We start from the raw sequence: 57,671 nt of genomic DNA on the forward strand, positions 1-57,671 counted from the left end.
CATCTGCGACCAGGCCGCAAAACCCTCCTGCGCCTTCGCCGCAATCGCCGGAATATCCGATGCCTTCATCGCCTCCGCGCTGGAGGCAACCTCTCCCGTCATCGGGTTCAAACGTTCGAACTTCATCTTTCCTGTCCTTTTAGCTCGAGAGCCAGTTTGCCACCGCGGGCGCTACAGAGCGCAAAGCGACGCAAGACGCAATGGCCTCGGGGTATGAAAGCTGCCCCAGCGAACACTGTGTGCCCGGGCTATTGCCCGATCCGGGTTCCATGGAACGAAGCGAGCCCGCCTGCAACCATCTGCGCGAGGCTCAGCGCGGCGCGGTCCCAGTCCATGTCCTCGTTTTTCAGGCCCATCACGGAGGCGAGCCTCGCACCCTGGATCTGCGGATAGATATAGGTGCCGTTGATGACGGTCATGGCCAGAAACAGATCCTGCTCCGACAGGCCGGGCAGGCATTGGCGAGCGAAGCCGATCATGCGCGCGCGGACATCGGCCACCAGCGGGCGGACGATTTCCTTCGCTTCCTCCGAAGGATCGGACAGGGCCTTGCAATAGACATGGTGGCTGGCCGGCGCGGCCCCATCCTGCCGGACGGGGGCAAGCCCCGGGCGATAGAAGGCAAACAGCACGTCCACGAGCGCTGGAGCCTCCGCTGCGGAGACTGCATCCAGATTGCGGTTCTGCGCATCGTTGATGGCGCCGAAATGATGCCCGAACACATCTTCGAACAGATGGCGCTTGCCGGTCCAGTTCCGGCTCAGCGAGGCGATGCTGGTGCCTGCCCGTGCGGCGATGGCGCGGATAGTGCAGCCATCATAGCCTGCCGCGATAAACTCGCTGGCCGCCGCCTCGATGAAGCGCTCCTTGCTGGAACGATTGGCGGCGGTTGTCGATTCAAGCACAATATTCGGGGCGTGCATAACGTCCGTCCATGTAGATCAAGCCGTCCGCATTCTGGCGGAACGACGCGTCGCGGACGAGCCCCCTTATCACCATATGGCTGCCGAATGGCTCCGCATGATCCACTTCGCACACCACACTGGCAATCGCCTTGCGGCAGACCGGCACGCCAAGGGTGTGCGTTTCCCAGTCCTCAGACGAAAAGCGCGTGGTCGGGTCAGCCGTGAAGAAGGCCTGACACCAGTCCTCCCCCTCGGCCCCGATCATGTTGATGCTGAAGCGGCCGCTTTCCATCACCGCCGGCAGCAGCGAGGCGTTGCGGTTGATCGCGATCAGCATCGAAGGCGGATCGAAGCTGAGCGACATGACGGCCGTCATCACGATACCGCGGGGCGAACCGTCGCTGTCCCGGCTAGCCACCACGGTGACACCGCCCGCCAGACGCCGGAGCGCCTGGCGGAAGCTGTCGAGTTCGAAACCCGACTGTTGGACCGGAAGGGCCTGTGTCATCGGACTCAGGCCGGAAGGATGCCGGATTTCTGCATGAATTCGCGCACCTGATTCCACTCGCCATCGCGCTGGGCGATCATGTGGTCACCGATGCGGGCGCGCGTCTGGCTGGTGAGATAGAACATCTCGTAAAGCTCGACGCGGCTGCCAAGAGCGGAGCCGGCGAAGTCCCAGGCCATGCGCATGATCCGCGCACGGTCTTCCGCGGCCATGCCGTTGGAGCCGGGCAGATATTTGCGCAGCTTGTCACCGATTTCCGGGTTCTCGAACAGATCGAGCGAGGGCGTGCACAGCAGGTTGTGCCCGCCGATCACGCGGATGATCTGGTTTACGCGGGTCATCCAGCCCGGCATCACACAGCGCAGGACGGACAGGTCGCGATGAGGGAAGAAGGCGCCTGCGCCCCAATCATGCGCCCGCGCTTCGGCGGCCACGATGGCCGAGCGAGTGAGCGAGAGATAGGAGTGAATCTCGCCCAGCATTTCGGCGGTTTCCGGATAGGTGAGGCTGTTGGTCACCTTGGCGATGCTGGAACACAGATCATAGGCGAATTCGAGCTTCACCATGGCGCGGATGGCGGTCTGCTGGAGGGTGTTGCCCGGCGAGACGCCTGCATTGAGGTTGTTGTAGACGGCCAGGTCGCCATCGCAGAACACGCGCTCATAAGGCACTTCGACATCGTCGAAGATCACGAAGGCGTCCTGCTCATCAAAGCGGGAAGAGAAGGGGGCATCGGCCACGCTGGCATCGACGCCATAGTGATCGCGGCAGATCTGGATCACGCCCTTGGTATTGACCGGGATCGAGAAGATCAGTGCGTATTCCTCGGCGCCCGAGGGGATCGGCGCCGAGGAATAGACGTAAAGCTCGTCGGCAAGGGGGCCGAGGGTCGCCAGCACCTTGCCGCCACGCACGATGATGCCGTTTTCGTTGCGGCCAACCACGCGCAGCGTGAGTTCGGAGTTCATGCCCGCAAGCGGCGGGGCCGACTTGTCGATATTGGCATGGACGATGGTGTGGGTCATCGAGAGGTCGCCCTCGATCACCTCGCGGTGGAACTTCTTGAGGCGATCATAGCCTTCCGGTGCGCCCTTGGCCCAGATGTCGGCGCGGGCGGTGTGGCCCGACAGAACGACATTCACGTAATCCGGCGTGCGGCCCAGCATGCCGTTGGAATAGCGCGACAGACGCTCAAGGCCGCGGTGGCGGATCGCCAGATCTTCCTTGGACTTGGGCAGCATCAGGCTGACATTCATCTTCTCGGCGGGACGTTCCGGATCGGGAATGAGGCACTCATCCGCATATTCGTGCTGCCAGTCGAAATAGCCGGCCATGCCGTCGATCGACCCGGCAAGCTTGGGGTCGGTCGCCACGTCGATCTTGCCCTTGCCAAGCCAGACCTCGCGCCCGTCAGCCAGCGATGCCTTGTATTCCTGTCCCGTTCTTGCGGCCATGTCGCCTCTCCTTGGTATTTGTTGAAAACGCCTGTATTCACGATTCGCGAGACATGCAAGAAAAACAGACTGGCATTCTGTTTGACGGACCGAGGCGCATCCTCAACCGGTTGACGGCTGGCGGTTCGCATAATAAGAGAATGACGTTCTGTTATAGAGAACGATGAGCCGGGTCGCCGGCCGCAAGAAATGCCGGTGCAACCGGCTGGGAGAATGTGATGCAGCCACAAGGCAGGCCATGGGCGCGCCCATCGGCGGATGTGCTCGAAAATGCGCGGGAGCGATTTTCCCGCTTGCTCGGCGCTGAAGGCGTGCAGGCTGAAGGGCCGCTTTTCGCCGAGTTCCACGATCCCTTCGAGGGGCCGGACCCGGTCGGGCATCAACCCTCGCTGGTGGTGCAGCCCGCTTCGGTCGAGGAAGTGCAGGCCGTTCTTCGGCTCGCCACGGAACTGGGCGTCCATCTGTGGACCTCCTCCATGGGCCGCAATTTCGGTTATGGCGGTTCGGCGCCGGTAGTCGATGGCGGGGTGGTGCTCAATCTGCGCCGGATGAACCGCGTGCTGGAGATCGATGTGGCCCAGGGCTACGCCATGATCGAACCTGGCGTCAGCTTCGCCCAGCTTTATGACGCTTTGCGCGAACAGGATGCGCCGCTGATGATGTCAGTGCCCGATCTGGGCTGGGGCAGCATCACCGGCAATGCGCTGGAGCATGGCTATGGCTACAATGTCATGGGCGATCATGCCTCCGCCGTGTGCGGGATGGAAGTTGTGCTGGCGGACGGCACGCTGCTGCGCACGGGGCAGGGCGCCCTGCCGGGCAGTCCGCTTTGGGCCTGCCACCGGCGGGGCTATGGCCCGTCGCTCGACAGCCTGTTCATGCAGAGCAATTTCGGCGTGGTCACCAAGGCAGGCCTATGGCTGATGCCCCGGCCGGAGATATTCGTTACGGGCACGATTACCTGCCCGGGCGAGGGCGACATCGTACCGCTGGTGGACATGCTCCGCAGATTGCTGCGTGAAGGCGTGCTGCAGGGCGTTCCGATGATCGTCGGCTCGCCGAACGAGGCTGAGGGGGACGAATCCGGTGTCGGGCGTTTCACCACAGCCAATCTCAAGCAGGTGCTGCGTCCGGGGCGCTGGAGTGTGCGACTGGGTCTTTATGGCGATGCCCGCATGGTCGCGACGCGGCGCGCGATTCTGGAAAGCGCGGTTGCCGGGCTCGATGGTGCGGCGCTGGATCTGCGGACCTATCCCGGTGACGCCGGGCGCGACGTAGTGGAGCCGCGCGATCTTATTCCCGCCGGCATTCCCAATCAGGTCCTGCTCGAACGGCTGCGTTCGGTCTTTGGTGAGACACTGGGGCATATGGACTTCTCGCCCGTGGTGCCGCTCACCGGAGAGGCGGCGCAGCGCGTCGACGGGCTGGTGCGCTATACCATGGCCCGATACGGCCTGATTGCGCCTGTGGGCTTCCTGCTCAACCAGCGCAGCATGGTCAGTGCCTGCATGGTGATGTTCGACGCATCCGATGCCGCACGCGTGGCACTGGCACGCGATGCCGTGCGCGAGATGTATGACCGGATCGCCGAATGGGGCTGCGCGCCTTACCGCTCGCATATCTCGCTGGCCGATCATGTGGCGGGCAAGTTTGCCTTCGGCGGCAATGCGCTGGGTCGGACCTATACGCGGATCAAGGATGCGCTTGATCCTGCAGGCATATTGTCGCCCGGCAATCACGGCATCTGGCCGGGATCGCATTCGGCGGCTGATTGACTCTGTCATGATCGAAAAATAAGAAAACGATATTCTGTAGAAAAGAACAACATGGCGATCAGGCAAGCTGTCAGGCATACCCGCTTCTCGCCAGGATCCGATAAAGGGAAGAGAAGATAATGGGAGAAGATCGCCCCTCGATCAGTACGATGCGGCGCTATGCCTGGACCAATGTGGCCACAGGTTTCCTCGTCTGGGGTATCGCGCTGGCCGGCATCTCGATGATGATGCCGGTGATGTATGCCACCATTTCCGATGATATGGGCTGGACCGTGGCGCAGACCACCAGTTTCATGGTCATCAAATCCACCGTTTCGGCCGTGGCCGGGCTGTTCGCGGGTAGCATCTTCGTCCGGTTCGGGATCAAGCGGGTCTATCTGCCCGCTGTCTGGGCCGTGGGGCTGAGTTCGGCGGGCCTCTATTTCATCGACAGCCTGTGGGAATATTATGTGCTGGCCGCGGTTTCGGGCTTTGCCTCGATCCTGTGCCTGATCGCCATTCAGCTGACGCTGGCGCGCTGGTTCGACAACAAGCTGGGCCGGGCCACCGGCGTGGCGATGATGGGCGGTGCCGCGGCGGGCGCGGTGGTGCCGCTGGCCACGACTTATGGTCTCAAGCATTTTGGCTGGCAGGCAACCGCGGGCATTTCCGGCCTGATCGTGCTGGTCACGCTCTCGCTGGTGGTGATGTTCCTCGTCCATGAAAGACCCGAGGATTACGGCTATACCGCTGAAGAGCTGGACCATGGCGCCCGTGCCGAAGGCAAGGGCGGCGCGCCAGCCGCTGCGCGCGACCCTGGCCCGGAATTCCGCGACATCGTGCGCACGGGCCCGTTCATCCTGCTGGTGGTGGCCACGGGCCTTTCGGGCGTGATCAGCAACGGCATCAACGAATATATCCCGCTGTTCATCGAAACCCAGACCAACCTTGGCAGCTATATGGCCGCCCTTGGCTTCACCATCGTGATCGTCCTGTCCGGCCTCGGCAAGCTGCTGTTCGGCTGGCTGTTCGACAAATTCTCCACCCGAGGCGTGGCGATGTGCTGGGCGCTGTGCGGCATTGCCGTGCTGCTGGCCTTCCCGGTTTCCGGCCTGTTCACCTTCATGCTCTTCACCGTGGTGCGCGGACTGTCGCATGGCGGTATCGTGGTGCAGGCGCCGGTGCTGGGGCGGCACATCTATGGCGTGCGCCCGATCGCGCAGCTGATCGCGGTGCTCAATGCCACCTTCCACATCGGCGCGGCAGTGGGCATCGGGGCGATCGGCCTGGCGGTTGACTGGACCGGCGGCTTCACCGTGCCCTTCACGGTGGTGATGGTGATCGCCTTTATCAGCGCGCTGATGGCCCTGCGCTTCCAGCCGCGTTACTGGAGTGGCTATAGCGGGCCCAAGGGGTGAACGATGTGCTGACGCTGGCGCTGCTGGGAGGGGCATCCTTCCTGGCCGCCCTCGTCAGCGCCAGCCTCTCCATCGGGGGAGGCTATGTGCTGTTCGGGGCGACGACGCTGCTTTACCCGCTGCCCAGCGCCATCGCGCTTCAGCCCGCGCTATCCTATGCCTCGCTGGTGGCGCGGGCGGTCACTTTCCGGCAGGCGATTGCCTGGGGGATAGTGCGGCATTTTACCCTGGGTTCGCTGGCAGGTGTCGCGGCCGGGCTTATGCTCTATCATGCTCTCCCGGAACGGGCGCTGGCGGTGGGCGTCGGCCTGATGATGCTCGTGCTCGCCTGGACCCAGCTGCCGATGCGGCACGTCCATTCGCAGCCCGGTATGGCAGGCGTGGGCGCCGCTCATGCGGTGAGCGGAACAGTGCTGGGCATGGGTTCGGTGCTGCAGCCGGTGCTGCTCAATTCCGGGATCGACCGGCGCGCGCTGGTGGGCACTTTCGCCGCCTGCCTGCTGGTGCTGGAGGCGATCCGAGCCGGAGGCTACGCCGTCACCGGCTTTGCCTATGGTCCCTACGCGGCGGCCATCGCCATCGCCACGGTTGCGGGCTTTGCCGGAACATGGTGCGGCAAGCAGCTGATCGGACATATTCCGGAGGAAAAGTTCCGTATCATCATGCGCCTGCTTGTCAGCGCGCTGGCATTGCGGTTGATCTGGACCGGCGTTGCGGGGGGCGATTGACTCCGCATATGCTCGAGTCTAAAAAATACAGAATAACATTCTGTTTAACAGAACATGATCCGGCGCCGGACAATCGATCCGCCAGCCGAGGGGAGAAGACATGCAATCCAGTCCCTTGCCGACAGGCGTAGGAGCGGAGAATTTCCGCGCGGCATTGGCGGCATTTCGCGCCGCGCTTGGCGCCGATGGCGTCCTCGATCGTGACGAGGATCGCGCCGCCTATCTCGATCCCTATGCCTTTGGCGAAGGGCTCGACCATGAATCTTCCGGCATCCTTGCCCCGGCCGAAGTGGCCGAAGTGCAGGAGGCGGTGCGCATCGCCAATCGCTTCGGCATTCCGCTCTGGCCGGTAAGCCGGGGCAAGAATTTCGGCTATGGTTCGGCCGCGCCGGTCCGCCGGGGGGATATGATCCTGGACCTCAGCCGGATGAACCGCGTGCTGGATGTGGATGTGCAGCAGGCCAATTGCCTGATCGAACCGGGCGTGAGCTTCTTCGATTTGTTTGACCATCTGTGGGCCAACGACATCCCGCTGTGGATGTCCGTGCCCGGCAATAGCTGGGGCAGCGTGTTGGGCAATGCGCTCGATCGCGGGATCGGTTACACGCCGCTCGGCGATAATTGCGATGCCCTGTGCGGGCTGGAAGTGGTCCTGCCCGATGGCGATCTGGTGCGCACCGGCATGGCCGCCGTGGGCAAGGGCGCGACCTGGCGGAACTACAAGCATGGCTATGGCCCCGGCTGGGACCAGATGTTCGTGCAGTCCAATCTGGGCGTGGTCACCAAGGCGGGGCTGTGGCTGCAGCCCGAACCGGAAATGACGGCCTCGGTGGAGATCGCCTTCCCCAATTTCGACGATGCCGGCTGGGCAATCGACATTCTGGCGGATCTGCGTCGACGCGAGATCATCCAGCACAATATCGTGTTCGGCAGCCCGGTGCGCGCGGCCTCCACTCTCACCCAGCGTTCGGAATGGTATGAAGGGGAAGGCGCTCTGCCCGAAGAGGCGGAGCGCGCGATGATGGCGAAATATGGCCTCGGCTGGTGGAACGCCAAGATCAGCTTCTTCGGCCCGGCCTATATGGTCGAAGGCAATATGCGCCAGATGCGCGAATTGTTCGAAGCCAGGCTGGGCACGGAACTGAAGTTCCGCACCTGGCACAAGGGCGAACCCTACGAGGCTTCCGCGCGCGGCGTGCCTTCCACGCTGGGTCTGCAATCGGTCAATTGGTATGGCGGGCGTGGTGGCCACATCGGCTTCGCCCCGGTTATGCCGCAGGACGGGGCGCAAGTGCTGGCCTATGCCAAACGCGTGAAGGCGATTTATCGCGAAGTGGGCCAGGATTATTATTCCACCTTCACCATCGGGCGGCGCCACATCAACAATGTCAGCCTGATCCTCTATGATCGGGATGATCCGGCCAGCACCGGTCGGGCCAATGGCCTGTTCAAGCGACTGGTCGTGGAAGCGGCGAAAGACGGCTACACCGAATATCGCGGCCATATCGATTATATGGACACAATCGCCCAGACCTACGATTTCAACGACCACGCACTCAACCGGCTGAACAACCGGGTGAAGGCGGCGCTCGATCCGAAGAACATCATCGCCCCCGGGCGCAACGGCATCGGGGGGAAGAAGTGATGGCTTTCGAACGCAGCCTGACTATCCTTGGCGCCGTGGCCCTGATCGCGGCCTGCTCTGCCCGTTCCGATGCGGGTGAGGAAAAGCCGAAGCCCGCGTTGCCTTCCCAGATCGAAGCGGCGACTTTCGGCCAAAAATCCGCCGATCCGGGCGAGCGCCTGTTCGGGCGGGAATGCGCCTTCTGCCATGTTGGCCGGAACACGGGCACGATCATGCTGCAAAGGCGCCTGCCGGAGGATGTGCCTGCCCAGCTCCACCAGCGCACCGATCTGAGCGCCGATTACGTGACGGCGGTAGTGCGAAATGGGCTGATCAACATGCCCGCCTTCTCCCGCGCGGAACTGACCGATGCGGAGCTGGCGCAGATCGCGGCCTATCTGGCGAAGGACAAGAGCAAGTGAGGCGGCGCGAGGTTCTGGCAGGCGCGCTTGCTGTGCCAGCAGCGCTCGGCATCGGGTTTGGCGGAACACTGGCTTGGGCGGCAGAACCTCCCCTGTTGCTCTATAATGGTAATATGCCGCGTGCGATGCGCGCGGCAAAGTTCGCCATTGCCGGTGGAACGCTGGCCCGAGAGACGGGTGGAGAGATCGCTGCCCTGCTGCTGCGCGAACGGCTGCTTGCCGGCGAGCGACCTGTTCTGGGCATTACCGGCCATTCCGAATATCTGCTTGCTGCCGACATAGCCCGCATGGCCGGGCGGCGGGCCGTGCCGCTGATGCAGCTCGGCCGGCAGGATCGCTGGTTGGGCGATGCAGCGCAGGAGCAGTGGCGACCGCTGCTGGCCGCGATTACGGGTGCGAAGGGTGAGGGCTCGCCCGAAACCGCCTTCGCCTGGCTGGCCCTTCCGGCTCGCAACAGCTGAAAGCGGGACCGGCGTGAACGAGGCGGAATTCGATTATATCGTCGTGGGTGCGGGCAGCGCGGGGGCCGTGGTCGCCAACCGGCTGAGCGAGGATTCCGCCTGTTCGGTGCTGCTGCTGGAAGCGGGCGGGGAGGCGAGCCATCCCTATATCCGTATGCCGCTGGGCTTCCTTCAGGCCCTGCGCAACCCGCGCTTCACCTGGCAATTCACCTCCGAGCCGGAGCCGCATCTGGGCGGGCGGGTGTTCTCCCTGCCGCGCGGGCGGGTGCTGGGCGGTTCCTCCTCCATCAACGGCACGGTGCATTTTCGCGGGCACCCCAGGGATTTCGACGATTGGGTGCAATTGGGGTGCAGCGGCTGGGATTACGATTCCGTCCTGCCCTATTTCAAGCGGTCGGAAGATTTCTGGCGCGGCGCCAGCGACAGGCGCGGGGAGGGCGGCCCGATCGCCGTCCGCCCGGTCGACAATTCGCGCCTGATGGGCGCGGAACTGCGCAAGGCCGCTGCGGCCATGGGCGTGGCCTATGTCGGCGATTACGATGGCGAGATCAACGAAGGGCTGGCTGATGTCCATGTCGCGCTGAAGGACGGCAGCCGCTGCGGCAGTGCCCGCGCCTATCTGGAGCCGATCCGTTCCTCTCGCCGCAACCTTGCCGTCTGGACCAACAGTCTGGCGGTGAAGCTGGACGTTGCGGAGGGCAGGGCGCGCGCGGTGGAGATCGAGCGGAACGGGCAGCGCATCACCGTGAAGGCCCGGCGCGAAATCGTGCTGAGCGGCGGCACCTATAATTCGCCGCAACTGCTGATGCTGTCCGGCATCGGCGATGCGGAGGAACTGCGCGCGCTGGGGATCGATCCGGTCCGTCACCTGCCGGGCGTGGGGCGGAACCTGCAGGAACATCCCCGCGTTGCCAATCAATATGACGCGCGGCTCAATCACAGTTTCGCGCAGGAATTGCGCTTCGACCGGGCGACGCTGTCCTTCCTCAACTGGTATTTCAGGGGCAAGGGTGCCTTCACCAACCAGATCGCGGCCGGCTGCCTGTTGCTGCGCAGCCGCGAAGGGCTGGACCGGCCGGACATCCAGATCATGGTCAGCCCGGTGCGGGTGGATGCGAACATCTGGTTCCCCGGCATCCGCAAGGCCAAGCAGGATTGCTTCTATAGCTCCGTCTGCCTGCTGCGCCCGCGCAGCCGGGGCGCAGTGAAATTGCGTGATGCGGATTTCCGATCGAACCCGAAGATTCACCTCAATATGCTGGCCGAGGATGACGACTGGCGCCGCCTGAAGGATGGCCTCGCCCTGTCGCGCAAGCTCTTCGCGCAAGAACCGCTCGCCGGCCATGTGATCGCCGAGACGATCCCCGGCCCGCGCGGGACGGTGGAGGAACAGATCGACGCCATGCGCGCCGAACTGCTCGGCGTGGTCCATCATCCGGTGGGCACCTGCGCCATGGGCGTGGGGGAACAGGCCGTGGTCGATCCGCAATTGCGCGTGCGCGGCATCGAAGGGCTGCGCGTGATCGACGCATCGGTGATGCCGCTGCTGGTCGGCGCCAATACCAACGCGGCGGCCGTGATGATCGGCGAAAAGGGCGCGGATATGATCCGCGCCGCCGCCCGCAACTGAAAGGGATTCCAACATGACCGATAGGGCGCGTGAAGCAGCCTTCCAATCCGCGCGTGTGTGGATCGCCGGGGCAGGCGGGCACATCATCGGCGGCAAAACCATGGCGATTTCCGGCGCGACGGTGGAGGTTCTCAATCCGGCGGATGAGACGGTGCTCGGAAGGGTCGCTGAAGGCACACTGGACGACGCCGATGCCGCCGTTGGTGCTGCCCGAGCCTGTTTCACCTCGCGCGAATGGCGCGACATGCTGCCCGCCCGGCGCGAGGAATTGCTGCTGCGCTTTGCCGCCCTGGTGGAGGAAAACGCCGCGCAGCTGGCCGCCATCGAGACGCTGGACAACGGCGTGCCCTATGCCATGACGCTGATGATGGCAGGCAAGGGTGGGCCTTCCGCCATCCGTTACAATGCCGGCTGGGTCCGCCGTCTCGGCGGGGAAACGGCGGAGCCATCGGTTCCCGGTCGCTGGCATGCCTATACGGTGAACGAGCCTTTGGGTGTTGCCGCGTTGATCGTGCCCTGGAACGCTCCGCTCGCCATTGCCTGCAACAAGGTGTCGGCAGCACTCGCAGCAGGTTGCACGGCAGTGCTCAAGCCTGCGGAACTGGCGCCTTTCAGCTGCATTCGGCTGGTCGAACTGGCCCATGAGGCAGGCTTCCCGGCCGGGGCGATCAATCTGGTCAATGGCACGGGCCAGTCGGCTGGCTCGGCGCTCGCTGCCCATCCAGGCGTGGACAAGATATCCTTCACCGGTTCGACCATGACCGGGAAGGCGATCATGCATCAGGCGGCCGAACGGGTGACACGCATTTCGCTGGAACTGGGCGGGAAATCACCTGTTGTGGTGTTCGACGATGCCGATTTTGCCCGCGCGGTTCCGGGGGTGGCCATGGGCATTTTCGCCAATAGCGGGCAGGTCTGTGCCGCAGGTTCGCGCCTGTTCCTGCACGATGCGATCTATGACCGTTTCCTGGAGCAGCTCTGCGAATTTGCTGCGAAGTTGACGCTTGGCCCTGGTGAACGGGAAGGCAGCGCGCTCGGCCCGCTGATTTCCGCCGCCCAGCGGGACAAGGTGGAAGGCTATATTGCCGGCGCGCTGGAGGCAGGTGCGCGGCTGGCCTTCCGTGGGCAAGCACCTGATGGGGCAGGCTATTTCGTCCCGCCCACGATCCTCGACCGGGTGGCGCCTGATATGCGCGCCGTGCGCGAGGAGATTTTCGGCCCCGTCCTGTGTGTCCAGCGTTTTTCGGACGATGACGAACTGGAGGCGCTGGCCGCCCGCGCCAATGACAGCGAATACGGCTTGTCCGCCTATGCCTGGACCGGCGACCTTGAGCGCGCGCAGTCCATGGCGCGATTACTGCGTGCCGGATCGGTGAAGATCAACGGTTCCGGCATGGAATTCACGCTGCCTTTCGGCGGCTTCGGCCAATCGGGGCTGGGCCGGGAGAATGGCCGCCCCGGAGTGCTGGCCTTCACCGAGACCAAGTCGGTCATGCTGGGTTACTGACCTGTCCCAAAAGAAGCCCCCGCGGCTGGGCCGCGGGGGCACGGGGAAGCCAGTTTCCAGTTGTATCAGGCCGCTTCGAGCGCGGGCACGTCCATCGCATTTGCCCAGTTGCCATGCAGGCCGAAGCGCAGGCGTACCGGGATGTCGATCGTGGCGATCGGGCCCTGTTCGATGTTGGTGGCTTCGAACAGCAGCAATTCGCTGCCGCGTTCTTCCAGCCGGTTGCAGACCATCACGATCCAGCCATCGCCTTCGGCCGCATCGGGGCTGCGCGGGATGAAGCAGGGTTCCTGGATGCTGGAAACGGGGCCGCACCACCATTTCTGTTCCTTGCCGGTTTGATGGTCGACCATGCCCAGCGTGTTCATCACCCAGCCGCCCGCGCTGCCGCCCTTGAGCTCGACCGGCTGCGAGGGATCGATCACCACCAGCCAGCCATAGCGGTAGTTCTGGCCGCAATAGCGGTCATCATAGCGTGGGAACTCGCCGATCATGTCGGACAGGCGCTGTGACTGATATTCTTCTGCATTCTGGGCCATGTCGACGGTCCAGCGGGTGAGGTAGGTCGCGCCTGCCACCGGATCGAACGGGGCGTCGTTGATGTCGGGGAAGAACGGCATCATGTTGTTGGCCGCCACCGGCAGGTCCAGATGGATCTTGGTCCCATCCTGGAAGGCGTTCATCACATGGGCGGTGAAGCAGCTGGGGCCGGTGAACCAGCGAATGTCCTCGGCACTGGTCCCGGCCTTGCGCGGCACCACGGCCAGATAGCTGGGCAGGGAAGTGTCAAAGCCGAAATGCGGTTTGCCCGCCTTCAGGCGGTCCCAGTTGCTGGTCATGCCCATCACTGTGAACAGCGCATAATCCGGCGTGATCGCGAAATCATGCATCATGCAGTAATAGGGCGTTTCAAACCAGATATCGAACAGCAGGTTCCCGTCCCGGTCGATCTCGTAATAGGTCATGTCGCGGGTCAGCACACCCTTGGACGCATAACCGAAGCTGCACAGATTGCCGGTCACCGGATCGGTCTTGGGATGGGCGGAAAAGGTCTCGCCCCTCATTTTGCCATCGAAATCGGTGTAGCCGAAAGTTTCGAGCGAAGCCGGATCCATCACCAGGGCGGGGGAATCTTCCTTCAGCGCATAGAGCCGTCCGCCATGGATATAGGCATTGGTGTTTGCAGTGCCGCGAATCTTGCCCTTCACTTCCTCGTCGTCGGTCAGCGGATTGCGATAGGCACCGAACACGGCTCGGCCGGCGGCGTTTTCGAGCTTCCACTTGTCGGTCTTCGCCCAGCGCTGCCGGTAGTCGACCTTGCCGTCCTTGAAGCGGAACATGGAGATCATGCCGTCGCCATTGAAGGCGATGTCATTGCCCAGCTTGGGCGGGAACTGGTGTTCGGGCTGCACGCGATAGAACGCGCCATCGAGTTCCGGCGGGATCGTCCCGCGTAGGTTGAGATCCTGCACATCAGCTTCGACTCGCGATGGCTTGTTGAAGCCCGTGAACGCCGGAACGTCGGGGAAACTTGTCACACATCCCTCCATAATGTTCTCTTTAACAGAACATCATTCTATTAAAATGATAGGCCTTTGTCCAGCCTTCGATGGGCCTTCTGGCTCTCGTTGCATCACGCATTTGACAAAGGGCAGAATCATCGCCTAAACGAAAAAGGAACATAGTTCTGCTAGAGGGAACGACCAGTCCTAAGGCTGGCGCTGTTCGGGAGAATAAATGATGCGAAAGTGCGACCTCCGTTCGAAGCTGCTTGTCGGAATCGGGGCAGCAGCCTTGCTTCCCGCCTCCGCCTATGCGCAGGATGCGGAGCCGGTTGCCGCCGACAATTCCCATGATATCATCGTGACCGCCCAGTTCCGCGAGGCGACCGTGCAGGACACGGCAATCTCGCTGGAAGTGCTCTCGGCAGACAAGCTGGCCGAAGCCGGCGTTACCCAGATGACCGACCTGAACCGCATCGCTCCCGGCGTGCAGGTTACCCAGGGCGGCACGGCGCTGCAGATATTCATTCGCGGCGCGGGCGATTTCTCGACCACCTCCTATAACGATCCCGCCGTTGCGCAGAGCTTCGATGGCGTCTTCGCTGCCCGTACCCAGTGGATGGGCGGCACCTTCTTTGACCTCGAGCGTGTTGAGGTACTCAAGGGGCCGCAGGGCACCCTGTATGGCCGCAATGCCACCGGCGGTGTGCTTAACATCATCCCGGTCCAGCCCAAGCTGGGCGAGACTTCCGGCTATGTGCTGGCTGGCGTCCAGAATTACGACGGCTTCCTGGCGGAAGGCGCGGTGAACGTGCCTCTGGGCGAAAAGGCCGCCCTGCGCCTCGCCTATCAGGGTTCGTGGCGCGATGGCTACATCAGCGACGGCACTGATGACGACAAGCACCAGTCGGTCCGCGCACAGGTCAAGTTCGAGCCCACGCCCGATGTGACCCTGCGCCTGGCGGGTAATTACCAGCATCTGGGCGGTCGCGGCCATGGTCAGGTGATCTATGCCGAAACCGCGCCGAACGGCCCGGGCATCGCCAATTCGCAGCCGATTCTGCCGGAGGACCGCTGGACGTCGATCAACGACACGTTCAATGCCCTGACCGGCCAGCTCACTGCGCCTCCGGGGCCCTATCTGATCGACACCAGCAAGGTGCGGCAGGACATCGATTCCTGGGGCATCAGCGGCCATCTCGACTGGGATCTCGGCCCTGCCACGCTGACGGTCATCCCGGCCTATCAGCGCGTGGTGAATGATAGCCAGTCCTACCCCGCGCTGAGCTATCTCTCGCTCAATCCCTATACGGGCGAGCCGACCACTTCCGATGCCCAGACGCTGGAAGTGCGCCTTGGCAATTCCGATGGCCCCGTCACCTGGGTTGTCGGTGGCTATTTCTTCAACGAAGATCAGGCGAGCCTCAACGAAGTCGCGCTCGGTCGCGCCAGCGATACCGCCTTTGTCGCCGATCTGAATACTCGCGCATATGCGGCGTTCGGTGAACTGACCTATTCGCTGACGGACAGCTTCCGCCTGACGGGTGGCCTGCGCTATACGGACGAGACCAAGTCGGTCGATGCGCATCGCTATGCCCGCAAGGGCAGCCTTGCCTGTCCGGCTGGCGGCACCGGCCCGGGCCAGAGCTGCGAATTGCTGACCTCGGGCGGTACCAATGTGCAGGGCACCTATTCCGCCAGCCGCCTGAACTACAAGGCTGGCGTTGAATTCGATGCCGGGCCGGACAGCCTGCTATATGCAACCATCAGCACCGGGTTCAAATCGGGCGGCCAGTCCAATGCCGATCTCGATCCCTACAAGCCCGAAGACGTGACTGCCTATACGATCGGCTCCAAGAACCAGTTCCTGGACCGGACGATCACGCTCAACGTCGAAGGGTTCTATTACGATTACAAGGACCGGCAGGAAAACTTCGCCTCGCTCGATCGCGGCGGCGCCCAGGTTTCTTCGCTGTTCAACGCTGGCAAGGCAATCGCCAAGGGCGGTAGTGTGGAACTGGCATGGGATCCCACGCCGAACGATTCTTTCCGCGTCACGGCGGAATATGTCGATAGCGAATACAAGGATTTCAGCTATCGCACCTATCGTGCGGCCAATCCCGATGCGCGCACGGCCTGCGTCGTTACTCCGGTTCAGGGAGGCAATGCGCAGGTCGGTTACTGGCAGGTCAATTGCGATGGGTTCCAGCTTCCGCGCACACCCAACTGGGCCGGCTCGGTCAGCTACAACCATACGTTCGATCTCGCTAATGGTGCGCGGATCGATTTCTCGCCCAACATGACCTTCGCCAGCTCGCGCTGGCTGTCGGCCGAGATCGTCGAGAATGCGCGGGCCAAGGGTTATGCTGTGTTCAACGCCAGCCTGACCTACCGCACGGCTGACGACAACCTCTCCGTGCAGGCCTTCGTCCGCAATATCGGGAACGAGGCGGTCTACACCGGCGCGCAGCAGGCTCCGTTCATCAACAACTATGAAGGCCTCGATATCCAGGCGCCGCGTACCTTCGGTGTGCGGGTGCGTTACGGCTTCTAGGGTTCTCCCCCGGCGGCGGGAGAGGCAGCGCGAAAGCGCCGGCTCTTCCCGCCGTCCCTCGGGGCGGAGCCTCATAAATAAATAGAACAATGTTTCATCAAGAAGAATGGTGGGTTCGGCATGCGCTTGGCACGATTTGATGGCGGCAAGATTGGGCTGGTGGTGGATGGCGGCGTCATCGACGTTTCCGACATTGCCGGCGCTTCGCCCGAGGCATGGCCCGACACGGCGCCGCTGCGCCTGATCCGCGATTTCGAAAGGCACCGGCCCGCGCTCGAAGCGGCCATGCGCGAGCGCGCGCCGGTGCCGCTGGCCGATGTGCGGCTGGAAACTCCGGTTCCCTGGCCGAACAAGGTGATTGCCTATCCGGTGAACTATCATGCCCACGGGCAGGAAATGGGCGCCAGCTACCGCGCAAAGAACCAGGGTTTCTTCCTGAAGCCCAGTTCTTCGGTCAGCGGGCCGAACGATCCTGTGGAACTGCCTTCCGTACCGGGGCGCGAAGTCCATCACGAGGCGGAACTGGGCATCATCATCGGCAAGGAATGCCGCAGCCTGCCGCGCGAACGCTGGCACGAGGCGGTGTTTGGCTATGCCTGCCTGCTCGACATGGTCGTGCGCGGGCGGGAAGAACGCGTGTTCCGCAAGGCCTACGATACGTTCTGCCCGGTCGGCCCGTGGATCGTGACCGCCGACGAGGTCGAACATCCCGATGCGCTTTCGATGAAGCTGTGGGTGAACGGCGAACTGCGCCAGGCGGCCAATACGCGCGATCTGGTGCTGGATATTCCCGGCATGATCGCGACGGCCTCTGCCGTCATGACGCTCTATCCGGGTGACATCATTGCCACCGGCACGCCCGAAGGCGTCGGGGCGGTGCAGGATGGCGACACCATCCGCATCGTGATCGAAGGCGTGGGCGAAATGAACGTGCCCGTCGTGCAGGGCAGTCGCGGCATGACCGAGGTGTTCGCAGAACCCTACGTGCCCCCGATCGTGAAGCAGGAGCTCACCGCAAAATGAGCGCCGCCGCCGATCTGGAGGCGCTCTACGCCTCGTTCTCCGATCTCAACATGGAGGGCGGCTGGCATCGCAAGGTGCCCGCATTGTGGCCCGAACCGCGCGCCAATTTCCTGCCCCATATCTGGCATTACGCCGATGTCCGGCCGATCCTCGACCGGGCGGGCGAGCTGGTGGACACCGAATTCGCCGAACGTCGCAACCTGACCATGTTCAACCCGGTGGAAGGGAACATCTATTCCACCGTGCGGACGCTGGTGGCGGCCTATCAGATGGTGAAGCCGGGCGAAGTCGCCCGCGCGCATCGCCACACGCCCAACGCCCTGCGCCTGATCCTGGAAGGTCACGGCACCTATACGGTGGTTAATGGCAAGCAGGTGGAGATGCGCCCCGGCGACGTGCTGCTGACGCCTAACTGGGCATGGCACTCGCATGAAAATCTCGGCAGCGAGAATTGCTACTGGATGGATTTCCTGGATGTGCCGCTGGTGCATCTGCTGGAGCCGATGTTCTACCAGCCCCATCCCGAGGGGGTGGAAGCGTCGCCCGAACGGGTCGAGAGCGCGCCCATCGCCTTTCGCGCGGAAGATATCGACCGCGATCTGGCCAGGGCCGCACCCGATCCCGCGCAAGGCGGGCTTAGGGCGATCACGCTCGGCCCGGCGGAGCTGGCATCCATCGCGCTCGACGTGATCGGGCTCGATCCCGGCCAGACGGGCGGCGAAGTCCGCGAGACCAGCAATGCGATCTATGCCGTGATGGCCGGTGATGGGGCCATCGAGATAGACGGCCAGCGCATTGCCTGGGCCTTCGGCGACACCATCGCCGTGCCCGCATGGCGTGCCCATTCGCTTTCGGCGGGGCCGAAGGGAGCGAAGCTCCTCAAGGTTTCCGACCGTCCCCTGATGAAAAAGCTCGGATGGTACCGCCGCGTCGGTGCCGGTGAAGCGGCGTGACCGCCTCCGCTTCCCCCTTGCTCGCCCCCCAAACAAGTCTGGAGTAATTTATGGCCGATAAGCCTCGCATCACAATCGCCGGCGGTGGAATTGGCGGCATGGCTGCCGCGCTTTCGCTGCTGCGGCGCGGCTATCCCGTGCAGGTGTTCGAACAGGCGCCTGAACTGGGCGAAGTGGGCGCCGGGGTGCAGATCAGCCCCAATGGCTCCCGCGCGCTGGATTCGCTGGGCGTGTTCGAAGCGCTGCGCGCGCAATCCTGCGCCCCCAAACGCAAGGAATTCCGCCTGTGGAACACTGGCCGCGCCTGGCCCATGTTCGATCTCGGGCCCGTGGCGCTCGAGAAATATGGCTATCCATATCTCACCGTCTTCCGTCCGGACCTGCTGGCTACCTTGTATGACGCCGTGCGCGCAATCGATCCGAATGCCGTGCATCTTGGCTGCGAAGTCGTGGATGCCGAAGCGGATGACGATAGCGCCGTACTGGTGCTCAAGGACGGGCGACGCATCGAAAGCGACGTATTGATCGGCGCTGACGGCGTAAAATCCAATGTGCGCAAGAACCTGTTCGGCGACGATCACACCGAATTCACCGGCATGATTGCCTGGCGCGCGGTGATCCCCATGGAGCGCCTGCCCGAGCGGTTCCACGAAATGGTCGGCTGGACCTGGATCGGGCCGGGCGGCCATCTGGTGAATTACCCGCTGCGCGGCGGCAAGCTGATGAACATGATCGGCACGATCGAGCGCAACGATTGGCAGGTCGAATCCTGGTATGCCGAAGGTTCGATCGAGGAATGCGCCAATGATTTCGCCGGCTGGCACGAGGATGTGCAGACCCTGATCCATGCGGCGCCCAAGGTGCTGAAGTGGGCCTTCATGGAACGGCCGCCACGCCAGATCTGGAGCAAGGGCCGCGCCAGCCTGCTGGGCGATGCCTGCCACGCGACGCTGCCTTTCCTGGCGCAGGGTGCGGTGATGTCGATCGAAGACGGCGTGGTGCTTGGCCGTTGCCTCGACAAATATGCTGATCCGGTAGAGGCGCTGAAGAAATACGAGCAGGCGCGGGTGGAGCGCACCAGCAAGATGGTGCGCGGGGCGAAGGATAACACGGCCCGCTTCCACGAAGCGGCGCTCAAGACCGAGGAAGGCGCTGTCGCTTATATGGAAAGCGAATGGAGCCGTGATCCGATCAAGGATCGCTACGACTGGCTCTATCGCTATGACGTGGAGACTGCCGAAATATGAGCGCGGCGCCGGCGCCCGCGCGGCAGCTGGAGGGGATCCGGGTCCTTGACCTGACCAATATCCTCTCCGGCCCCTATGCGGCATTCCAGCTCGCCCTGCTCGGTGCAGAGGTGATCAAGGTCGAACGGCCCGACGGCGGCGATCTGGCGCGCAAGCTGGGCGCCGATCCGGCGCTGAATGAACAGATGATGGGCACTTCCTTCCTCGCGCAGAATGCGGGGAAGAAGTCCGTCACGCTCGATCTCAAGAAGCCGGAGGGCAGGGAGCTGTTCCGGCGACTGGCGGCGACGGCGGATGTGCTGATCGAGAATTTCCGTCCCGGCGTGATGGACCGACTGGGGCTGGGTTATGACGTGCTGGCGCAGGATAATCCCGGCCTGATCTATTGCGCCATCACGGGCTTCGGACAGGAAGGGCCGCTCAGCGGCAATCCGGCCTACGACCAGATCATCCAGGGCTATTCCGGGGTGATGAGCATTACGGGTGATACGCAGTCAGCGCCTTTGCGCGTCGGCTATCCCTTGTGCGACACCTTGGGCGGGTTGACGGCGTCCTTTGCCATTTCCAGCTCGCTCTACGGGCGGGACCGGACGGGCAAGGGCTGTTTCATCGACGTATCGATGCTGGATGCCACGCTTTCGGCTATGGGCTGGGCAGTCTCGAACTATCTCATCGCGGGCGTCGAGCCTCGGCCACTGGGTAACCAGAATATGACGGCCGCTCCCTCGGGCACCTTCACAGCGGCGGATTGCCAGATCAATGTTGCGGCGAACAAGCAGGAGCAGTTCGAGGCACTGTGCGAAGTGATGGGCCTGGCCGAACTGCTGGAAGATCCGCGCTTTGCCGAACGCGAGGCGCGGAAGCGCCATCGGGAGGAATTGAACGCCATCCTCAATGGGGTGTTCGCCACAAGGCCGGGCGCGGAATGGGAGGATTTACTCAACCACGCGAATATTCCCGCTGGGCGCATCCTTACCATCCCGCAAATTCTCGATCATCCGCAAACCCGGCAGCGCAATTTCCTGCAGGAAACCGGCGGGATTACCGTGGCCCGCAGCGGTTTCCTGATGGCTGATGCCCAGCCTTCCGCCGCCTGCCCGCCGCCGCGCCTTGGCGAACATAGCGGCGAAATACTCGGCTCGCTGGGTGTGGACGAAGCAGAACTGGAACGGCTGCGGGACGCCGGTGTCGTGTAATGGCGCCGTCTGACCGGCAGGGGGCTGCAAGCCCCGGTGCGTCAAGCGCCCCGGAACAGCCCCGGCTGCGCCCCCAGCATTCGCGAGAGCGTGACGACCTGCTCGGCCAGGATCGGCCCGAGTTCGGCAACCTTGGCTTCGCTGAAGCGCGAGATGGGGCCGGAAAGAGTGATGACGCCCACCAGATTGTTGCCCTGCCCGAAGACAGGCGCGGCCAGTGCGGCCATTTCCGGCGTGACCGTGCCGAAGGAGCCGACCACCAGATCATCGAGCGCGTAGGGCCCGGGGGTGTTTTCGAACTTGAGGAAGGCAGTGGCCGAAGCGCCCTTGTCCAGCGGGCGACGGTCGCCGAGACGGATCGTGTAGTCGCGGATCGTCTGGTTCCCGTCCACGCGGAACAGGCACATCTGCATTTCGGCATGGCGGATGAAGAAGCTCGCCCCCTCGCCGGTTTCGGCCACCAGCCGTTCAAGCGTGGGATGGACGAACTGCCGCAGATCGAAGGAATCCTGATAGATGCTGGCCAGTTCCAGCAGGCCGGGGCCCAACTGGTAGCTGCCATCGGCGCGCTGGACTACGAAATAGGATTTCTCCAGCGAACCCAGCAGGCGCAGGATCGTGCTCTTGTAGAGCCCCGTTGTGCGCGAGAGTTCCGCCAGCGTCATGACCGGTCGCTGGTGCGTGAATGCCTGCATGATCGCAAAGGCACGGTCCACCGCCGCTACGCCGCCCTTGGAATTCATACTACTACTCCCCGCTTCAAATACGAACCATCGTTCTGTCATGTAGAACGGTGAGTTTTCTTGTCAATAAGGCTTTGCAGGAAATTCGACCGTATGACCCAGCTCCCCGACCGCGTATTCATCAAGGAAGAAGGCCCTCGCGAGGGTTTCCAGATCGAAGGCGGCGATATTCCCACCGCTCGCAAGATTGAATTGATCGACGCCCTCTCGCAGACCGGGCTCAGTCATATCCAGATCGTGTCCTTCGTAAACCCTTCTCTGGTGCCAGGCATGGCCGATGCCGAGCAGGTGGTGGCCGGTTTCACGCCGCAGCCGGGGGTGGCCTATGCCGGGCTTTGGCTTAACGCCCGGGGGCTGGAACGCGCGATTGCGACCGGGCGGCTGGCGCTGGACGGCAAGCTGACGCTCTATGCCTCCGATGCGTTCCTCAAGCGCAATCAGAACCGCACGCCCGATCAGCAACTGGCTGCTCAGCCGGAACTGATCCGCATGTATCGCGATCACGCCATTCCGGTGCGCACCGGCTTTGTCACTGCCGCTTTCGGTTGCAACTTCGCCGGCGATGTGGCGCCCGCGCGTGTGGTTGAACTGGTCGGCCAGTTGCTCGACATTGCGGCGGCACAAGGCGAGGTGCTGGAGATCGTCGGGCTGGGCGATACGATGGCCTGGGCCACGCCGGAGCGCATTCGCCGCGTGGTGGGCATGGTGCGCGATGCCTATCCGCAGTTGGAACTTTCGCTCCATTTGCACGACACACGCGGGCTGGGCCTCGCCAACGCCTATGCCGGGCTGCAGATGGGCGTCCGCCATTTCGACGCTGCCGTGGCCGGGCTGGGAGGGTGTCCCTTCGCCGCGCACAAGGGCGCGGCGGGCAATATCTGCACCGAAGATTTCGTGCTGATGTGTGAGGAAATGGGCATTGCCACCGGGGTCGATCTGGAACGGCTGATAGAATGCGCGTTGCTGGCCGAGGATATCGTGGGCCACCCGCTGCCCGGCAAGGTCAAGCAAGGCGGCACTCTGGCACGGCTGCGTGGCAGGATCGCGGGCTGAGGCACGACGTGATGGAACGCACACTTCCGACTGCCTGGAGCAGGCTGGACGATACGATGCAGAACCGGCTGGTCGCCCTGCCGCGGTCCTTGCGGCTGATGCTGGAAAACGCACTGGGCCACGGCGCCGGGCCGGAAGTGGCGGAAGGCTTTGTCGCCTGGCTTGAAGGCCGGGGGGAAGGCCTTACCGTGCCGTTCGCCCCCACGCGCATCCTGATGCAGGATACGGCCGGCGTCGCCGCGCTGGTCGATCTTGCTGCCCTGCGGGACCGCGCGGCGCGAAGCGGGGCGAGCGTGGATGCCAGCGTGCCGGTTGATCTGGTGATCGACCATTCGGTGAAGGTCGATTTCAGCGGCACGCCCGATGCCGCGGAGCGCAACATCGCCCTTGAGTTCCAGCGCAACGGGGCGCGTTACGGCTTCTTCAAATGGGCAGAACGGGCCTTCGCCTCGCTGCGGGTGGTGCCGCCGGGAAATGGCATCTGCCACCAGATCAATCTGGAGCGCCTTTCCGCCATTGCCCGTCCGGCAGCAGATGGCAGCGGCCTGATCCTGCCCGAAGTGGTGATCGGCACGGACAGTCACACCACGATGATCAATGCGCTGGGTATTCTGGGTTGGGGCGTGGGCGGGATTGAGGTGGAAGTCGCGGCCCTGGGCCAGCTGACGGACATTCCCATCCCCCCGGTCACGCAGCTGGTGCTGGAAGGCGCGCCGGTTCCGGGCGTCAGCGCAACCGATGTGGCGCTGTCGCTCACCGCCTTCCTGCGCGGGCAGCAGGTGGTGGACCAGATCGTCGAATTCACCGGGCCGGGCGCTGCTGGGCTCAGCCTGCCGGACCGGGCCGCCATCGCCAATATGTGCCCCGAATATGGGGCCACCGCCGGGCTGTTCGCAGTGGATGCGGAAACGCTGCGCTATCTCGGCGCCATGGGCCGCAGCCGGGAGGAATTGGCGCTATACGAAACCTATGCCCGTCAAAGCGGCCTGTGGGCGGAATACCAGACCGAGCGCCACTATAGCCGCACTCTGCATTTCGACCTGTCCGGCGTGGTGCCGGTGATGGCGGGCCCTGCTCGCCCGCAGGACATCATGCCCCTGCCGCAGGTCCCGGCCAGCCTGCCCGCGCGCGACGGTAACGCCGATGGCGCTGTTCTGATTGCGGCGATCACCAGTTGTACCAACACTGCCAATCCCGTGTTGATGCTGGAGGCGGGGCTGCTCGCCCGTCGTGCGGTCGAGCTTGGCCTGCGCCCGCCCCCCTGGGTCAAGACAAGCCTCGCGCCCGGATCGCGATCCATGGCCGATCTGCTGCGCCGCGCTGGCCTGTTGCCTTATCTGGAGCAGATCGGCTTTTCGGTGGTCGGTTTCGGCTGCACCACATGTGTGGGCAATTCGGGCGAGCTCATGCCCGAGGCGCTCACCATGCTGGAAGCTGATCCGGCGCTGGTGGGGGCGGCAGTCCTTTCCGGAAATCGCAACTTCCCCAACCGCATTCATCCGCGCGTACGGGCGAATTACCTCGCCTCGCCGCCGCTGGTAGTCGCTGCCGCACTGGCGGGCAGGGTGACGGTTGATCTTGCCTCCGCGCCGATTGGCACAAATGCGCAGGGCCGTGATGTATTCCTCGCAGACCTGTGGCCCACGCCCGGCGAGGCGGCGGGCATTCTTGCGCAATTGGAGCGGGAAGGGCTGCCCGCCGCGCCGCTCGGCAATGCACATTGGGATGGCCTGCCCGCACCCCATGGCGATCTGTTCGCTTGGAAGGAGCGCTCGCTCATCATCCGCCGCCCGCCTTTCTTCGATGATCCGGCCACGCCGCCAGAACCTGCGATCCGCGATGCCGCCGTTCTGCTGTGGCTGGGAGACAGCATTACGACCGATCACATCTCTCCCATCGGCGCGATCGCGGCGGATTCACCTGCCGCGCGCTGGCTGCGCGAGCATGGCTGGCAGCGCGCCGATCATGGCGGCTATGGCGATTTTCGCGGCAATCACGAAGTGATGCTGCGCGGCACGTTCGACAATCGGCGGCTGGTGAACCGGCTCGCATCGGGCGAGGGCAATCGCGCGCTCGGTGCCGACGGGATCGAGACGAGCATTTATGACGCTGCCCAGTCCCATCTGGCCGAAGGGCGGGCGATGGTCGTCTGGGCGGGCGAGGCCTATGGCTGCGGCTCCGCGCGAGACTGGGCGGCCAAGGGCACTGCCCTGCTGGGCATCCGCGCCGTGATCGCCCGCAGTTTCGAACGCATTCACCGCAACAATCTGATCGCCATGGGTGTGCTGCCGATCCGGCTGGACAGCACCGAGGAACCGGCGCTGAGCGCGGCGAGCCTGGTGACTGTGCATGGGCTGGAGCAGGCCGGCATCCACGCCCCTCTGCGCATCGAAGTGACCGGCCCGGGCGGCGGCCATTTTACGGGCACTGCCCAGCTTGCCACGGCGCAGGATGTGGCAGTGTTTCACGCAGGCGGCATTCCAAGGATGTTGGCAGGGGCCTATCCGGGGTGAGATGTTGAGGGGCCGCCCTCACTTTGGGTTCACTCACACTTAGCCCCGACCACGCAAGGGCGGAGCCATTATCCAAGCCTAGCTTACATCCAGATCCACATGGATGCGGATGGCGTCGTGGCGCCAGTATTCCTGATCATATTCCACCACGCGGCCAGCCTCGTCGAAGCAGGTGCGGACTACCAGCAGGCCCGGCGTGCCAGCTTTCACGCCCAGTTCGTCCGCCGCACTTTTCACCAGCGCGCAGGGGCGCATGCTGACGCGGTTGCGGGCGACCGAAAGTCCGTAATTCTGGCTGAGGATCTGGGTGAGCGACCCGTCGAGCGAGCGATCGCACAGGCCGGGGGCCAGCTTGGGGTCCACCGTGATCCGCTCCACCAACACAGGCCGCCCGTCGATCGAGCGGCGACGGGTGATTACATAAAGGCGCGTTCCGGGGGCTACACGGAAGATATCCGCGATGGCCGGCAGGGCGGGTAGTTCTTCGGTAGAGAGTGTCTCTGTAGAGGGCGTACGCCCCTGTTCAGCCACATAGCTCATGAAGCTCGCCCAGCGGGTGGGATCATATGTGACCGGCGGGGGAGAGACATACCAGCCGCTGCGATCGCGCCGGTAGATCAGCCCTTCGGCTTCAAGCTGGAACAATGCCTCGCGGATAGTGCCGCGCGCCGCGCCATTATCGGTCTGCATTCGCCGTTCGGATGGCAGGCGGGAGCCGGGCGGCAGTTTGCCCAGCTCGATCCCTTCCGCGATCTGATCCCTCAGGGCGAGATATTGCGGCATTGGCGCAGCAACGGTTCGGGACGCGGCCTTGCTCCGGCTTTCGAGATTCGGGCTGGAAGTCTGGTCAGACCGTGACGGCATAGGGGGGCGGGCTTTCGCTAATCTGACCGGCAGGTGGCAGCCGGCGATGCCCGGGATAATCGAGGTGAGCGAAAGAGCCAAGACAAGAGGCGGACGGGAGCACGAGGGGGACCATCCCCGGCTTCCGCCCGCCCGGTGCGCGGGACGGCAGGCCCCGCTATTGTCGATCAAACGATCAGTAGGTGTAGCTCAGGCGCGCCAGAATGGTGCGGCCCGGCTCCATATAATCCTTCTGATAGGAAGGATTGTCGCCCTTGGTAGTGTAATATTTCCAGTCGTTCAGCAGATTGCCCACGTCGAAATCAAGCGCGAGATTTCTGGTGAAATTGTAGCGCGTGTGCAGGTCTACGCTGCGATTGTGCTGCACCCATTTGTCCACCGCATTGTCGCGCAGGTCTTCGATGAACTTGCCGCGATAATTATAGGACAGCTTCGCTTCGAACCCGTATTTCTGGAAAGTCAGCGCGACGTTGTAGAGTACGTGGGGCGTGTTCACGAGGCGCATCTTGTCGCCCGCGCGATAGTCCAGCCCGCTTTCGGCTTCACTGTGCTGCAGCGTCAGATTGCCTTCGAAACCGAAGCCGTCGAACGGTGCGGGGAGACCGTCGAAGCCCTTGATGAGGTTCATTTCCACGCCATAGACCGTTGCCGTCTCACCATTTTTCGGCTGAGTGATTTCGATCGTGCCGATGGTGGTGTTGGCGTCCACCTGGTTACCGTTGGTAAAGATGAAGTCCGTGATGTGCTTGTAATAGCCCGAGACCGAGACGATGCTCGACCGATCGGGGTAGATTTCCAGCGAAAGGTCGGCGTTATAGGCCTTGGCCGGCTTCAGGTCCGGATTGCCCCGGCTGATCGCGATGATTTCCTTGGTAGTCTCGTCACGCGTGATCGACTGGCCGGCCGAGACATTCCCATATTCCGGCGGTGAATAGCCGGTCCACAGGGCGCCGCGAATGGCTACCTTGTCGTTCGGGCGATAGGTGGCGGTGATGCTGGGCAGCACGATGGTGGATTTGCTGCTCGAACTGCCCAAGCCGCTATTGTCGCCATCATCGACCCAGAAGATGTTGTGAATGTCGCGATGTTCCACGCGGGCGCCGGTGATCAGTTTCACTTCATCCCACTTGAATGCGGCTAGGGCATAGGCGGAATAGACGCTTTCCGTTCCGCGCTTGTCGTCGCGCAACAGGTCTTCCTCGCTGACGCTGTGGGGGTTGGCGGCTTCTGCGGCGTGGATCGCGGCAATCACGGCGTCGCGGCTGAACACGTCGCCATAATAATACTGACCTCGCAGCATGCTGGTGACTTCCTTGTCTACCAGGCCCGATTTATCGAGGTTCAGGCCATCGAGCGGAGTGCCGGAGAAGTCACCGTCCCAGATCGGCGTATTGTCATATTCACGCTTGGAGCGCAGCCATTTGGCGCCCACCTGGAGATAATCCAGCGCGCCGCCGACATCGTAGCGCGCATCGAGCTTCGCGGCGAAGCGGCTGTCCGTTTGCTTGGAACGCGAATGGCTGGCGCCGTCAAAGGGCAGCAGCGAACTGTCCGTTTCTACCGGCACGGCATAGGCGGGCAGGCTGGCATGGGGGAAGCGCGGATCGTTGGAAACCCAGTCGATGCCGGTGGCGTTCAGCGGATAGGCGCATTTGTCGCAATTATAGCCGATCGAATAGCTGTCGGGGTTCTCGCGCGCGCCGCCCGAATAGCTGGCGCTGTAGTTCAACGTCAGTGCGCCCAGCTTGCTCTTGCCGCCGAACTCTACCGTGCCGAGCGTCTGGGTGGTGTCGATGGTGGAGAAACTGCGGGCGAACTGGAAGGCCTTCGGATCCCACACGCCGGAACGGCCGTTGAGCGACCAATATTGGCTGGCGGAACGGTCCGCATCGGTGATCTTGCCGTCCTGGTCTGTGTCGACGATCTGGGCGGTGGTGTAGCCATAGATATTGCCCAGCGCATCGTCGTGCCCGATGACCATGTCTTCGGGCTGGCGCAGGCTGGTGTCTTCAAGATTTACCTGCGTCAGGCGGGGGGTGGGGCGATTGCGATAATCGGTATAATCATTGGTGCCGACCAGCTCCTGCCGGGCATATTGGCCGCGCAGGTAAAGCTCCGTGGTGTCGCCGCGATAATCGAAGGAGAAATTGCCGCCATAACGGGTCTGTTTCACGCGGCGATAGTCGAGGTCGATGCCGGGCAGGTGCATGTTTTCTTCCGAGATCGCCTCTTCGGAATTCTTGCGCCAGATATGCGGTTCCCACTCGCCGTCATTCTCGGATTCCTGGCCATTGCCATGAGAAACGCCGTAATTGGCGGAGATGAAAACGCCGAAGCGATCATCGGCAAAGCGATGCGCGAAATCGGCCTGACCCTGATAGATCGCGGCGTCCTCCCCGGCTGAATCGGCCTGGCCATTGATGCCACCATTGGCATAGAGGCGCACGGTCGTGGGCTTGGCAAAGTCGAAGGCGGTGGGGGTGCGGAAATCGATGATGCCCGCGATGGCGTCGCCTTCCTGATCGGGGGTGATCGTCTTGGTCACGCGGATGGCGGCGAGACCGTTGGGCGGCAAGACGCTGAGCGAAACGTCGCGGCTGCCGGGATCGGTCTGGGCGACGCGCACGCCGTTCACCGTGACGGCATTATAAGTGCCGGAGAAACCGCGAATGGTCACATATTCGCCTTCGCCGGTGTCCTGGTTCACCACCACGTTGACGCCGGGAAGGCGCGCTAGCGCATCGGCCACGTTGGCGTCGGGCAGCTTGCCCAGATCGTCGGCCGAAACCTCGTCGATTACAGTCGCCGCATCCTTCTTGGCAGCGATCGCGCTTTCGACGCTCAGTTTCTGGCCAGTCACCACGATGTCGGAGGCGTTCGCATCTGCAGCATGGGCGGCAGTGCCAGCGGCGAGCAATGCCAGGAGGCCGGCAGAATAGAAAAGAGACCGTTTCAGAGCACGGCAAGAGACAGGATGTTCCATGTTAGCCCTCATGTTTCCCGAATAAAATATATAAAACAGGTATTTAATGCAGGTTGGGGGCGTGCGGCATCGCCTGCGGAACTTCATTCCGCACACGATCTCCCCCCGGTTCCCCTGCGCGGCGAGTCGCTGTCGTCGCTAATCTGGTATAGGCCAGATTGAATTACACGCGCGTGACAGTGCAGGGTGAGGGGTGAAAAATCCTTCTTTCAAGATCTCATAATATTGAAAAATAATTATAATTGTATGCTGCATTGCAAAAAAGAATTGTCCCGGTCGCCACGGCGTAAGGGTGGCGTAGAGCGCCCATGGCAAAAACCCGCCCAGCGCGATGTGGCGCGGGGCGGGTGGCAAATTCTGGGCACAGTAGGGTTGCAGCACTCCCCCCTTGGAGGCGCAAGGCCCGGGCGTGCCGTGCAGTGCCTTCGCGCTAAGCTCAGGCGGTAACGGATTCCTCCCGGAGAAGGGATCCAAGCAGGTCGCGATAGGCTTCCAGAGGGGGAACGATCCAGTTCGGACGCTTGCCGGAATCGTCGAAATGCCGCAGCAATATGGCCTGTTCGAAGAATGGATGGGCGCGGAAGGCGGCGGTTTCCTCGTCGTTCATCCGCCCGCCCTGAAGGCGCAGGCTCAATAGCGAGGCGCCACTCAATCCCTCTTCATAATCCGGCTGCACGGCACAGAGATAGCGCTTGGCATCCACGTGTAGTCTTACCGGTTCGGTCACTTCCGGCCCGAAGCTACGAGCCAGGAAGGCCGCTCCGGTGATCTCGTGCCGCGCGTCGAGATTGAGCTTTTCCGCCGCATTCCCAGCATCGTCTAGGAACTGGCCGATATCGTGGAGTAGAGAAGCGGCGACCAGACTGGGTTCGCAACCGTGATCCTGCGCCAGCTTGGCGCATTGCAGCGCGTGCTGCAGCTGGTTTGCATTCTCGCCGTAATGCTCGCCGCCGAACGTGTCGAACAGGGAGAAAATGGAATCGATCATCGGTCTGCAACCGCCTCGTGCATTTGCGGACAAGCCGGCTGAAGGTGGGATCGCTCCAGGGTCCGGATTGACGCAAGATTGTAGCTTTTGGACTATACCAAAAATGCTCCATCCACGTAGCGCAAGGTCAGGAGCAAGGAAAGATGATTCGCAGTTCGCGTCGGCGATTTCTCGGAATGACTGGAGGCGCGGCGATTGCCTCGCTCTATCCGAACCTGATCGAACGTGCGCTTGCCATCCCCGCCCGGCGACGCAGCGGAACCCTGCAGGATATCGACCACATCGTGGTCCACATGCAGGAAAACCGGTCGTTCGATCACTATTTCGGCATGCTCAACGGAGTGCGCGGGCTGGGTGATCCGCGCCCCCTCAGGCTGCCCGGTGGCCGCAGCGTCTGGGCCCAGCCTTCAGCCCAGCATCCGGACGGTTTCGTGCTGCCCTATCATGGGGATTCGAAGACGACCCGGTCGTTCAAGGTTGATGGCGCTGACCAGTCCCATCAGGAAAACATGGTGATCTTCAACCGCGGCCGGTACGATCGCTGGGGCCATACCGAGGAACTGCACGACAGGATGCTCCATTACGGCGCAGGCGATCTGCCATTCTATTATGCGCTGGCGGACGCGTTCACGGTGTGTGACGCCTATCACTGCTCCACCATGACCCAGACCTATCCGAACCGCCTTCATCTGTTCAGCGGGTGCAATGGCGGTGGCACGGTTGGGCGCGATCCGCAGATGCACAATTACGGCGAGGACGAGACGCCCAGCGCCGATATGCGGGAGGATCATCCGCTCGATCCGGACGCTTACACATGGAAGGCCTATGCTGAGCGGCTGCAGGATGCCGGGATCAGCTGGAAGGTCTATCAGGAATATGACAATTACGGCGACAATCTGCTGTCTGTCTTTCCTGCTTTTCGACCCTGCCCGCCGGATTCGGAACTCTATCGGCGAGGGCGCTCCTGGGTCAGTGAACACAAGGAAGGCCCGGATCGCACGCGGTCCGATGGGGAGCAGCTTGTCGAAGCGTTTCGTGCCGATATCGAGTCCGGCAATTTGCCCCAGATCAGCTGGATCGTCACGGCAGCCGACCTTTCAGAACATCCCCAGGCGGAACCCGCCAAAGGGGAGCATGTTACGGCTGGCCTGATTGCCGCGCTGGTGGACAATCCGGAGGTTTTCGCCCGGACGGCGTTCATCCTCAATTATGACGAAGCCGGCGGTTTCTTCGATCATATGCCGCCGCCAGTACCGCCGGTTGGCGACTACCTGGGGCACAGCACAGTACCGATTGACGGGGAAACCAAACTTTGGGGCCCTGACGCCGAGAAGGTCCAGGGCCCGCATCCCATCGGGTTGGGTATTCGTACGCCGACAATCGTGGTGTCTCCCTGGAGCCGGGGCGGCTTTGTCTGCTCCCAATTGTTCGATCACACCTCCGTGCTGCGGCTGATGGAAGAGCGGTTCGGTGTGAAAGAGCCGAATATCAGCGATTGGCGGCGTGCCGTTTGCGGGGATCTCACCTCGGTGTTCGATTTTGCCAATCCGGACGACCGCGTGGAGCAGATCGCTCTGCCTGACACGGCAGACTTCAAGGAACGCGTTGCCCTTTCTTTGGCTGGCACTGCCAATGCCATACCCGCAGTCCAGCAGCCGGCGCGCCAGATGGAAGGCCGCCGCCCCCATCGTCCCTTGCCCTATCGCTTTGCCGCGCAGGACCGGGTTGGGCCGGATGGGCGCCTGCGGGTTGAGCTGGTGAACGATGGGCCGGTGGGCGTGACTTTCACCGTGCATGACAATCTCGACCGCTTGGAGCCGAGCCATTTCACTATCGGCGCGGGTGATCGCCACGTGACGGAAGACTGGCAGGAATCAGCCATTCAGGCCGCCTACGACCTCACCCTGCGCGGGCCGAACGGCTATTGGCGGCGCTATGCCGGGGGGGCAGGAGCTGCCCTTGCCGAAGCAATACTTGAGGAGGACCGGCAAATGCAGGCGGTCCGGCTCCAGCTTGCCAATAATGGTGAAAATCCGCTGGTTTTCCTGATCGAGATGGCGCCCGACTATGTCGGCAAGGGACCAGCAAGGCGCGAGGTGGCGTTGGCTCCGGGCAAATCCTCCAGCCTGGCCCTGGCGCTCGATGCCACGCAGGGGTGGTACGATTTCACTGTGACATCTCCTGGCGCGGAAGGGTTCCTGCGCCGCTTTGCGGGCAAAGTGGATAATGGCGCGCCCGGCCTTACCGACCCCGGAATCGGGACGCTGCGAACGACGGTCTGAGCATTGTTGCCGTCATGAAACTGAAGTGAAACTGGCCTAGACCAGATTCACTTCAGTTTCAGCCGACGGTGATTTCTTTGATCCATCCCGCTTCGCCTCCCTCCGGGTCAAACCCCGGACGCAAGGCCGCGCTCATTCTGGGCGGCATCGCCGCCTTCAGCGCCTATTTCGCCATGTACGCTTTTCGCAAACCCTTCGCGGCGGCTACCTTTGCCGATCATGCGAGCATTTTGGGCGGGCTGGATTACAAGACTGTACTGCTGATTGCGCAGGTACTGGGTTATGCGCTTTCAAAGCTGATCGGCATTCGGGTTATCGCCGAGTTCGGACGGCGCGGGCGGGCACTGGCCATTTTGGGGCTGATCGTCACCTCCTGGGTGGCACTGCTGCTTTTCGCAATCATCCCCGCGCCGTGGAACGTCGCCTGCATGTTCCTGAATGGCCTGCCGCTGGGCATGATCTGGGGGCTGGTGTTCAGCTATGTGGAAGGGCGCCGCGTTTCCGAAGTGTTGGGCGCGGTCCTGTGCGCCAGCTTCATCATCTCCTCCGGCGCGGTGAAGTCGGTTGCCGTGCTGGTGATGGAATGGGGTGTGGGCGAGGAATGGATGCCCGCGGTCACCGGCGCGCTGTTTTTCCCCTTGCTCCTCGTTTCGCTCGTTCTGCTGGAACGTATGCCGGCGCCCGACGCTCGTGACGAGGCGGAGCGCACGGCGCGCGTGCCGATGCTGAAGAAGGATCGTGTGGCCTTCCTGCGCAACTATGGCGTGGCGATGGTTTTGCTCGTTTCCGGTTATGTGTTGCTGACGGCGATGCGGGATTTCCGTGATAATTTCGCCGCTGAATTGTGGACTGCGATGGGTTATGGCGGGGATGCCGCCGTCTTTTCCGCCAGCGAGCTGCCGGTAGCGGCGGTAGCCTTGGTGGCGCTCGGCGCGCTGATGCTCATCCGCGATAATATGCGCGCCCTGCTTGCCATGCATGCGATCATCTTCGCGGGCGCACTGCTGCTGGGCGCCGCGACGCTGGCTTTTCAGATGGGGCTGCTGGGCCCGCTATCCTATATGATCCTCACCGGGGCGGGGCTCTATTTCGCCTATACGCCGTTCAACGCGATGCTGTTCGACCGGATGATCGCCGCGATCGGCCATGCGGGCAATGCGGGTTTCCTGATCTATATCGCGGATAGCTCCGGCTATGTCGGCAGCGTTGCACTGCTGCTCTATCGCAGCTTCGGTGCAGCGAAGATGGACTGGCTGCCGTTCTACATTGATTGCGCATATTGGGTGGCGGGCGCCGTGGCGCTGCTTACGCTCTGTTCCGCGCTCTATTTCCACCTGCGTCTGGGAAAAAGGCATGCCCATGTCCTCGCCGCAGCCTGATCTGATCGTCGTCGGCGCGGGGATTGTCGGCCTCGCTCATGCGCTTACTGCAGCGCGCAGGGGCTTGCATGTGCAGGTGGTGGATCGCGATGCGCAAGCCAATGGCGCCTCGATCCGGAATTTCGGCTTCGTTACCGTCACGGGGCAGCAGCGCGGGAAGGTTTGGAACCTTGCACGGCGCAGTGCGGCCATCTGGCGGGAGATTGCTCCCAAGGCGGGTATTGCCATCGAACAGGAAGGGCTCCTGCTGGCCGCCCGCAGGCCCGAAGCAGTGGATGTGATCGAAGCCTTCGCGGAAACAGAGATGGCTGAAGGCTGCCGCTTGCTGACGCCTGCCCAGGCAAGGGCGCATTGCCCGGAACTGAGGGGCGAACTGGGCGGGGCCCTTCTGTCCTCAGCCGATCTCCGGGTGGAATCGCGCACTGCCATTCCCTTGCTCGCCCGATGGCTTGAGGAGGAACTGGGCGTGGATATCCGGCGCGGCGCGGCCGTGAGCCGGATCGAGCCGGGGCTTGTCCTGCTCGCCGATGGAACGCAATTGACCGCCCCGCACATCATCGCCTGTCCGGGTGACGATTGGGCGGGTCTGTTCCCTGCCACATATGCAGAGGAAGGAATTACCCGCTGCCAGTTGCAGATGCTGCGCCTCGCTCCGCCGGGCTGGCGGCTGCCTAACCCGGTGATGAGCGATCTCAGCATGGTGCGCTATCTCGGCTACAGCGAATTATGCGCCACCGGCCCCCTGCGCCGCCGCCTTGCGCGGGAGGCCGGGGTAGAGTTGGATCAGGGCATTCACCTGATCGCGGTGCAGAGCGCGGATGGCTCTCTGGTGGTCGGAGACAGCCATGTCTACGCCCCTACGCCTGCCCCCTTTGCCGATGCCGCGATCGATGAACTGATGCTGCGCCAGTTCGCCGAATTGTTCGGCCAGGCCCCGCCCGTGATCCAGCGCTGGACCGGGACTTACGCCAGCGGGCCGGAGCATAGCATCGTGCGTCAGCCCATGCCGGGTGTGGGGTTGGTGGTGGTCACCAGCGGCACAGGGGCCTCCACCTCCTTCGCTCTGGCTGAAAACGCACTCTCCTCGTTTCTTGAAGACTGAAAGGCTTTCCATGCAGGCAAATATCCCACCCGCGCTCAAGGCAGTGATCTTCGACTGGGCGGGCACGATGATCGATTTCGGCAGCCGCGCGCCGGTGATGGCTCTGGTCAAACTGTTCGAGGAACAGGGCGTGCCGATTACCGCGGCGGAAGCCCATGAGGATATGGGCCGCGCCAAGTGGGATCACATCGCCTGCCTGCTGGCCAAGCCGCGCATCGCAGCCGCCTGGGAAGCCGCCAAGGGAGCGCTGCCTCAGCATGAGGATGCCCTGCGCCTGTTCGATAAGATCGGCCCGGCCATGATCGCGGCCGCCCGTGAATGCGCGGTGTTGATCCCCGGAGCCGCCGATGTCGCGCGTGATCTGCGGCAGGCAGGCGTCAAGCTGGGTTCCTGCACGGGCTACACGCGGGAGATGATGGACGAGATCCTGCCGCTCGCCGCCGATCAGGGTTATGTCCCCGACTGCCTGGTCTGCGCGGGGGAAACGGCGGAGGGCCGGCCGTCGCCCTTGATGGCCTGGAAGAACCTCGTCGAACTGGGCGCATGGCCCGCCAGTGCCTGCGTGAAGGTGGATGATACCGAAGTCGGCATAGCCGAAGGGCGCGCCGCAGGGCTGTGGACCGTTGGCGTGGCGGCCAGTGGCAATGCGATCGGCCTCACACCGGAGGAACTCGCGGCTCTGGACCCTGCGGAGCGGGAGGCTCTGCTCGCCGGGGCACGGGACAAGTTGCTTGCCGCCGGCGCTCATGTGGTGATCGACAGTGTGGCTGACCTGCCGGGCGCGCTGGAGAAGTTGCCGCTGGGCTGAGCACGGCGTCATTCGTGATTGGGGGAAGGTAGGCGGGCCTCGCCGGGAAAAGGGGGATAAGTGGCGAGGCCCTTTCGTTGATGAAAGTGATTTAGCAGAGTCTTATGCAGAGGCTATCTGCCCTTTAGGGCAGGCCTGCTGATGTTCGGGTCAGAACCCCGCTTCCACTGCCAGGCGGATTGCATCGGCGCTGGTCTTCACGTCGAGCGCCTTGAGCAGGGCGGCGCGGTGCATCTTCACCGTGCGCTCGCTCAGATCCAGGGCATAGGCGATCTGTTTGTTGAGCTTGCCGGCGGACATCATCGCAAGGATTTCCCGCTGGCGGCCGGTAAGGGCGGCAATCTTCTCGCGCGCCGCGTCGCTCCGTTCCGCGCTCGAAAGCCCGGTGGCGCTGACCACTTCCATCTGCGAACCAAGGAAATATTCCAATTCGCCCGCATCGTCGAAAATCGGAGCTACCATCACCGCATTACGGAACGGCGTGCCATCTTTCTTGTAATTGAGGATTTCGACCATGACCGGCTGTTTCCGGCTAATGCCGTCCCGCAGCATCTGCGTCAGTTCAGGCTCGGTATCCGGCCCGCTCAAGAAGCGGCAATTGCGGCCCACGATCTCCTCGCGCGCAAAGCCGGTCAGCCGCACGAAAGCCTCGTTGCAGGCGATGATCGGATTGTCTGGCTGACGCGGATCGCTGATGACTGCGGCAGTTGGGCTGGCGTCTATTATGTCATGTATTGCCATGGTATGAAGTTAGCATCTCCGGGGCCAAGGGCAAGGACTGCCCTTTCGGCCATGTTGGCGCGAGCGAGCCGGAGGCGCAACCGTCCTCCTGCCCATGAGAGTCGCCCCTGCCTTCCATCCTTCCCGTTTCAATTCGGCTGGAGTCCGGCAGTGAGAGTGGGGATCGTCGGCGCGGGTATGGCCGGTTTGGCCTGCGCGGGTTTGCTGGTTGAGCAGGGCCATGCGGTCCAGTTGTTCGACAAGGGACGCGGTCCCGGCGGGCGCATGTCTTCCCGGCGAATGGAGACGCCTGCCGGTATCGCGATCTTTGATCATGGCGCGCAGTATTTCACCGCGCGCGATCCCGGTTTCGCCAGTCAGGTTGGTGAGTGGGAGGCTGCAGGCGTGGTGGCGCGCTGGCCCGACGCGCGCGATGATGCCTGGGTGGGCGTTCCGGCTATGAATGCCATTCCCAGGCACATGGCTTATGGCCTGAATATAGTCAGCAATGCTCATGTGCGGGGGATCGCGCGAGGGGCAGATGGCTGGCATCTCGCTTGCGAACAGGGTGGCGAGGGGCAATTCGATGCGCTGGTCATTGCTTTGCCGGCAGAGCAGGCTGCGCCGCTGCTGGGCCTCTATTGCCTGGACATGGCGCGCATCGCGGTTCGGGTACTCTCCGCGCCCTGCTGGGCGGCCATGCTTACCTTTGAAGGGCAGGTGGACTGCTCCGCCGTCATTCGGGACAACGGCATCGTTGCGTGGGCGGCGCGGAATAATTCCAAGGCTGGGAGGGCCGGGCCGGAGGCATGGACAATCCATGCAACTCCCGAATGGTCACGCACGCATCTGGAAGAAAGTCCGGAATGGGTCGCGCAGGCGCTGTCCAACGCTTTCCTTGGCGCATCCGGGGCCGATCGCCCTCCTCTAGCCGCTATCGCCCATCGCTGGCGTTTTGCGCTGTCGGGCACTGCCGGGCGGGAGGCACTGTGGGACAGTGCCTCCCGGCTGGGCGTCTGCGGGGACTGGCTGATCGGACCCCGTGTGGAGGCGGCCTGGCTCTCGGGCCGCCGCCTGGCGCAGATCATCCTTTCGGATGGCGCCAGCAGCCTGTGCGATCAGCCGATGGCGCGCAGTTCGGGCGTTGCCTGATCGAGCGAGGCCTCGATGATCGTCACCAGATCATCGATCTGCTGATGAGAAATCGTCAGCGGCGGGCACATCACGATCGTATCGCGGATGCCGCGAACCATCAGGCCATTGGCGATGCAGTGATCGCGCACGATCGGTCCGGCGGTACCTTCCTTGCCGCCGAAACGCTCATTCGTGCCTTTCTTGCTGACGATCTCTACCGCGCCAAGCAAGCCGATGGAGCGTGCTTCTCCAACCAGAGGATGATCGTCGAGCCGCTTCAGCGCCTTCGCCAGATAGGGGCCGGTATCGTCGCGCGTGCGGGATACCAGTCCTTCCCGTTCGATGATGTCGATATTGCGCAGGGCAACGGCAGCGCAGACCGGATGGCCGGAATAGGTGAAGCCATGGACGAAATCGCCCCCGGTCTTGAGCACTTCCACAATGTCGCTGGAAACCGCCGTGGCGCTGATCGGCAGATAGCCGGAGGATAGTCCTTTGGCCATTGGCACCAGATCGGGCGTAAAGCCCAGCGTCTGGTGGCCGAACCATTCCCCGGTGCGGCCGAAGCCGCAGATCACTTCATCCGCCACCAGCAGGATGCCATATTTCCGGCAGATCGCCTCCACTTCCTGCCAATAGCCTTCGGGCGGAATGACGACGCCGCCCGCGCCCTGAACCGGCTCCCCGATAAATGCGGCGACATTTTCCGGCCCGACTTCGAGGATGCGCTCCTCAATGGCGGCGGCGCAAAGTTTGCCGAATTCGCGCTTGTCCATGCCGAAGCCTTCGCCGAACCAGTAAGGCTGGCGAACATGCTCGATACCGGGGATGGGCAGATCGCCCTGTTCATGCATGAATTTCATGCCGCCCAGGCTGACCCCGGCCACGGTTGAGCCGTGATAGGCGTTCCAGCGGCTGATGAAGATCTTGCGCTTGGGCTCGCCCTTCAGCTTCCAATAATGGCGGACCATGCGGAACACGGTGTCATTGGCTTCGGAACCCGAGCCATTGAAGAATATGTGCTGCAGCTTGCCGCCCGTCAGCCCGGCAATACGGTGCGCCAGCAACACGGTGGCCGGCGTCGCGGTTTTGAAGAAGGTATTATAGAAGGGCAGTTCGCGCATCTGTTCGGCGGCGACTTCCACCAGTTCCTCGCGCCCATAACCGACATTGACGCACCATAGCCCGGCCATGCCGTCCAGAATGCGGTTTCCGTCACCATCGTGGATGTAGCAGCCCTCCGCATGGGTCACGATGCGGCTGCCGCCGATATCCTCGATCAGCTTGTAGTCCTGCTGGGCTGGCAAATGGTGCGCCACGTCCAGGCGCTTGAGTTCGGCAATATCGTAATTGCGGGGCATGTCTGTTCTCGCTGGGCTGAATTGGAAGAAAGGCCGCGGCAATGCGCGGCACGGGCCTTCCGTTCAGGGAGAGAAGCCTATCCGGGCCAGAAACCGATTGGTGCGCGTAACGGGCATCATTCCCCCCGCAATATCCGGCCGAGCAGCCGGAAGAAGGACTGGCTGTCCGCATTACCTTCCGGATGCCACTCTGGATGCCATTGTACCGCAAGCACGGGGGCGCTGCCAATCCTGGCGGAATAGGCTTCCACCAGCCCGTCAGGCGCGGTTGCTTCCACGCTGAGCCCGTCGGCCAGCTGGCCCACGCCCTGAAAGTGGACGGAATTGACGGTCAGATCCTGCTTGCCGAATGCCTGCGCCAGCATGCCTCCTTCCGCCAAATGGACCGGGTGGATATGATCGAACATGGCGTTGAAGGACACGCCGTCCGGGGCATGGTGGCGCAGCAGATCGTCGCTGGCGGAAACGTCGCGCCGCAGCGTGCCGCCCAGTGCGACATTGATTTCCTGAAAGCCCCGGCAGATGCCGAATACGGGCTTGCCCTGCTCGGTCATGCGGTCGACCATGCTCAGCGCGATTTCGTCCCGGCCCGGATCGAAAGGGCCTTCTTCGTCTTTGGTGCCCCCTTCGTCCTGATAGCGATAGGTTTCGATATTGGAGGGACTGCCGGTCAGCAACACGCCGTCCAGACGCGGGGCGACTTCCGCCGCCGTCATCAGATCGGGCAGCGAAGGGATGATCAGTGCCGCCACATCGGCATATTCCATGACGGAGCGAATGTAGCGCTCGATCACGGTCTGGGCCGGTTCGATGCCCACCATGCGCTGGCAGGCGATTACTCCGAGTACGGGACGGGCCATTCTCAATGCTTAATCATGACGTGGCGCGTCGTCATGTAATGTTCGAGGCAGTAGATCGACAGGTCCGAGCCATAGCCCGAGCTTTTAACCCCGCCATGCGGCATTTCAGTGGCGTTGACCGAGTGGGTGTTGATCCACGTTACCCCATATTGCAGTTGCGCGGCGAATTGCGCGGCCTTGCCGACATTGCGCGTCCAGACGGAGGAGGCGAGGCCATATTCGCAATCATTCGCCCACTCCAGCGCCTGCGCATCGTTCGTGAAGCGGGTGACGGACACAACCGGGCCGAACACTTCCTTCTGCACGATCTCATCCGTATGACGCGCTCCGGCGATCAGGGTGGGGGCGTAGAAGAAGCCGGGCCCATCCGGCGCATAGCCTCCCGTAACGATCTGCGCCGGCGTATCGGCGGCCGCGCGGGCGACGAAGCCGTCCACCCGGTCGCGCTGGCGGGCCGTGATGAGCGGGCCAAGCTGGGTGCCCGGCTGCGAAGGATCGCCCATCGGGATCGCTTCGATTGCGGATTGGAGTTCGGCCACCAGCCGATCATGCACGCTGGCATGGGCATAGACGCGGCAGGCAGCAGTACAATCCTGCCCGGCGTTGTAATAGCCACCCTCGGCAATCGCGGCCACGGCGGCTTCGATATCCGCATCTTCCAGAACGATCACGGGCGCCTTGCCTCCCAGCTCGAAATGGGTGCGCTTGATGGTGGGGGCCACCGCTTCCAATATCTTGCGCCCGGTGGCGACATCGCCGGTAAGGGAAACCATGCGTACGCGCGGATGGGCCACCAGTTGCGCGCCGACATTGGACCCATTGCCGGTTATTATATTCACCACCCCTTCGGGCAGGAATTCGGCGCAGACTTCCGCCAGCTTCAGCGCACTGAGCGGCGTGTGCTCCGAAGGTTTGAGAACCACACTGTTGCCTGCCGCGATTACCGGGGCGATTTTCCAGCTCGCCATCATCAGCGGGTAGTTCCAGGGCGCGATGCCCACGCAGATGCCCAGCGGATCACGCCGCAGCATGGATGTATGGCCGGGCCGGTACTCGCCTGCCGGAACGCCCGGCACAGTGCGGGCCGCCCCAGCAAAGAAGCGAAACACATCCACCGTGTTGCCCACATCGACTGCGCGAGCCGTGGCGATGGGCTTGCCGCAATTGGCCATTTCGATCTGCGCGAATTCCTCCGTCAGTTGTTCGATCCGATCCGCGATTTTCAGCATCTGACGGGAGCGTTCGCCGGGCGTCATGCGCGACCAGACGGTAAAGCCCTTCTCGGCAGCGGCCACGGCGGCTTGCACCTGAGCGCGGCTGGCGCTGGCGAGGCTGGCGATTTCCGAACCGGTGGCCGGATTGAACACCTTTTCGGGAGCTTCATCCCCCTGAACCGGTTGGCCGGCAATGAACTGGCTATAGATCTCACCCATGGGATTCCTGCCTTGCTGCTGCCAGACGCAGGTTTAGGCGTGAGAAACACGAGTAGGAAATACGAAAAGAAAAGCGCGGCCCATCGAATTAACCGATAGGGTCCGGCGCAGCATCAGTTCAACAGGACCACCGCGCTATCGGCGCGCCAATGCATCGAGACGCGATCGTCCCAGGTGAAGTCTTCCTGATCGCGGCGGGAGAGGTTGGGGCGTGATACGCGCAGCATCGCCCCGGTTTCGAGGCGGATGTCGTAAAGGGTGATGTCTCCCAGGTAGCTCATGCCCTTGATCTGTCCGCGCGCGAAATTGTGACCTTCGGGCGCATCCTCGGCCGCACCGCGGATCGCCTTGCCCGCGCCAGGTACGTGGAGATAGATTTTCTCCGGCCGGATCGCCACCCACACATCGGCCCCATGCGGCCCGGTGACGCCGTGATTGAGATAGACCTTGCCCAGGCCGGGACAATCGACCGCCGCCCGGTCCGGCTCGTCCAGTGTCAGGCGGCCCTCAAACAGGTTCACAGACCCCACGAAGTCCGCGACGAAGCGGTTGGCCGGGAATTCATAGAGATCGGATGGCGTGGCAAGCTGGGCGATGTCGCCCTTGTTCATCACCGCGATGCGCCCGGCCATGGAAAGCGCCTCGTCCTGGTCATGCGTCACGGTGATGAAGGTGATGCCGACATGATCCTGCAGGTCTGCCAGCTCGAATTGCATCTGCGCGCGCAGCTTGGCATCGAGGGCGGAAAGGGGTTCGTCCAGCAACAGAACCTTGGGCCGCATGACGAGTGACCGGGCGAGGGCGACACGCTGGCGTTGCCCGCCGGAAAGCTGATTGGGCTTGCGCGTGCCGAAGCCGTCCAGCTTCACCAGTTCCAGCGCCTCGGCCACGCGGCTTTCCCGCTCGGCCTTGCCTACGCCCGCGATCTTCAGGCCATAGCCGACATTGTCGGCCACGCTCATATGCGGGAATACGGCGTAGGACTGGAACACCATGTTCACCGGCCGCTTGTTTGGCGGCACCTTGGCCATGTCCTGACCGTCGATCAGAATCTGGCCTTCGGTGGGTATCTCGAAACCGGCGATCATGCGCAGCAGCGTCGTCTTGCCGCAGCCCGATGGCCCCAGCAGCACGAAGAATTCGCCCGGCATGATGTTGAGCGAGACATTGTCCACTGCTGCGACCTGCCCGAAGCGCTTGGACACATTGCGGATCGATATGATCGGTTGCTTGTCTTCCATGCGATCAGTGGCCTTGCGCGATCGTGCCCATGCGGCTTTGCATCTTGAGCGTGATGGTGGTGAGAATGACGGTAAGGGCGATGACCATGGCGGAAGCCGCATTGACCTCCGGCGTCACCGAGAAACGGACCATGGAATAGACCTTGACCGGGAAGGTCACGGTATTGGGCCCCGAAGTGAAGAAGGTGATCACGAAATCGTCGAGGCTGAGCGTGAAGGCCAGCAGTGCGCCCGCCACCAGCCCCGGCTTCATGTGGGGCAGCAGGACATCGCGGAAAGCCTGCCATTCATTGGCGCCCAGATCCTTGGCTGCTTCCTCTTCCTCGCGATTGAAACTGGCCAGGCGGGACCGGACGACCATGGTCACAAAGGGAAAGCAGAAGGTGATATGCGCGATGGTGATCGCGCCGAGGTTGAGCGGCCAGGGCAGGTCCGTGGGAAAGCCAATCTTGGCGAAGAATACCAGCATGGCAACGCCCATGCATATTTCCGGCACCACGATTGGCAGCGCCATCGCCCCTTCCGCAGCAGCCTTCATCGGAAAGCGGAATCGCCACAGCATTACCGCCGCCAGCGCGCCCAGCACGACGCTGACGGCGGTGGCGAGGGCGGCGATGGTGATGGAGTTCACCAGCGCTTCCATCAAACTGTCGTTGTTCAGCGCCTTCTCGTAATATTTGAACGTGAAGCCACGCCACACGATGTTTCGCCGACTATCGTTGAAGCTGAACGCGATCAGGGTGATGAGCGGCGCGTAGAGGAAGAACAGCACCAGCCCCACCCAGCCGCGCATCCAGAGGCGCCGCGTATATTCCAGCGGCGCGATGGGTGTGCGTTTGGGGAGGCCGATCATTGGCGCGCCTCCGCCTGCCGCGCTTTCATGGCCTGGAAGGCAATGGCGATGAAGGTTGCGTACATCAGGATAAAGGACAGGGCGGCCCCGAAAGGCCAGTCATTCGCGCGCTTGAACTGGCGTTCGATCACATTGGCGATCATCTGGCTGTCCGGCCCGCCCAGCAGGTCCGGCGTAAGATAGGCGCCCAGCGCAGGCACGAAGGTGATGATGATGCCTGAAATGATTCCCGGTGCCGCCAGCGGTGCCACGATCATCAGCAGGGTGCGCAGATGCCCGGCACCCAGATCCAGACTGGCTTCGATCAGCGATTTGTCGAGCTTGTCGAGCGCAGCATAGAGCGGCAGCACCATGAAGGGCAGGTGGACATAAACCAGCCCGAAGATCACCGCAAAATTGTTGTAGAGCAGATGCATCGGCTCATAGGCGCCCGGTGGCGGCAGGCCCACCAGCGTCATCAGCCAGCCGAACTTGTCATGCAGCCAGCCGATCGTCTGGTTGGCATAGCCTTCCGTCCTCAGCACGGCCATCAGCGCATAGGTGCGGATCAGCAGATTGGTCCAGAAGGGCAGCATGATGCCCAGCAGCAGCCAGGGTTTCCATTTGTCACTGGCGAAGACGATGGCCAGCGCGACCGGAAATCCCACCACCAGGCAGATGATGGTTGTAGCGCCTGCAACCAGCACGGACTTCCACAAGATGCCCAGATAGAGCGGCTCAAGCGCGCGGGCGTAATTGGCAAAGGTGCCCGAAATATCGATCTGGGTCAGGCCCTGATTGGTGCCGAAGCTGTAAAGCCAGACGATGCCCAGGGGGAGCAGGAAGAACAGGATAAGCCATGTAAGCGGTGCCGTCGCTATGGCGGCGAACAATGCCTTGTGGTTTTTCCAGCTCTCCATTCGCGTCCCCCCGGTTGCTGGCTGGTCCTCAGATCGTCAGGCGGCCCTGATCCTGGTGAAGGCTTCCTCGTAGAGCGGCTGGAGCTTCTCGTTGTAGGAAGCGTATTCGCACTTCGCGAGTTGGTCAGCCGGCGGGAAGATCACCGGATTACTCTTGTAGGAATCCGGCATCAGAGCCTTTGCAGCCGCGTTGGGGGTTGGGAAAAGGATCGTTTCCGCGATCTTCTTGCCCACTTCAGCGTCGAGCAGATAGTTGATGAAGGAATGGGCATTCTTCGGATGCGGTGCGCCCTTGGGGATACACAGCGTGTCCGAATTCAGCTGACTGCCCTCCTTGGGAAGCACGAAGTCGATATCGTCGTCTTCCACCATGATCTGCGCGATGTCGCCATTATATTCCATCACCACGTCCACTTCCCCGGAGAGGAGCAGGTCCTGCCCGTTATCCTCGTGGAACGTCTTGATGTTGGGTTTCTGCCTGATCATCATCGCCTCGACCTGCTTGATGATCTCAGGCGTCAACCCGTTGACGGAATGGCCCAGATATTTCGCACCCAGCCGGATCACGTCGCCCGCTTCCGAAAGGAGCGCGATGCGCCCGGTATATTCGGCGGAATCGAACAGATATTTCCAGCTGTCCGGAACGCCTTTCACTTTCGATTTACGATAGCCGATCCCGAGCGTCAGCCAAGTGTAGGGCATCGAGAATTTCCGGCCCGGATCATAAGCGACATCGATGAAGGTCGGATCGATATTCTTCATATTGGGGATCAGCGAATGATCGAGCGGCACGATCAGATCCGACTCGATCATGCGTTCCACGAAATCGTTTGAAGGCACGATCACGTCGAAGCCGGGATTGCCCGCGCGCAGTTTGGCGAACAATTCGTCATTCGTGGCGAACAGGCTCATATTCACGGAAATGCCGCTGGCGTCCTTGAAGTCATCCAGCGTGGTTTCACCAATATAGGTGTCCCAATTATAGAAGTTGAGGGACGCTTCCTCGCCCGTAGCCGCCATTTTCCCGCCGTCGGACTTGCTGCAGGCGGCCAGTCCGCCAAAGCTAATGCCAACCGCCGCGACGCCCAGTGCCTGAAGCAGCGAGCGGCGGCCCATCCCTTTGCGTGTCGGAAATTCGAAGCCGTTCATATCGATTGACCCCTTTTGCTGACACCGGCTGTTGCCGATGCTGCTCCCCTCGAAGGCGATGCTACCTCAGGCTGAGAATGCTGCAAGTGCACAATTCAGGCCGAGCGAAAATATGAAACCTCTCTATCGCCAGTTGCACCAGTCGATTATGCAAAGCGAGAGCTATCGGAAAGACAGATGAACATCACCTTCCGTCAGATTCGCTATTTCATCGCAGTGGCAGAGGCTCGTTCTGTATCGGGCGGATCAAGCGCGGTGGGCATTTCGCAATCCGCTGTCACCGATGCGATCCGCACTCTGGAGCTGGAAACGGGCGTCACCCTGTTCCACCGCCATGCAAAGGGAGTCACTCTCACCTGGGAAGGCAGCCAGTTCCTGCGCCATGCCCGTTCTATCGTCGATGCGATCGCCAATCTGGCGGGTGGTGTGGGGCAAGGGGAGGACCAGACCGAGGGGCACGTCCGCGTCGGGGTGACCCCGCTGGTGACTGGTTATTTCCTTTCGGACCTGCTCTCCCGTTTCCAGCGCCTGTTCCCGCGCATCCAGGTTTCGCTGGTGGAAGACAAACGGGCCTATGTCGAACATATGCTGGTCAACGGCGAACTGGATCTGGCGCTGCTGATCGTCTCCAATCTCGAGCAGCGCAGCGCGATCGACCATGAGGTGCTGCTGCGGAGTGAATGCCGCGCCTGGCTCGCGCCATCGCATCCTCTGGCCAATGTCGACGGATTGTCGCTCGCCCAGCTGGAAAACGATCCCGTGGTGATGCTTTCGCTCGACGAGTTGGAGGGGCTGGTGGAGAGCATCTGGTCAAAATTCGACCATCAGCCGCGCGTAGCCTTTCGCACTTCCTCCATGGAAGGGGTGCGCAGCCTTGTGGGCACCGGGGCTGGAATCACCCTGATGCCCGACCTCGTCTATCGCCCGTGGAGCCTGGAAGGGGATCGCATCCTTTCCAAGCGCACGCGCGAGACCCTGCCGACCGTGGACATCGGCATCGGGTGGCGGCGCCTGACGCGGCACAGCGATGCGGCGAACATGTTCATGGAAACGGCGCAGAACCATCGGCGGCAGTGATGCCGCAGATGGTTTTCTGAAGAATGCTCAGGCGTTTCGCAGATACCAAGCGTAATCCAGCTCAGTAACCTGGGCCATAAAGTTCGCCATCTCCACCTGCTTCACGATGGCGTAATTCTTGACGAAGCGCTCGCCCAGATAGTCCTTAAGCAGCTCTGAATTCTCGAAAGCCTCGATGGCGGCGGCCCAGTGATTGGGCAGGCGAGTTTCGGCTGCGGAATCCGCATAACCATTACCGACAACAGCAGGACCGGGATCGATCTTGTTGCTGATCCCGTGATGCATCGCGGCCAGGACGGCAGCCGTCGCCAGCGTTGGATGGGCGTCCGCCCCGCAGACGCGGTGCTCGACGTGGCGGGATGAAGGCGGCCCGGCGGGTACCCGCAGGCTGACGGTGCGATTGTTCACGCCCCATGTCGGTGCAACAGGGGCATAGGAATTGGCCTTGAACCGGCGATAGCTGTTCGCATTGGGCGCGAAGATCGCCATGGAATCCGCCAGCAGCGCCTTCATCCCGCCAATTGCATGGCGCAGAATGGGCGCTCCTTCCGGATCCTCGCTGGCGAAGGCGTTGTTCCCTTGCTCGTCGGCCATGGAAATGTGCAAGTGCATGCCGTTGCCTGCCTGATCGGCAAAGGGCTTGGCCATGAAGGTCGCCTCGAAACCGTGCTTCATCGCCACGGCCTTCACCAGCCGCTTGTACATGACGGCATCGTCCGTAGCGCGCAGCGCATCGGCCTTGTGGCGCAAGGTCAACTCGAACTGGCCGGGCGCGAATTCGGAGATGGCGGATTCCAGCGGCAGGCCCTGAATGTCGCAATAGGTGTAGAGATCGTCGAAGAAGGGTTTGAATTCCTGAAGCTCGGTCAGGCCGTAAACCTGAATTTCGCTGCTGCGGCGGCCGGTCAATTGGCCGGCTGCAGGCACCACCTTCCCGTCCTTTGCCTCGACAAGGTAGAATTCCAGTTCCACCGCCACCACCGGCGTCAGCCCGTCTGCCTCCAGCCGGTCGACCACGCGGCCCAGCACGTGACGCGGATCGAGATCGTTGGGCGTGCCGTCCAGCTCATAGAAGCTGGTGAGAAACTGAGCCGCCCGGTCGCCCAGCCAGGGCGCGCGCACGAGCGTGCCGGGGACAGGCTTAACATAGCGATCAGCATCGCCATCTTCCCAGACCAGCCCGGTTTCTTCCGTATCGCGCCCAGTAATGTCCACCACCAGCACCGAACCGGGCAGGAAGCGGCCGGATTCGTAAACCGCGATCACTTCATGCTGGCGTAGCCGCTTGCCGCGCGGCACGCCGCCCATATTGGTGAAGATGATGTCCACCGCGTCGATATCCGGATTAGCCTTGAAGAAATCATAGGCCTCGGCTGCGGAGGCGATCTTGTTCGAGCTGTAGGGCGGCTTGGTCATCCGGGTCATCCGATCAGGGTCTTTAGGCAATCATCCAGCACATTGGCCAGCCGTTCGACCTGGGTCTCGGTCGTAACAGGGCTGATCAGCGTCATATTGTGGAACGGGGCGATAAGCACGCCGCGATTGATGAGGAACAGGTGCAGCGCCTGTTCAAGCTGCCCTTGCATTGCCGCACGCGCTTCGGTGCCATTGCGGGCGGGCTTGGGTGCGCAGATGAATTCGCCGCGCGCGCCGATATGGGCGACATGCCAATCGAGCCCCCGTCCAGCGATAACCTCGCGCAGGCGGCGCGCAAGCTGCTCCGCCAGCGGCAGCATGTGGGCATAGGCGGCGGGCGTCATTACTTCGGTCAGGCAGGCGCGCATGGCGACAAGGGCGAGAGCATTGGCTGAAAGCGTGGTGCCGATGCCGGAATGGCCGGTTTCCCCTTCCGCGCGTATCCGCTCCATCCGATCGGCCACTTCGGCAGAAAAACCATAGACCGCACAGGGCACGCCGCCCGCCACCGGCTTGCCCAGCACGAACATGTCCGGCAGTGGTCCGTAAGTACCGGTATGGCCCCCATAGCCGGTGGAGATCGTGTGCGTCTCGTCAAACACCAGCAAGGTGCCGTGGCGCGTACACAGATCGCGCATGGCCTCCAGATACCCAGGATCGGGCAGCACCATGCCCACATTGGTGAGGGCAGGTTCGGTCAGGACGGCGGCAATGTCCCCTTTCGCCAGTGCGGCTTCCAGTGCGGGCAGGTCGTTGAATTCGATCACCGCCGTGTGCTGGCGCACATCATAGACCTGCCCGACAAGGCTGCGGCGCAGTTCGGGCACGCCGCCTCGCAGATCGACGAACACATCGTCCACCGCGCCATGATAACAGCCGTTGAATACCAGAATGCGTTTCCGGCCTGTAATGCCGCGACACCAGCGGATCACGGCGCGGTTGGCGTCGCTCGCGCTGGCGGTCACCTGCCAGAAGGGCAGGCGGAAGCGTGTGGCCAGTTCCTCACCCACGGTCACTGCATCTTCGGACGGCAACATGTAGGTAAGTCCGCGATCTGCCCGCCGGGCGATAGCTTTGGCCACCGGCGGCGGGGAATGGCCGAACATCGATCCGGTGTCGCCCAGGCAGAAATCGTCGAAGCGATTGCCGTCAACATCCCACAGTTCTGCACCCCGCGCGTGGTCCACGAAGAGGGGGTAGGGCGTGCCCCAGTCGAGCATCCAGTGGAACGGCACGCCCCGGTGCCAGTGGCGCGCAGCCTCCATTGCCAGCGCGGCGGACCGGGGGGTGCGCTTTACGAACAGATCGCGTTCGGTTGCGATCATGGCGGCGATGGAACGATCGGAGATCATAGCCGGTCCTTCAGGGCGAACCACAGCATACCCAGCACGTAAAGCGGGTGGCGCAGCAGCGGCCCGCCGGGGAAGGGGCGCTTGGGCAGGCTGGCCAGCAGGTCAAACCGTTCCGCATGGCCGCGCATCGCATCGGCGACCAGTTCTCCCGCCAAAGTGGTCAGCAATACGCCGTGGCCTGACCAGCCATGGGCGTAAAAGCAATCGCCGCGTCGGCCGAAATCCGGCAGTCGATTGAACGTCACTCCCACCAGACCGCCCCAGGCATAGTCGATTGCCACCCCCTGTAATTGGGGGAAAACCTGTTCCAGATAGTGTCGTACGAAAGCCGGGATGTCGCGGGGCGGGGTGGGCGTATATTTCTCCCCCCCGCCGAAGATCAGGCGGTTATCGGCACTGATGCGATAATAATTCAGCACGAACTTGCTGTCCGACACTGCCGCGCCCGAGGGGATGAGCGCGGCGGCCTCGTCAGGGGAAAGCGGCGCGGTCGCGACGTTGTAATTGGCCACCGGCATAGTCATCCGGCCCAGCCGCTTGTCAATCGAGCCCATGAAGGCATCGCAGGCCAGCACTCCGAACCGCGCGGTGATCCGCCCCCGCGGCGTGGTAACCGCCACCGGGCCGCGATGATCCACGTCCTGCGCGGGTGTGCTTTCGAAAATTCGGACCCCCGCATCCAGTGCCGCCTGTGCCAGCCCCAGCGCATAGTTGAGCGGGTGGAGATGGCCACCATTCCGGTCATAAAACCCGCCGTGATAGATCGGGCTGGCGACATATTCGCCCAGATCCGCGGCGGGCACTATCCGGCCTCCTTCATAACCCAGATTGCGCTCCAGCCAGTCCAGTTCGCGGCGCATGTGATAGAGATGGGTGGGGCGGCAGGCGGCGTGGAAATGCCCTTGCCTCAGCGCGCAGCGGATCGAATGGCGCGCGATCCGTTCCCGCACCCGTGTGCCCGCCTCATTGGCCAGCGAGACGAGCGCGCGGGCATGGTTCGTGCCGAACTTCTCGTCCAGCTCGAGCGGGCCCCAACGCATGCCGGGGATCATCTGCCCGCCATTGCGCCCCGATGCGCCCCAGCCGATGCGATTGGCCTCCACCAGTATCACAGAAAAACCGGCCTCCGCCGCGTGCAGGGCTGCGGAGAGGCCGGTGAAACCTCCGCCGACGACCACTACGTCCGCCGTAACGTCTCCCGCCAGCGCGGGCTGCTCCGCAAAGGGACGAGCGGTCGCCGCATAATAGGACGGCGCGTGCGGCGTCACTTTACACCTTCAGCAGCAGATGTTCGCGCTCCCACGAACTGATCACCGATTGATAGGCGAACAGCTCGGTTTCCTTGATCGCGTAGAACAGTTCGAAGAAATCCTCGCCCAGAAGGTGTTTTACCGGGCGGCAATGGCTGAACCGGTCCAGCGCAGCCTCCAGCGTGCGGGGCAGGGTGCGCGCGCGATTATAAGCGCTGCCCGTGATGGCTTTCGGCGGCTGCATACGCTCCACCATGCCGACATAGCCGCAGACCAGCGAGGCGGCGATGGCCAGATAGGGATTGGCATCAGCACCCGGCAGGCGGTTCTCGATCCGCCGGTCCTTATAGCCGGAAACCGGCACGCGCAGGCCGCAGCTGCGATTGTCCGTGCCCCAATGGACATTGATCGGCGCGGCCGTGTCGGGCTGCATCCGGCGGAAGGAATTGACGTTGGGCGCGAAGAGGGGGAGCACCTGCGGCATCAGGCGCACCAGCCCGGCGATATGGCTGCGAAACAGCGCGCTGTCGCGCCCGTTTTGAGTGGAAAAGACGTTCCGGCCCGTTTCGATATCAATAATGGACTGGTGAATATGCATCGCGCTGCCAGGCTGGTCCGACATCGGCTTGGCCAGGAAGGTGGCATAGACGCCATGCTCCAGCGCAACCTGTCGCACGATCCGCTTGAACAGCAGCGCCTGGTCTGCCAGCGCTAGTGGATCGCCATGAATGAAGTTCACTTCAAGTTGTGCGGCGCCCGCTTCATGAATCATCGTGTCGATGTTCAGTTCGGACTTTTCGCACCAGTCGTAGATCTGCTCGATAATGTCCTCGAACTCTCCCAGCGCCTCCAGTCCGAAAGGCTGACTGGCGGTTTCCGCCCGGCCTGACCGGCCTACTGGCGGCACCAGCGGAATATCGGCGTCAAGATTCTTGGAGACGAGATAGAATTCCAGTTCCGGTGCGATCACCGGCCGCCAGCCGCGCTTTTCATAAAGCGCCAGCACGCGCTTGAGAATCTGGCGTGGGGCGATCTCTATGGGCTTGCCATTCCCGTCAAATGCGTCGGCGATGACATAGGCGGTAGGCGTGGTGAAACCCGGCGCCTCGCGAATGGTCGCCGCATCAGGCACCAGGATCAGGTCGGGATCGTACCCCGGCATGATCCCGTCCATGTCTTCAGGATAATCGCCCGTCACCGTCACCATGAACACGCTGCCGGGAATGCGCAGGTTCTTGTCGGTCAGGCTCTTGAGAAATTTGTTTGCGGGCAGCACTTTCCCGCGCTGGATGCCATTCATGTCGGGCACGATGCATTCAACTTCCGCGATCGCGCGTTCCCTGATCCAGCTGGCAATATCGGTGGTCATGCATGTCCCGCTGTTGGGGCAGGGCAGCCCTGGCCGCCCTGCCCAGGTGCCTAGAATGACTTGCTGATGGAGAAAACCGCAGTGGCGTCGCCCAACGAAGTAAAGGAATGGGCGGTGTCCACATAATCGAGCGTGGCCGTGAAGCCTGCGCCCATGTCGAAGCTGGCGCCGACCAGCCAGTCCTTCTTGTTGTCGGCGAAACCGCCATCTTCATAGCCGAAGGTGCCGTGCAGCGTGAGCGGCGTACCTCCAATCGGCACTTCGCCTGATATGTAGACATAGGTGTTGTCCACATTGCCCAGCGCATCCTGACTGGGGGCATATGCTACACCTACGGTTACCGTAGCCGGGCCGATGCTGGTGCCGATCGAGCCGGCGAATTCCACATAGTTGAAGTCGCCATCGCTGGGATAAAGGTAATAGGTGGCGCCGATATCGATGCTGGCGCCGCCAAGGTCCGTGGCGAAGCCGACGAAGAGGTCTGCCTCTAAATCGTCTGCCCCATCCCCGAGATCGACGTTGGAGAGCCAGGTTCCGGCATAGAAGCCGGATTCGTGGGAAACCGTCACTTCCGCAGTGATTTCAGGATCTTTGCCCGAGAGGGAAACACCGCGAAAGCGATAATCGGTGAGGGCCGCGATTGCGGCATCCACTTCCCACGCGCCGGAGGCGGTTTCGCCTTCGTCCTGTGCGTAGGCCGTGCCGGGCAGTGCGGTTGCGGCCGCCACGGCCGCTCCGAGAAATCTGTGCTTTTTCATGACATACCCCCTTTCTACCGGTGAGGCGGAGATTTGCAGGCACGCGATGCGAAAGGCCAACGTGGCCCTTTCACCCTGTTGGCTATCGCCTCTGTCGGGCTGACGCCCCGAGCCTTCAAACTGCCCCAACCGCCTTTCTGTTGGGCCTCCCCAGCGGGGTATGGCCGGAAGTTTCGCGGCGGCCGCCATGCGTTAAATAGCCAGCCGAAACGAAATGCCATAATTACAGATAGTATCTTGTGCCTTATCCGCCGCAAAGGCCAATGGGATTTATTGGGGCTATGGCTATCAGCTTTTCCGATAGGACAAGGTGATATGATCCGAATAGCAGTGGCCATCGACGGCGGTTACTGTCCAGCCGAAGCCCGGTTTCCCATTTCAGGAGTCTCCATTTGAGCGAGCCCAACGATCTTTCGGCATTCTGGATGCCCTTTACGGATAATCGCGGCTTCAAAGACCACCCACGCATGTTCGTGGGGGCCGAAGGGATGCATTACACGGCGGCGGCCGGGCATAAGGTGCTGGATGCCACGGGCGGGCTGTGGTGCGTCAACGCTGGCCATGCGCGATCCGAGATCGTGGAGGCGATCCGCAAGACTGCCGGGGAAATGGATTTCGCGCCCACCTTCCAACTCGGCCACCCGCTCGCCTTCGAGGCCGCCTCGCGGTTGGCGTTGATCATGCCGGAAGGGCTGGACCGGATATTCTTCGTCAATTCAGGCTCGGAATCCGTCGATACGGCGCTCAAGATCGCGCTCGCTTACCAGAAGGCGCGCGGGCAGGGTGGGCGCTATCGCTTCATCGGGCGTGAGCGGGCCTATCACGGCGTTGGCTTTGGCGGCATCTCCGTAGGTGGGATCGTAGGCAATCGTCGCCCCTATGCCACTTTGCTGCCGGGGGTGGATCATTTGCGCCATACGCATGATCCCGTGCGCAACGCCTTCAGCCGGGGGCAGCCCCTGCACGGGGCCGAACTGGCGGAGGATCTGGAACGCCTGATTGCGCTGCATGGCGCGGAAACCATCGCGGCGGTGATCGTGGAGCCGGTTTCAGGTTCAACCGGCGTCCTGGTGCCGCCGGTCGGTTATCTCAAGAGGCTGCGCGAGATTTGCGACACGCATGGCCTGCTGCTGATCTTTGACGAGGTCATCACCGCCTTTGGCCGCGTGGGCAAGGCCACGGCTTCCGAACGTTTCGGCATCACGCCCGATATCATCACCATGGCCAAGGGGCTGACAAATGCCTCCGTACCGATGGGCGCGGTGGCGGTGCGCCGGGAAATTCACGACACCATCGTCAACAGCGCCGCGCCCGGCACGATCGACCTGTTCCATGGCTATACCTATTCCGGCCATCCGCTGGCCTCCGCCGCGGCGATTGCCACGCTGGGCATCTACGAGCGGGAGGGCTTGTTCGAAAAAGCGATCGAACTGGAAGATTACTGGGCCGATGCAGTCCATTCGCTGAAGGGCGCGCGGCATGTGATTGATTGCCGCAATATTGGCCTGATCGGCGGGATCGAGTTGGAACCGCGCCCAGGCGCGCCGGGCAGGCGAGCAATGGAGGCGTTCCATCGTGCCTTCGACAGCGGGTTGCTGATCCGCGTGACCGGCGACATCATCGCCCTTTCGCCGCCCCTGATCCTGGAACAGGCTCATATTGACGAGATTTTTGGCAAGCTGGCCGAAGTGCTTGCCAAGGTGGAATAGAACGCGCTGAAATCCCCCAAAGGAGTGCGATCATGATCGTCGGTACGGTTCGCGAGATCAAGAACAACGAATTCCGGGTGGGGCTGACCCCTGAGGGGGCGGAGGAACTGGTCCATTCCGGGCATCATGTGCTGGTGGAAAGCGGCGCAGGACAGGGCATCGGCGCATCGGACGATGCCTATGTCCGAGCCGGAGCGGAAATCGTGGCGGAAGCGGCTGAAGTGTTCGCCCGGGCGGAACTGCTCGTAAAGGTGAAGGAGCCCCAGCCGCGTGAGCGGGCAATGCTGCGCGAAGGGCAGATTCTGTTCACCTATCTCCACCTCGCACCCGATCCCGATCAGGCAGCCGATCTGATCGCCAGTGGTACGGTGTGCATCGCCTATGAAACGGTGACGGACAACGCCGGCGGGTTGCCGCTGCTCAAGCCCATGAGTCAGGTTGCAGGGCGCATGGCCGTGCAGGCGGGCGCCACCGCGCTGGAGAAAGCCCATGGCGGGCGGGGCGTGCTGCTCGGCGGCGTGCCGGGGGTGCTGCCGGCCAAGGTGGTGGTGATCGGCGGCGGTGTGGTCGGTTTCAATGCGGCGCAGATGGCCGCCGGGCTGGGCGCGGATGTGACGATTCTGGATCGCTCGGCCGAGGTTCTGGAGCGGCTGGGTATTCATTTCGAGGCGCGGGCCAAGACGCGCTTTTCAAACACGGCGAACCTTTCCGCCTGCGTGGCGGAGGCCGATCTGGTGATCGGCGCCGTGCTGATCCCGGGGGCAGAGGCGCCCAAGCTCGTCACCCACGCCATGCTCCATACGATGAAGCCGGGCGCCGTGCTGGTGGATGTGGCAATCGATCAGGGCGGATGTTTCGAGACGAGCCATCCCACCACTCATGCCGACCCCACCTATGTGGTAGACGGCATCGTCCATTATTGCGTGGCCAACATGCCCGGCGCCGTGGCGCGCACTTCCACCTATGCGCTGAGCAATGTCACCCTGCCGCACATCCTGCGACTGGCAGGGCTGGGCTGGAAAGAGGCCCTGCGGCGTGATCCGCATCTGCTGGCGGGGTTGAATGTCTGCGCGGGGCAGATCACCTGCCGGCCCGTGGCCGATGCGCTTGGCCTTTCCTATACCGATCCCGCCGCTCTGCTGGCAGCCTGACAGAAAGTTTCCCGCCTCATGGCCCAGATTACGCATTACATAGCCGGACGCCGCGTGGCCGGTGGAAGCGGGCGCAATGCGCCGGTGTTCAATCCCGCCACGGGGGAGCAGACCGGCCGCGTTCCGCTGGCTTCGGCGGCGGAAGTAGGGGCGGCAGTGCGCGCGGCGCAGGCGGCGTTCCCTGGCTGGGCGGCCACTCCGCCATTGCAACGCGCGCGTATTCTCAACCGCTTCCTGCGTATCCTGGAAGCGCGGTCGGGTCAGTTGGCAGCGGTAATTACGGCTGAGCATGGCAAGGTATTGTCCGATGCGCTGGGCGAGGTGCAGCGCGGGCTGGAAGTGGTGGAATTCGCCACTGCCGCGCCCCAGTTGCTCAAGGGGGAGATCAGCGAGAATGTCGGCCGTGATATAGATAGTCACGCCATCCGCCAGCCTCTGGGCGTAGTGGCCGGGATAACTCCGTTCAACTTTCCGGCCATGGTGCCCATGTGGATGTTCCCCGTGGCGCTGGCCTGTGGCAATTGCTTCATCCTCAAGCCATCCGAACGCGATCCCTCCGCCGCGCTGGTGATCGCCGAATGGCTGACCGAAGCGGGCCTGCCGGCCGGGGTGTTCAACGTCGTTCATGGGGACAAGGACGCGGTCGATGCTCTGCTGGCGGATCCGCTGGTACAGGCCATCAGCTTCGTCGGCTCCACCCCCATCGCACGTTATATTTACGAGACGGCGGCGCGGAACGGCAAACGCTGCCAGGCGCTGGGCGGGGCGAAAAACCATATGGTGATCCTGCCCGATGCCGATCTCGATCAGGCCGTGGATGCGCTGATGGGGGCCGCCTATGGTTCCGCCGGGGAGCGCTGCATGGCGGTTTCCGTCGCCGTGCCGGTGGGCCAGGAAACGGCCGATGCGCTGATCGAAAAGCTCGCCCCGCGTGTGCGGGCGCTCAAGGTTGGGCCCGGCACCGATCCGGAGGCCGAGATGGGGCCGCTCGTTACAGGAGCGCATCGCGACAAGGTCGCTTCTTATATCGAAAGTGGCATTGCTGAGGGGGCAAAGCTGGTCGTCGACGGGCGCGGGCTTGAACTCCAGGGCTATGAAGGCGGTTATTTCCTGGGTGGCACCCTGTTTGACGATGTGACGCCGGACATGGCGATCTATCGCGAGGAAATCTTCGGCCCCGTTCTGTCGGTCGTGCGCAGCCCCGATTTCGAGGAAGCGGTGCGGCTGGTGAACGAACATGAATATGGCAATGGCACCGCGATCTTCACTCGCGATGGCGATGCCGCGCGCGAATTTTCCTATCGCATCCAGGCCGGCATGGTGGGCGTGAACGTGCCGATCCCGGTGCCGATGGCATTTCACAGCTTCGGCGGCTGGAAGGCTTCGCTGTTCGGCGACCACCACATGCACGGCCCGGAGGGGGTACGTTTCTATACGCGGCTCAAGACAGTGACCACCCGCTGGCCCAAGGGCATTCGTGCGGGGGCAGAATATACAATGCCTACAATGAAGTAACGCGTTGGCAGGTAATGAATGTTGCCTGCCTGCCACATTGTTACGTCTTCAGCAAGATAAGCGACATAATCCATTTGCTGCAATTGTAGTCAATGAATACAATTGCACAGGTGAGAGCGATGAAACTTGCCGAAATTGTCGGCTATCAACTGGATATGGCTCGTTGCGCGACCTTGCGCAGTATCCATCGCCTGCTTGATGGCTCTGGTTTGCGGCCTGCAGACACAACGGCGCTGGCGCTGGTCCGGGAGCAACCCGGTTGCAGCCAGACCGTTCTGGGCCGGGCCCTTGCGGCCAATCGCTCCGTAGGAATGAAAGTGGCCAACCGGCTGGAGGCCCGCGGCCTTTTGACGCGGGCGGAAGGGCGCGATGGACGCAGCAAGGGGCTTTACATCACGCCGGAAGGCGAACGCATATTGGCCGAATTGCTGGATCTGCACGGAGAAGCGGAGATCCGGTTGGCGGCCCATCTTGAACCTGAGGAGCGCGGCGAGTTGCTGCGCCTCTTGAGCAAGGTTCAGCAAGCGATTGAGGAGGAGGAAGCCGAATTACGGCACTCGTCCACTATCCGTTCCGCCGGCAGTCCGGCGGGAAGGGAGACTGCCGGCCACCACGCCTGACGGAGTGGCGCCGGCATTGACCGGTTTTGTCGACATGGGAGGATGTCATGAGGTTGAAGTCAGTTGTTCTGAGTACATCGGCGTTGATGCTTGTCGCGCCGTCGATTGCCTTCGCGCAGGATCAAGCGGAAGAGAGCAAGACGGGTTCCAGCGAGATCATCGTTACCGCCCAGTTCCGCGAACAGAACCTGCAGGATACGCCG

47 protein-coding genes (1 of these 47 running past the window's edge) are annotated in these 57,671 nt (G+C 62.7%); 26 read left to right on the forward strand and 21 right to left on the reverse strand.

Features of this window, described 5'->3' with window-relative positions; translation table 11 throughout:
• Window positions 1-248: 248 nt before the first annotated feature.
• The 3 genes from H0274_RS00005 to H0274_RS00015 are packed head-to-tail and all read right to left on the reverse strand — an operon-like array spanning window position 249 to window position 2,867.
• Complete coding sequence (locus tag H0274_RS00005; RefSeq protein WP_226791855.1) at window positions 249-905, reverse strand: TetR/AcrR family transcriptional regulator; 657 nt, start codon at window positions 903-905, stop codon at window positions 249-251.
• On the reverse strand, window positions 898-1,413 hold the full coding sequence (locus H0274_RS00010; protein ID WP_226791857.1) for a flavin reductase family protein: 516 nt from the start codon (window positions 1,411-1,413) through the stop codon (window positions 898-900). Before H0274_RS00010 ends, H0274_RS00005 begins: the two co-directional genes overlap by 8 nt.
• A 5-nt stretch (window positions 1,414-1,418) precedes the next feature.
• Window positions 1,419-2,867 (reverse strand): 4-hydroxyphenylacetate 3-hydroxylase N-terminal domain-containing protein, encoded by a 1,449-nt coding sequence (locus H0274_RS00015; RefSeq protein ID WP_226791859.1) that lies wholly within the window; start codon window positions 2,865-2,867, stop codon window positions 1,419-1,421.
• 218 nt (window positions 2,868-3,085) lie between these two features.
• Here H0274_RS00015 and H0274_RS00020 point away from each other — a divergent pair, with 218 nt between their 5' ends.
• The 8 genes from H0274_RS00020 to H0274_RS00055 all read left to right on the forward strand — a co-directional run bounded on the left by H0274_RS00020 (window position 3,086) and on the right by H0274_RS00055 (window position 12,411).
• Window positions 3,086-4,642: an FAD-binding oxidoreductase gene (locus tag H0274_RS00020; protein ID WP_226791861.1), complete on the forward strand. Its 1,557-nt coding sequence runs from the start codon at window positions 3,086-3,088 to the stop codon at window positions 4,640-4,642.
• Window positions 4,643-4,761: 119 nt separating this feature from the next.
• Window positions 4,762-6,039 carry an MFS transporter gene (locus H0274_RS00025; RefSeq protein ID WP_226791863.1) on the forward strand — a complete coding sequence of 426 codons (1,278 nt, stop codon included), beginning with the start codon at window positions 4,762-4,764 and terminating at the stop codon, window positions 6,037-6,039.
• Entirely contained in the window at window positions 6,036-6,767 is a 732-nt protein-coding gene (locus H0274_RS00030) for a sulfite exporter TauE/SafE family protein (RefSeq protein WP_226791865.1), read from the forward strand. Before H0274_RS00025 ends, H0274_RS00030 begins: the two co-directional genes overlap by 4 nt.
• Window positions 6,768-6,867: 100 nt before the next feature.
• On the forward strand, window positions 6,868-8,412 hold the full coding sequence (locus H0274_RS00035) for an FAD-binding oxidoreductase (protein ID WP_226791867.1): 1,545 nt from the start codon (window positions 6,868-6,870) through the stop codon (window positions 8,410-8,412).
• Complete coding sequence (locus H0274_RS00040; RefSeq protein WP_226791869.1) at window positions 8,412-8,813, forward strand: c-type cytochrome; 402 nt, start codon at window positions 8,412-8,414, stop codon at window positions 8,811-8,813. The genes H0274_RS00035 and H0274_RS00040 overlap by 1 nt, the downstream gene beginning before the upstream one ends.
• Window positions 8,810-9,274, forward strand: coding sequence for a hypothetical protein (locus tag H0274_RS00045; RefSeq protein ID WP_226791871.1), 465 nt, complete (start codon window positions 8,810-8,812; stop codon window positions 9,272-9,274). Before H0274_RS00040 ends, H0274_RS00045 begins: the two co-directional genes overlap by 4 nt.
• 13 nt (window positions 9,275-9,287) lie before the next feature.
• Window positions 9,288-10,904: a GMC family oxidoreductase gene (locus H0274_RS00050; RefSeq protein ID WP_226791873.1), complete on the forward strand. Its 1,617-nt coding sequence runs from the start codon at window positions 9,288-9,290 to the stop codon at window positions 10,902-10,904.
• Window positions 10,905-10,917: 13 nt separating this feature from the next.
• The gene (locus H0274_RS00055; RefSeq protein ID WP_226791875.1) at window positions 10,918-12,411 is read left to right on the forward strand and encodes an aldehyde dehydrogenase family protein; all 1,494 of its coding nucleotides are present in this window, start codon (window positions 10,918-10,920) and stop codon (window positions 12,409-12,411) included.
• Window positions 12,412-12,476: 65 nt separating this feature from the next.
• Here H0274_RS00055 and H0274_RS00060 read toward each other — a convergent pair whose 3' ends face one another.
• The gene (locus H0274_RS00060) at window positions 12,477-13,949 is read right to left on the reverse strand and encodes a carotenoid oxygenase family protein (protein WP_226791877.1); all 1,473 of its coding nucleotides are present in this window, start codon (window positions 13,947-13,949) and stop codon (window positions 12,477-12,479) included.
• Between the two features lie 199 nt (window positions 13,950-14,148).
• Here H0274_RS00060 and H0274_RS00065 point away from each other — a divergent pair, with 199 nt between their 5' ends.
• From H0274_RS00065 to H0274_RS00085, 5 genes are all read left to right on the forward strand, one after another.
• Entirely contained in the window at window positions 14,149-16,467 is a 2,319-nt protein-coding gene (locus H0274_RS00065) for a TonB-dependent receptor (RefSeq protein ID WP_226791880.1), read from the forward strand.
• 120 nt (window positions 16,468-16,587) lie between these two features.
• Window positions 16,588-17,490: a fumarylacetoacetate hydrolase family protein gene (locus H0274_RS00070; RefSeq protein ID WP_226791882.1), complete on the forward strand. Its 903-nt coding sequence runs from the start codon at window positions 16,588-16,590 to the stop codon at window positions 17,488-17,490.
• Entirely contained in the window at window positions 17,487-18,443 is a 957-nt protein-coding gene (locus tag H0274_RS00075; protein ID WP_226791884.1) for a cupin domain-containing protein, read from the forward strand. The genes H0274_RS00070 and H0274_RS00075 overlap by 4 nt, the downstream gene beginning before the upstream one ends.
• A gap of 50 nt (window positions 18,444-18,493) precedes the next feature.
• The gene (locus tag H0274_RS00080) at window positions 18,494-19,690 is read left to right on the forward strand and encodes an FAD-dependent monooxygenase (protein WP_226791886.1); all 1,197 of its coding nucleotides are present in this window, start codon (window positions 18,494-18,496) and stop codon (window positions 19,688-19,690) included.
• Window positions 19,687-20,886 carry a CaiB/BaiF CoA transferase family protein gene (locus tag H0274_RS00085; RefSeq protein ID WP_226791888.1) on the forward strand — a complete coding sequence of 400 codons (1,200 nt, stop codon included), beginning with the start codon at window positions 19,687-19,689 and terminating at the stop codon, window positions 20,884-20,886. The genes H0274_RS00080 and H0274_RS00085 overlap by 4 nt, the downstream gene beginning before the upstream one ends.
• 41 nt (window positions 20,887-20,927) lie before the next feature.
• Here the strand turns inward: H0274_RS00085 and H0274_RS00090 are convergent, their stop codons facing one another.
• Window positions 20,928-21,629 carry an IclR family transcriptional regulator gene (locus H0274_RS00090; protein ID WP_226791890.1) on the reverse strand — a complete coding sequence of 234 codons (702 nt, stop codon included), beginning with the start codon at window positions 21,627-21,629 and terminating at the stop codon, window positions 20,928-20,930.
• A 93-nt stretch (window positions 21,630-21,722) separates the two neighbouring features.
• On the opposite strand from H0274_RS00090, the gene H0274_RS00095 reads away from it, so the two are divergent.
• Both H0274_RS00095 and acnA read left to right on the forward strand, forming a co-directional pair.
• Entirely contained in the window at window positions 21,723-22,682 is a 960-nt protein-coding gene (locus H0274_RS00095) for a hydroxymethylglutaryl-CoA lyase (RefSeq protein WP_226791892.1), read from the forward strand.
• Between the two features lie 11 nt (window positions 22,683-22,693).
• Complete coding sequence (gene acnA, locus H0274_RS00100; protein WP_226791894.1) at window positions 22,694-25,195, forward strand: aconitate hydratase AcnA; 2,502 nt, start codon at window positions 22,694-22,696, stop codon at window positions 25,193-25,195.
• 78 nt (window positions 25,196-25,273) lie between these two features.
• On the opposite strand, the gene H0274_RS00105 is transcribed toward acnA, so the two are convergent.
• The 3 genes from H0274_RS00105 to H0274_RS00115 form a co-directional block, all read right to left on the reverse strand.
• The gene (locus H0274_RS00105) at window positions 25,274-25,978 is read right to left on the reverse strand and encodes a UTRA domain-containing protein (RefSeq protein WP_226791896.1); all 705 of its coding nucleotides are present in this window, start codon (window positions 25,976-25,978) and stop codon (window positions 25,274-25,276) included.
• Between the two features lie 256 nt (window positions 25,979-26,234).
• Window positions 26,235-28,976 (reverse strand): TonB-dependent receptor, encoded by a 2,742-nt coding sequence (locus tag H0274_RS00110; protein ID WP_226791898.1) that lies wholly within the window; start codon window positions 28,974-28,976, stop codon window positions 26,235-26,237.
• Between the two features lie 502 nt (window positions 28,977-29,478).
• Entirely contained in the window at window positions 29,479-30,030 is a 552-nt protein-coding gene (locus H0274_RS00115) for an HD domain-containing protein (RefSeq protein ID WP_226791900.1), read from the reverse strand.
• A 143-nt stretch (window positions 30,031-30,173) separates the two neighbouring features.
• On the opposite strand from H0274_RS00115, the gene H0274_RS00120 reads away from it, so the two are divergent.
• The 4 genes from H0274_RS00120 to phnX all read left to right on the forward strand — a co-directional run bounded on the left by H0274_RS00120 (window position 30,174) and on the right by phnX (window position 35,601).
• Window positions 30,174-32,312 carry a phosphocholine-specific phospholipase C gene (locus H0274_RS00120; RefSeq protein ID WP_226791901.1) on the forward strand — a complete coding sequence of 713 codons (2,139 nt, stop codon included), beginning with the start codon at window positions 30,174-30,176 and terminating at the stop codon, window positions 32,310-32,312.
• 68 nt (window positions 32,313-32,380) lie between these two features.
• Window positions 32,381-33,691, forward strand: coding sequence for a DUF5690 family protein (locus H0274_RS00125; protein ID WP_226791903.1), 1,311 nt, complete (start codon window positions 32,381-32,383; stop codon window positions 33,689-33,691).
• On the forward strand, window positions 33,672-34,793 hold the full coding sequence (locus tag H0274_RS00130) for a TIGR03364 family FAD-dependent oxidoreductase (RefSeq protein WP_226791905.1): 1,122 nt from the start codon (window positions 33,672-33,674) through the stop codon (window positions 34,791-34,793). Before H0274_RS00125 ends, H0274_RS00130 begins: the two co-directional genes overlap by 20 nt.
• Window positions 34,794-34,803: 10 nt before the next feature.
• Window positions 34,804-35,601: a phosphonoacetaldehyde hydrolase gene (gene phnX / locus H0274_RS00135; protein WP_226791907.1), complete on the forward strand. Its 798-nt coding sequence runs from the start codon at window positions 34,804-34,806 to the stop codon at window positions 35,599-35,601.
• Between the two features lie 150 nt (window positions 35,602-35,751).
• On the opposite strand, the gene H0274_RS00140 is transcribed toward phnX, so the two are convergent.
• A complete protein-coding gene (locus H0274_RS00140) occupies window positions 35,752-36,342 on the reverse strand; it encodes a PAS domain-containing protein (protein WP_226791909.1) in 591 nt (196 codons plus the stop codon).
• Window positions 36,343-36,492: 150 nt separating this feature from the next.
• Here H0274_RS00140 and H0274_RS00145 point away from each other — a divergent pair, with 150 nt between their 5' ends.
• The gene (locus H0274_RS00145; RefSeq protein ID WP_226791911.1) at window positions 36,493-37,473 is read left to right on the forward strand and encodes an NAD(P)/FAD-dependent oxidoreductase; all 981 of its coding nucleotides are present in this window, start codon (window positions 36,493-36,495) and stop codon (window positions 37,471-37,473) included.
• Here the strand turns inward: H0274_RS00145 and H0274_RS00150 are convergent.
• From H0274_RS00150 to H0274_RS00180, 7 genes are all read right to left on the reverse strand, one after another.
• Complete coding sequence (locus tag H0274_RS00150; protein ID WP_226791913.1) at window positions 37,440-38,816, reverse strand: aspartate aminotransferase family protein; 1,377 nt, start codon at window positions 38,814-38,816, stop codon at window positions 37,440-37,442. The two genes, H0274_RS00145 and H0274_RS00150, sit on opposite strands and share 34 nt — an antisense overlap.
• A gap of 116 nt (window positions 38,817-38,932) precedes the next feature.
• Window positions 38,933-39,676 carry a gamma-glutamyl-gamma-aminobutyrate hydrolase family protein gene (locus H0274_RS00155; protein WP_226791915.1) on the reverse strand — a complete coding sequence of 248 codons (744 nt, stop codon included), beginning with the start codon at window positions 39,674-39,676 and terminating at the stop codon, window positions 38,933-38,935.
• 2 nt (window positions 39,677-39,678) lie between these two features.
• On the reverse strand, window positions 39,679-41,109 hold the full coding sequence (locus H0274_RS00160) for a gamma-aminobutyraldehyde dehydrogenase (RefSeq protein ID WP_226791917.1): 1,431 nt from the start codon (window positions 41,107-41,109) through the stop codon (window positions 39,679-39,681).
• A gap of 113 nt (window positions 41,110-41,222) precedes the next feature.
• The gene (locus H0274_RS00165) at window positions 41,223-42,350 is read right to left on the reverse strand and encodes an ABC transporter ATP-binding protein (protein ID WP_226791919.1); all 1,128 of its coding nucleotides are present in this window, start codon (window positions 42,348-42,350) and stop codon (window positions 41,223-41,225) included.
• Window positions 42,351-42,354: 4 nt separating this feature from the next.
• The gene (locus tag H0274_RS00170) at window positions 42,355-43,203 is read right to left on the reverse strand and encodes an ABC transporter permease (RefSeq protein WP_226791921.1); all 849 of its coding nucleotides are present in this window, start codon (window positions 43,201-43,203) and stop codon (window positions 42,355-42,357) included.
• Window positions 43,200-44,102 (reverse strand): ABC transporter permease, encoded by a 903-nt coding sequence (locus H0274_RS00175; protein WP_226791924.1) that lies wholly within the window; start codon window positions 44,100-44,102, stop codon window positions 43,200-43,202. The genes H0274_RS00170 and H0274_RS00175 overlap by 4 nt, the downstream gene beginning before the upstream one ends.
• A gap of 36 nt (window positions 44,103-44,138) precedes the next feature.
• Window positions 44,139-45,251, reverse strand: a complete 1,113-nt coding sequence (locus H0274_RS00180; protein ID WP_226791926.1) for an ABC transporter substrate-binding protein — start codon at window positions 45,249-45,251, stop codon at window positions 44,139-44,141.
• A gap of 177 nt (window positions 45,252-45,428) precedes the next feature.
• Here H0274_RS00180 and H0274_RS00185 point away from each other — a divergent pair, with 177 nt between their 5' ends.
• Window positions 45,429-46,328, forward strand: a complete 900-nt coding sequence (locus tag H0274_RS00185) for a LysR family transcriptional regulator (RefSeq protein ID WP_226791929.1) — start codon at window positions 45,429-45,431, stop codon at window positions 46,326-46,328.
• A 27-nt stretch (window positions 46,329-46,355) separates the two neighbouring features.
• On the opposite strand, the gene H0274_RS00190 is transcribed toward H0274_RS00185, so the two are convergent.
• The 5 genes from H0274_RS00190 to H0274_RS00210 are packed head-to-tail and all read right to left on the reverse strand — an operon-like array spanning window position 46,356 to window position 52,473.
• Window positions 46,356-47,753 (reverse strand): glutamine synthetase family protein, encoded by a 1,398-nt coding sequence (locus H0274_RS00190; protein ID WP_319018191.1) that lies wholly within the window; start codon window positions 47,751-47,753, stop codon window positions 46,356-46,358.
• On the reverse strand, window positions 47,750-49,096 hold the full coding sequence (locus tag H0274_RS00195) for an aspartate aminotransferase family protein (RefSeq protein WP_226791932.1): 1,347 nt from the start codon (window positions 49,094-49,096) through the stop codon (window positions 47,750-47,752). The genes H0274_RS00190 and H0274_RS00195 overlap by 4 nt, the downstream gene beginning before the upstream one ends.
• Window positions 49,093-50,364 (reverse strand): NAD(P)/FAD-dependent oxidoreductase, encoded by a 1,272-nt coding sequence (locus H0274_RS00200; RefSeq protein ID WP_226791935.1) that lies wholly within the window; start codon window positions 50,362-50,364, stop codon window positions 49,093-49,095. The genes H0274_RS00195 and H0274_RS00200 overlap by 4 nt, the downstream gene beginning before the upstream one ends.
• Window position 50,365: 1 nt before the next feature.
• Window positions 50,366-51,715, reverse strand: coding sequence for a glutamine synthetase family protein (locus H0274_RS00205; RefSeq protein WP_226791938.1), 1,350 nt, complete (start codon window positions 51,713-51,715; stop codon window positions 50,366-50,368).
• Window positions 51,716-51,765: 50 nt separating this feature from the next.
• Window positions 51,766-52,473, reverse strand: coding sequence for a TorF family putative porin (locus tag H0274_RS00210; protein ID WP_226791940.1), 708 nt, complete (start codon window positions 52,471-52,473; stop codon window positions 51,766-51,768).
• Window positions 52,474-52,865: 392 nt separating this feature from the next.
• On the opposite strand from H0274_RS00210, the gene aptA reads away from it, so the two are divergent.
• The 5 genes from aptA to H0274_RS00235 form a co-directional block, all read left to right on the forward strand.
• Window positions 52,866-54,182 carry an omega-aminotransferase AptA gene (gene aptA, locus H0274_RS00215; protein WP_226791941.1) on the forward strand — a complete coding sequence of 439 codons (1,317 nt, stop codon included), beginning with the start codon at window positions 52,866-52,868 and terminating at the stop codon, window positions 54,180-54,182.
• A 32-nt stretch (window positions 54,183-54,214) separates the two neighbouring features.
• Entirely contained in the window at window positions 54,215-55,333 is a 1,119-nt protein-coding gene (ald, locus tag H0274_RS00220) for an alanine dehydrogenase (protein WP_226791944.1), read from the forward strand.
• Window positions 55,334-55,351: 18 nt separating this feature from the next.
• Window positions 55,352-56,848: a CoA-acylating methylmalonate-semialdehyde dehydrogenase gene (locus tag H0274_RS00225; protein ID WP_226791947.1), complete on the forward strand. Its 1,497-nt coding sequence runs from the start codon at window positions 55,352-55,354 to the stop codon at window positions 56,846-56,848.
• A 119-nt stretch (window positions 56,849-56,967) separates the two neighbouring features.
• Window positions 56,968-57,468: a MarR family winged helix-turn-helix transcriptional regulator gene (locus H0274_RS00230; protein WP_226791950.1), complete on the forward strand. Its 501-nt coding sequence runs from the start codon at window positions 56,968-56,970 to the stop codon at window positions 57,466-57,468.
• Window positions 57,469-57,554: 86 nt separating this feature from the next.
• Window positions 57,555-57,671 carry the 5' end (the start) of a TonB-dependent receptor gene (locus H0274_RS00235; protein WP_226791952.1) on the forward strand. It continues 2,343 nt past the right edge of the window, so only the first 117 of its 2,460 coding nucleotides appear in the window; its start codon is at window positions 57,555-57,557; its stop codon lies off the right edge, out of view.

It is taken from the genome of Fulverythrobacter ferritrahens (assembly GCF_020539485.1).
GTDB lineage: Bacteria > Pseudomonadota > Alphaproteobacteria > Sphingomonadales > Sphingomonadaceae > Andeanibacterium > Andeanibacterium ferritrahens.

Excerpts from the sequence above, each read along its gene's own strand:
- H0274_RS00010 (WP_226791857.1), bottom strand. The coding sequence starts at position 1,413 with ATGACACAGGCCCTTCCGGTCCAACAGTCGGGTTTCGAACTCGACAGC.
- H0274_RS00015 (WP_226791859.1), bottom strand. The coding sequence starts at position 2,867 with ATGGCCGCAAGAACGGGACAGGAATACAAGGCATCGCTGGCTGACGGG.
- H0274_RS00020 (WP_226791861.1), top strand. The coding sequence starts at position 3,086 with ATGCAGCCACAAGGCAGGCCATGGGCGCGCCCATCGGCGGATGTGCTC.
- H0274_RS00025 (WP_226791863.1), top strand. The coding sequence starts at position 4,762 with ATGGGAGAAGATCGCCCCTCGATCAGTACGATGCGGCGCTATGCCTGG.
- H0274_RS00035 (WP_226791867.1), top strand. The coding sequence starts at position 6,868 with ATGCAATCCAGTCCCTTGCCGACAGGCGTAGGAGCGGAGAATTTCCGC.
- H0274_RS00040 (WP_226791869.1), top strand. The coding sequence starts at position 8,412 with ATGGCTTTCGAACGCAGCCTGACTATCCTTGGCGCCGTGGCCCTGATC.
- H0274_RS00055 (WP_226791875.1), top strand. The coding sequence starts at position 10,918 with ATGACCGATAGGGCGCGTGAAGCAGCCTTCCAATCCGCGCGTGTGTGG.
- H0274_RS00065 (WP_226791880.1), top strand. The coding sequence starts at position 14,149 with ATGATGCGAAAGTGCGACCTCCGTTCGAAGCTGCTTGTCGGAATCGGG.
- H0274_RS00070 (WP_226791882.1), top strand. The coding sequence starts at position 16,588 with ATGCGCTTGGCACGATTTGATGGCGGCAAGATTGGGCTGGTGGTGGAT.
- H0274_RS00075 (WP_226791884.1), top strand. The coding sequence starts at position 17,487 with ATGAGCGCCGCCGCCGATCTGGAGGCGCTCTACGCCTCGTTCTCCGAT.
- H0274_RS00080 (WP_226791886.1), top strand. The coding sequence starts at position 18,494 with ATGGCCGATAAGCCTCGCATCACAATCGCCGGCGGTGGAATTGGCGGC.
- H0274_RS00085 (WP_226791888.1), top strand. The coding sequence starts at position 19,687 with ATGAGCGCGGCGCCGGCGCCCGCGCGGCAGCTGGAGGGGATCCGGGTC.
- H0274_RS00090 (WP_226791890.1), bottom strand. The coding sequence starts at position 21,629 with ATGAATTCCAAGGGCGGCGTAGCGGCGGTGGACCGTGCCTTTGCGATC.
- H0274_RS00095 (WP_226791892.1), top strand. The coding sequence starts at position 21,723 with ATGACCCAGCTCCCCGACCGCGTATTCATCAAGGAAGAAGGCCCTCGC.
- acnA (WP_226791894.1), top strand. The coding sequence starts at position 22,694 with ATGGAACGCACACTTCCGACTGCCTGGAGCAGGCTGGACGATACGATG.
- H0274_RS00105 (WP_226791896.1), bottom strand. The coding sequence starts at position 25,978 with ATGCCGCAATATCTCGCCCTGAGGGATCAGATCGCGGAAGGGATCGAG.
- H0274_RS00115 (WP_226791900.1), bottom strand. The coding sequence starts at position 30,030 with ATGATCGATTCCATTTTCTCCCTGTTCGACACGTTCGGCGGCGAGCAT.
- H0274_RS00120 (WP_226791901.1), top strand. The coding sequence starts at position 30,174 with ATGATTCGCAGTTCGCGTCGGCGATTTCTCGGAATGACTGGAGGCGCG.
- H0274_RS00130 (WP_226791905.1), top strand. The coding sequence starts at position 33,672 with ATGTCCTCGCCGCAGCCTGATCTGATCGTCGTCGGCGCGGGGATTGTC.
- phnX (WP_226791907.1), top strand. The coding sequence starts at position 34,804 with ATGCAGGCAAATATCCCACCCGCGCTCAAGGCAGTGATCTTCGACTGG.
- H0274_RS00140 (WP_226791909.1), bottom strand. The coding sequence starts at position 36,342 with ATGGCAATACATGACATAATAGACGCCAGCCCAACTGCCGCAGTCATC.
- H0274_RS00150 (WP_226791913.1), bottom strand. The coding sequence starts at position 38,816 with ATGCCCCGCAATTACGATATTGCCGAACTCAAGCGCCTGGACGTGGCG.
- H0274_RS00155 (WP_226791915.1), bottom strand. The coding sequence starts at position 39,676 with ATGGCCCGTCCCGTACTCGGAGTAATCGCCTGCCAGCGCATGGTGGGC.
- H0274_RS00160 (WP_226791917.1), bottom strand. The coding sequence starts at position 41,109 with ATGGGTGAGATCTATAGCCAGTTCATTGCCGGCCAACCGGTTCAGGGG.
- H0274_RS00165 (WP_226791919.1), bottom strand. The coding sequence starts at position 42,350 with ATGGAAGACAAGCAACCGATCATATCGATCCGCAATGTGTCCAAGCGC.
- H0274_RS00170 (WP_226791921.1), bottom strand. The coding sequence starts at position 43,203 with ATGATCGGCCTCCCCAAACGCACACCCATCGCGCCGCTGGAATATACG.
- H0274_RS00175 (WP_226791924.1), bottom strand. The coding sequence starts at position 44,102 with ATGGAGAGCTGGAAAAACCACAAGGCATTGTTCGCCGCCATAGCGACG.
- H0274_RS00180 (WP_226791926.1), bottom strand. The coding sequence starts at position 45,251 with ATGAACGGCTTCGAATTTCCGACACGCAAAGGGATGGGCCGCCGCTCG.
- H0274_RS00185 (WP_226791929.1), top strand. The coding sequence starts at position 45,429 with ATGAACATCACCTTCCGTCAGATTCGCTATTTCATCGCAGTGGCAGAG.
- H0274_RS00190 (WP_319018191.1), bottom strand. The coding sequence starts at position 47,753 with ATGACCCGGATGACCAAGCCGCCCTACAGCTCGAACAAGATCGCCTCC.
- H0274_RS00195 (WP_226791932.1), bottom strand. The coding sequence starts at position 49,096 with ATGATCTCCGATCGTTCCATCGCCGCCATGATCGCAACCGAACGCGAT.
- H0274_RS00205 (WP_226791938.1), bottom strand. The coding sequence starts at position 51,715 with ATGACCACCGATATTGCCAGCTGGATCAGGGAACGCGCGATCGCGGAA.
- H0274_RS00210 (WP_226791940.1), bottom strand. The coding sequence starts at position 52,473 with ATGAAAAAGCACAGATTTCTCGGAGCGGCCGTGGCGGCCGCAACCGCA.
- ald (WP_226791944.1), top strand. The coding sequence starts at position 54,215 with ATGATCGTCGGTACGGTTCGCGAGATCAAGAACAACGAATTCCGGGTG.
- H0274_RS00225 (WP_226791947.1), top strand. The coding sequence starts at position 55,352 with ATGGCCCAGATTACGCATTACATAGCCGGACGCCGCGTGGCCGGTGGA.
- H0274_RS00230 (WP_226791950.1), top strand. The coding sequence starts at position 56,968 with ATGAAACTTGCCGAAATTGTCGGCTATCAACTGGATATGGCTCGTTGC.